At 46.1% G+C, this 57120-nt stretch carries 57 protein-coding genes and 1 pseudogene (1 of these 58 only partly in view); 33 read left to right on the top strand and 25 right to left on the bottom strand.

Annotated features, from left to right (window positions below; genetic code table 11):
• The 5 genes from BTA31_RS17040 to BTA31_RS17020 all read left to right on the top strand — a co-directional run.
• Positions 1 to 414, top strand: the 3' end of a protein-coding gene (locus BTA31_RS17040; protein ID WP_076793270.1) for a YheC/YheD family endospore coat-associated protein. Its footprint begins 672 nt before the window's first position; 414 of the gene's 1086 nt are visible here — the last part of the coding sequence; its start codon lies beyond the left edge, outside the window; its stop codon occupies positions 412 to 414.
• Positions 411 to 1769 carry a YheC/YheD family endospore coat-associated protein gene (locus tag BTA31_RS17035; protein WP_076793269.1) on the top strand — a complete coding sequence of 453 codons (1359 nt, stop codon included), beginning with the start codon at positions 411 to 413 and terminating at the stop codon, positions 1767 to 1769. Before BTA31_RS17040 ends, BTA31_RS17035 begins: the two co-directional genes overlap by 4 nt.
• A gap of 143 nt (positions 1770 to 1912) precedes the next feature.
• Positions 1913 to 2131 (top strand): YheE family protein, encoded by a 219-nt coding sequence (locus tag BTA31_RS17030; protein WP_170865385.1) that lies wholly within the window; start codon positions 1913 to 1915, stop codon positions 2129 to 2131.
• Between the two features lie 18 nt (positions 2132 to 2149).
• Positions 2150 to 3031 (top strand): PucR family transcriptional regulator, encoded by an 882-nt coding sequence (locus BTA31_RS17025; protein WP_076793268.1) that lies wholly within the window; start codon positions 2150 to 2152, stop codon positions 3029 to 3031.
• A gap of 115 nt (positions 3032 to 3146) precedes the next feature.
• On the top strand, positions 3147 to 4253 hold the full coding sequence (locus tag BTA31_RS17020) for an ABC transporter ATP-binding protein (protein WP_076793267.1): 1107 nt from the start codon (positions 3147 to 3149) through the stop codon (positions 4251 to 4253).
• Positions 4254 to 4292: 39 nt separating this feature from the next.
• Here the strand turns inward: BTA31_RS17020 and BTA31_RS17015 are convergent, their stop codons facing one another.
• Positions 4293 to 4517 (bottom strand): hypothetical protein, encoded by a 225-nt coding sequence (locus tag BTA31_RS17015; RefSeq protein ID WP_076793266.1) that lies wholly within the window; start codon positions 4515 to 4517, stop codon positions 4293 to 4295.
• A 235-nt stretch (positions 4518 to 4752) separates the two neighbouring features.
• Between BTA31_RS17015 and BTA31_RS17010 the strand changes: the two genes are divergently transcribed.
• The 3 genes from BTA31_RS17010 (at position 4753) to BTA31_RS17005 (ending at position 5914) form a co-directional block, all read left to right on the top strand.
• On the top strand, positions 4753 to 4956 hold the full coding sequence (locus tag BTA31_RS17010) for an alpha/beta-type small acid-soluble spore protein (RefSeq protein WP_020450770.1): 204 nt from the start codon (positions 4753 to 4755) through the stop codon (positions 4954 to 4956).
• 170 nt (positions 4957 to 5126) lie between these two features.
• Positions 5127 to 5264 carry a hypothetical protein gene (locus BTA31_RS23085; protein ID WP_165569731.1) on the top strand — a complete coding sequence of 46 codons (138 nt, stop codon included), beginning with the start codon at positions 5127 to 5129 and terminating at the stop codon, positions 5262 to 5264.
• A gap of 20 nt (positions 5265 to 5284) precedes the next feature.
• Complete coding sequence (locus BTA31_RS17005; protein ID WP_239693232.1) at positions 5285 to 5914, top strand: NAD(P)-dependent oxidoreductase; 630 nt, start codon at positions 5285 to 5287, stop codon at positions 5912 to 5914.
• A gap of 19 nt (positions 5915 to 5933) precedes the next feature.
• Here BTA31_RS17005 and bmrD read toward each other — a convergent pair whose 3' ends face one another.
• Together bmrD and bmrC are read right to left on the bottom strand one after the other, a co-directional pair.
• Entirely contained in the window at positions 5934 to 7952 is a 2019-nt protein-coding gene (gene bmrD, locus BTA31_RS17000; protein WP_076793264.1) for a multidrug resistance ABC transporter ATP-binding protein/permease BmrD, read from the bottom strand.
• Positions 7949 to 9703 (bottom strand): multidrug ABC transporter ATP-binding protein BmrC, encoded by a 1755-nt coding sequence (gene bmrC, locus BTA31_RS16995; RefSeq protein ID WP_076793263.1) that lies wholly within the window; start codon positions 9701 to 9703, stop codon positions 7949 to 7951. The genes bmrD and bmrC overlap by 4 nt, the downstream gene beginning before the upstream one ends.
• Positions 9704 to 10221: 518 nt before the next feature.
• Between bmrC and BTA31_RS16990 the strand changes: the two genes are divergently transcribed.
• The 5 genes from BTA31_RS16990 to BTA31_RS16970 all read left to right on the top strand — a co-directional run bounded on the left by BTA31_RS16990 (position 10222) and on the right by BTA31_RS16970 (position 16501).
• A complete protein-coding gene (locus BTA31_RS16990) occupies positions 10222 to 10722 on the top strand; it encodes a universal stress protein (RefSeq protein ID WP_043928759.1) in 501 nt (166 codons plus the stop codon).
• Between the two features lie 956 nt (positions 10723 to 11678).
• Positions 11679 to 12035, top strand: a complete 357-nt coding sequence (locus tag BTA31_RS23740) for a heterocycloanthracin/sonorensin family bacteriocin (protein WP_422109663.1) — start codon at positions 11679 to 11681, stop codon at positions 12033 to 12035.
• Positions 12036 to 12158: 123 nt separating this feature from the next.
• Positions 12159 to 14012: a putative thiazole-containing bacteriocin maturation protein gene (locus BTA31_RS16980; RefSeq protein ID WP_076793262.1), complete on the top strand. Its 1854-nt coding sequence runs from the start codon at positions 12159 to 12161 to the stop codon at positions 14010 to 14012.
• Positions 14012 to 15946: a TOMM precursor leader peptide-binding protein gene (locus BTA31_RS16975; protein ID WP_076793261.1), complete on the top strand. Its 1935-nt coding sequence runs from the start codon at positions 14012 to 14014 to the stop codon at positions 15944 to 15946. Before BTA31_RS16980 ends, BTA31_RS16975 begins: the two co-directional genes overlap by 1 nt.
• 69 nt (positions 15947 to 16015) lie before the next feature.
• Positions 16016 to 16501 (top strand): YdhH/YoaO family protein, encoded by a 486-nt coding sequence (locus BTA31_RS16970; RefSeq protein WP_239693231.1) that lies wholly within the window; start codon positions 16016 to 16018, stop codon positions 16499 to 16501.
• Positions 16502 to 17038: 537 nt separating this feature from the next.
• Here BTA31_RS16970 and BTA31_RS16965 read toward each other — a convergent pair.
• The gene (locus BTA31_RS16965; protein ID WP_076793260.1) at positions 17039 to 17749 is read right to left on the bottom strand and encodes a hypothetical protein; all 711 of its coding nucleotides are present in this window, start codon (positions 17747 to 17749) and stop codon (positions 17039 to 17041) included.
• A 169-nt stretch (positions 17750 to 17918) separates the two neighbouring features.
• On the opposite strand from BTA31_RS16965, the gene BTA31_RS16960 reads away from it, so the two are divergent.
• On the top strand, positions 17919 to 18152 hold the full coding sequence (locus BTA31_RS16960; RefSeq protein WP_275667500.1) for a DUF4944 domain-containing protein: 234 nt from the start codon (positions 17919 to 17921) through the stop codon (positions 18150 to 18152).
• A 15-nt stretch (positions 18153 to 18167) separates the two neighbouring features.
• Here BTA31_RS16960 and BTA31_RS16955 read toward each other — a convergent pair whose 3' ends face one another.
• Positions 18168 to 19148 carry an aldose 1-epimerase gene (locus BTA31_RS16955; protein WP_076793259.1) on the bottom strand — a complete coding sequence of 327 codons (981 nt, stop codon included), beginning with the start codon at positions 19146 to 19148 and terminating at the stop codon, positions 18168 to 18170.
• Positions 19149 to 19384: 236 nt separating this feature from the next.
• On the opposite strand from BTA31_RS16955, the gene nhaC reads away from it, so the two are divergent.
• Entirely contained in the window at positions 19385 to 20743 is a 1359-nt protein-coding gene (gene nhaC / locus BTA31_RS16950; protein WP_076793258.1) for a Na+/H+ antiporter NhaC, read from the top strand.
• 40 nt (positions 20744 to 20783) lie between these two features.
• Here nhaC and dat read toward each other — a convergent pair whose 3' ends face one another.
• Positions 20784 to 21635: a D-amino-acid transaminase gene (gene dat, locus BTA31_RS16945; RefSeq protein ID WP_076793303.1), complete on the bottom strand. Its 852-nt coding sequence runs from the start codon at positions 21633 to 21635 to the stop codon at positions 20784 to 20786.
• A 298-nt stretch (positions 21636 to 21933) separates the two neighbouring features.
• Between dat and BTA31_RS16940 the strand changes: the two genes are divergently transcribed.
• Positions 21934 to 22845 (top strand): polysaccharide deacetylase family protein, encoded by a 912-nt coding sequence (locus BTA31_RS16940; protein WP_076793257.1) that lies wholly within the window; start codon positions 21934 to 21936, stop codon positions 22843 to 22845.
• A 133-nt stretch (positions 22846 to 22978) separates the two neighbouring features.
• Positions 22979 to 23473: a GNAT family N-acetyltransferase gene (locus BTA31_RS16935; RefSeq protein ID WP_076793256.1), complete on the top strand. Its 495-nt coding sequence runs from the start codon at positions 22979 to 22981 to the stop codon at positions 23471 to 23473.
• Between the two features lie 43 nt (positions 23474 to 23516).
• Here BTA31_RS16935 and BTA31_RS16930 read toward each other — a convergent pair whose 3' ends face one another.
• The 3 genes from BTA31_RS16930 to BTA31_RS22620 form a co-directional block, all read right to left on the bottom strand.
• Positions 23517 to 24266 (bottom strand): NAD-dependent protein deacylase, encoded by a 750-nt coding sequence (locus BTA31_RS16930; RefSeq protein WP_076793255.1) that lies wholly within the window; start codon positions 24264 to 24266, stop codon positions 23517 to 23519.
• 29 nt (positions 24267 to 24295) lie between these two features.
• Positions 24296 to 25372 carry a mechanosensitive ion channel family protein gene (locus tag BTA31_RS16925; RefSeq protein ID WP_076793254.1) on the bottom strand — a complete coding sequence of 359 codons (1077 nt, stop codon included), beginning with the start codon at positions 25370 to 25372 and terminating at the stop codon, positions 24296 to 24298.
• Between the two features lie 183 nt (positions 25373 to 25555).
• Positions 25556 to 25663, bottom strand: a complete 108-nt coding sequence (locus BTA31_RS22620) for a YhdX family protein (RefSeq protein ID WP_003180159.1) — start codon at positions 25661 to 25663, stop codon at positions 25556 to 25558.
• Between the two features lie 191 nt (positions 25664 to 25854).
• On the opposite strand from BTA31_RS22620, the gene BTA31_RS16920 reads away from it, so the two are divergent.
• From BTA31_RS16920 to crcB, 3 genes are read left to right on the top strand one after another with little or no spacing between them, the layout of a single operon-like run.
• Positions 25855 to 26559 (top strand): glycerophosphodiester phosphodiesterase, encoded by a 705-nt coding sequence (locus BTA31_RS16920; protein ID WP_239693229.1) that lies wholly within the window; start codon positions 25855 to 25857, stop codon positions 26557 to 26559.
• Positions 26560 to 26574: 15 nt separating this feature from the next.
• Positions 26575 to 26976: a fluoride efflux transporter FluC gene (locus tag BTA31_RS16915; RefSeq protein ID WP_076793252.1), complete on the top strand. Its 402-nt coding sequence runs from the start codon at positions 26575 to 26577 to the stop codon at positions 26974 to 26976.
• On the top strand, positions 26973 to 27329 hold the full coding sequence (gene crcB / locus BTA31_RS16910) for a fluoride efflux transporter CrcB (protein ID WP_043925067.1): 357 nt from the start codon (positions 26973 to 26975) through the stop codon (positions 27327 to 27329). The genes BTA31_RS16915 and crcB overlap by 4 nt, the downstream gene beginning before the upstream one ends.
• A gap of 215 nt (positions 27330 to 27544) precedes the next feature.
• Here crcB and BTA31_RS16905 read toward each other — a convergent pair whose 3' ends face one another.
• The 4 genes from BTA31_RS16905 to BTA31_RS16885 all read right to left on the bottom strand — a co-directional run bounded on the left by BTA31_RS16905 (position 27545) and on the right by BTA31_RS16885 (position 30559).
• Positions 27545 to 28222: an N-acetylmuramoyl-L-alanine amidase family protein gene (locus tag BTA31_RS16905; protein ID WP_076793251.1), complete on the bottom strand. Its 678-nt coding sequence runs from the start codon at positions 28220 to 28222 to the stop codon at positions 27545 to 27547.
• On the bottom strand, positions 28185 to 28472 hold the full coding sequence (locus tag BTA31_RS16900) for a hypothetical protein (RefSeq protein WP_043925065.1): 288 nt from the start codon (positions 28470 to 28472) through the stop codon (positions 28185 to 28187). The genes BTA31_RS16905 and BTA31_RS16900 overlap by 38 nt, the downstream gene beginning before the upstream one ends.
• 214 nt (positions 28473 to 28686) lie before the next feature.
• Positions 28687 to 29088 carry a hypothetical protein gene (locus BTA31_RS16890; RefSeq protein WP_020450746.1) on the bottom strand — a complete coding sequence of 134 codons (402 nt, stop codon included), beginning with the start codon at positions 29086 to 29088 and terminating at the stop codon, positions 28687 to 28689.
• A gap of 97 nt (positions 29089 to 29185) precedes the next feature.
• A complete protein-coding gene (locus tag BTA31_RS16885) occupies positions 29186 to 30559 on the bottom strand; it encodes a hemolysin family protein (RefSeq protein WP_076793249.1) in 1374 nt (457 codons plus the stop codon).
• A gap of 314 nt (positions 30560 to 30873) precedes the next feature.
• Between BTA31_RS16885 and BTA31_RS16880 the strand changes: the two genes are divergently transcribed.
• The 4 genes from BTA31_RS16880 to BTA31_RS16865 all read left to right on the top strand — a co-directional run bounded on the left by BTA31_RS16880 (position 30874) and on the right by BTA31_RS16865 (position 34681).
• Complete coding sequence (locus tag BTA31_RS16880; protein WP_043925061.1) at positions 30874 to 31299, top strand: MerR family transcriptional regulator; 426 nt, start codon at positions 30874 to 30876, stop codon at positions 31297 to 31299.
• Positions 31300 to 31359: 60 nt separating this feature from the next.
• A complete protein-coding gene (locus BTA31_RS16875; protein ID WP_076793248.1) occupies positions 31360 to 32679 on the top strand; it encodes a hemolysin family protein in 1320 nt (439 codons plus the stop codon).
• A 131-nt stretch (positions 32680 to 32810) separates the two neighbouring features.
• Positions 32811 to 33407 carry a TetR/AcrR family transcriptional regulator gene (locus BTA31_RS16870; RefSeq protein ID WP_076793247.1) on the top strand — a complete coding sequence of 199 codons (597 nt, stop codon included), beginning with the start codon at positions 32811 to 32813 and terminating at the stop codon, positions 33405 to 33407.
• Entirely contained in the window at positions 33404 to 34681 is a 1278-nt protein-coding gene (locus BTA31_RS16865) for an acyl-CoA thioesterase/bile acid-CoA:amino acid N-acyltransferase family protein (protein ID WP_076793246.1), read from the top strand. Before BTA31_RS16870 ends, BTA31_RS16865 begins: the two co-directional genes overlap by 4 nt.
• A 294-nt stretch (positions 34682 to 34975) precedes the next feature.
• On the opposite strand, the gene BTA31_RS16860 is transcribed toward BTA31_RS16865, so the two are convergent.
• Entirely contained in the window at positions 34976 to 35575 is a 600-nt protein-coding gene (locus BTA31_RS16860; RefSeq protein WP_043925057.1) for a lysophospholipid acyltransferase family protein, read from the bottom strand.
• A 124-nt stretch (positions 35576 to 35699) separates the two neighbouring features.
• Entirely contained in the window at positions 35700 to 36695 is a 996-nt protein-coding gene (locus tag BTA31_RS16855) for an aldo/keto reductase (protein WP_076793245.1), read from the bottom strand.
• 160 nt (positions 36696 to 36855) lie between these two features.
• Between BTA31_RS16855 and BTA31_RS16850 the strand changes: the two genes are divergently transcribed.
• The 4 genes from BTA31_RS16850 to BTA31_RS16835 all read left to right on the top strand — a co-directional run bounded on the left by BTA31_RS16850 (position 36856) and on the right by BTA31_RS16835 (position 39520).
• Positions 36856 to 37398: a cupin domain-containing protein gene (locus tag BTA31_RS16850; protein WP_076793244.1), complete on the top strand. Its 543-nt coding sequence runs from the start codon at positions 36856 to 36858 to the stop codon at positions 37396 to 37398.
• Between the two features lie 289 nt (positions 37399 to 37687).
• Positions 37688 to 38179, top strand: coding sequence for an RNA polymerase sigma factor SigM (gene sigM, locus BTA31_RS16845; protein ID WP_043925054.1), 492 nt, complete (start codon positions 37688 to 37690; stop codon positions 38177 to 38179).
• The gene (locus tag BTA31_RS16840) at positions 38172 to 39242 is read left to right on the top strand and encodes an anti-sigma factor (RefSeq protein WP_043925053.1); all 1071 of its coding nucleotides are present in this window, start codon (positions 38172 to 38174) and stop codon (positions 39240 to 39242) included. Before sigM ends, BTA31_RS16840 begins: the two co-directional genes overlap by 8 nt.
• Positions 39230 to 39520, top strand: coding sequence for a hypothetical protein (locus BTA31_RS16835; RefSeq protein ID WP_003180123.1), 291 nt, complete (start codon positions 39230 to 39232; stop codon positions 39518 to 39520). The genes BTA31_RS16840 and BTA31_RS16835 overlap by 13 nt, the downstream gene beginning before the upstream one ends.
• Positions 39521 to 39754: 234 nt before the next feature.
• Here BTA31_RS16835 and BTA31_RS16830 read toward each other — a convergent pair whose 3' ends face one another.
• Entirely contained in the window at positions 39755 to 40189 is a 435-nt protein-coding gene (locus BTA31_RS16830) for a GNAT family N-acetyltransferase (RefSeq protein WP_076793243.1), read from the bottom strand.
• A 112-nt stretch (positions 40190 to 40301) separates the two neighbouring features.
• Here BTA31_RS16830 and pdxR point away from each other — a divergent pair, with 112 nt between their 5' ends.
• The 4 genes from pdxR to BTA31_RS16805 all read left to right on the top strand — a co-directional run bounded on the left by pdxR (position 40302) and on the right by BTA31_RS16805 (position 45294).
• Positions 40302 to 41714 (top strand): MocR-like pyridoxine biosynthesis transcription factor PdxR, encoded by a 1413-nt coding sequence (gene pdxR / locus BTA31_RS16825; RefSeq protein ID WP_076793242.1) that lies wholly within the window; start codon positions 40302 to 40304, stop codon positions 41712 to 41714.
• A gap of 77 nt (positions 41715 to 41791) precedes the next feature.
• A complete protein-coding gene (locus BTA31_RS16820) occupies positions 41792 to 42679 on the top strand; it encodes an AraC family transcriptional regulator (RefSeq protein WP_076793241.1) in 888 nt (295 codons plus the stop codon).
• A gap of 722 nt (positions 42680 to 43401) precedes the next feature.
• Positions 43402 to 44991: a ribonuclease YeeF family protein gene (locus tag BTA31_RS16810; RefSeq protein WP_239693228.1), complete on the top strand. Its 1590-nt coding sequence runs from the start codon at positions 43402 to 43404 to the stop codon at positions 44989 to 44991.
• 12 nt (positions 44992 to 45003) lie between these two features.
• The gene (locus BTA31_RS16805; protein WP_076793239.1) at positions 45004 to 45294 is read left to right on the top strand and encodes a contact-dependent growth inhibition system immunity protein; all 291 of its coding nucleotides are present in this window, start codon (positions 45004 to 45006) and stop codon (positions 45292 to 45294) included.
• 42 nt (positions 45295 to 45336) lie between these two features.
• Here BTA31_RS16805 and BTA31_RS16800 read toward each other — a convergent pair.
• From BTA31_RS16800 to BTA31_RS16775, 6 genes and pseudogenes are all read right to left on the bottom strand, one after another.
• Positions 45337 to 45582 (bottom strand): annotated as a pseudogene (locus BTA31_RS16800) (peptidoglycan-binding domain-containing protein); the annotation flags it as partial.
• Positions 45583 to 45650: 68 nt separating this feature from the next.
• Entirely contained in the window at positions 45651 to 47279 is a 1629-nt protein-coding gene (locus tag BTA31_RS16795) for a pyridoxal phosphate-dependent decarboxylase family protein (RefSeq protein WP_083698334.1), read from the bottom strand.
• 21 nt (positions 47280 to 47300) lie between these two features.
• The gene (locus BTA31_RS16790) at positions 47301 to 48659 is read right to left on the bottom strand and encodes a sodium-dependent transporter (protein WP_076793238.1); all 1359 of its coding nucleotides are present in this window, start codon (positions 48657 to 48659) and stop codon (positions 47301 to 47303) included.
• 137 nt (positions 48660 to 48796) lie between these two features.
• Positions 48797 to 49666, bottom strand: coding sequence for an SDR family oxidoreductase (locus tag BTA31_RS16785; RefSeq protein WP_076793237.1), 870 nt, complete (start codon positions 49664 to 49666; stop codon positions 48797 to 48799).
• 82 nt (positions 49667 to 49748) lie between these two features.
• Positions 49749 to 50813, bottom strand: a complete 1065-nt coding sequence (locus tag BTA31_RS16780) for a PQQ-dependent sugar dehydrogenase (protein WP_076793236.1) — start codon at positions 50811 to 50813, stop codon at positions 49749 to 49751.
• Between the two features lie 121 nt (positions 50814 to 50934).
• A complete protein-coding gene (locus BTA31_RS16775) occupies positions 50935 to 52026 on the bottom strand; it encodes a citrate synthase/methylcitrate synthase (RefSeq protein ID WP_076793235.1) in 1092 nt (363 codons plus the stop codon).
• 110 nt (positions 52027 to 52136) lie between these two features.
• Here BTA31_RS16775 and BTA31_RS16770 point away from each other — a divergent pair, with 110 nt between their 5' ends.
• Entirely contained in the window at positions 52137 to 53015 is an 879-nt protein-coding gene (locus BTA31_RS16770; protein ID WP_043926498.1) for a LysR family transcriptional regulator, read from the top strand.
• Positions 53016 to 53062: 47 nt separating this feature from the next.
• On the opposite strand, the gene BTA31_RS16765 is transcribed toward BTA31_RS16770, so the two are convergent.
• The 3 genes from BTA31_RS16765 to hmpA all read right to left on the bottom strand — a co-directional run bounded on the left by BTA31_RS16765 (position 53063) and on the right by hmpA (position 56989).
• The gene (locus BTA31_RS16765) at positions 53063 to 53899 is read right to left on the bottom strand and encodes a C40 family peptidase (protein ID WP_043926497.1); all 837 of its coding nucleotides are present in this window, start codon (positions 53897 to 53899) and stop codon (positions 53063 to 53065) included.
• Between the two features lie 369 nt (positions 53900 to 54268).
• Positions 54269 to 55678 (bottom strand): SpoVR family protein, encoded by a 1410-nt coding sequence (locus BTA31_RS16760; RefSeq protein WP_076793234.1) that lies wholly within the window; start codon positions 55676 to 55678, stop codon positions 54269 to 54271.
• Positions 55679 to 55774: 96 nt separating this feature from the next.
• A complete protein-coding gene (hmpA, locus tag BTA31_RS16755) occupies positions 55775 to 56989 on the bottom strand; it encodes an NO-inducible flavohemoprotein (protein WP_043926495.1) in 1215 nt (404 codons plus the stop codon).
• Positions 56990 to 57120: the final 131 nt, after the last annotated feature.

The raw sequence follows: 57120 nt of genomic DNA, 5'->3' as shown, positions 1-57120 counted from the left end.
CTTCAGAAAAACGGCTATGGCGAATGGGAAACAGCCGGTAAAACGGTAAGGCGGAGCTATCAGCACGGACTGCTTGCAAACCTGGCCGGGGGCTCAGAGGCGGTCAGCTTTGACAGCTGGCTTTTATCCGTGCCGAAAAAGCGCCAGGCCGTCCTTCTCGATGATTTAGAGACAATGGCGCAGGCCGTGCCCCTGGCGCTTGAATCAAATCATGGGCCATTATTCGAGCTCGGCCTCGATATCTGCCTGACGAAAGACGGAAGAGTCTGGCTGCTGGATGTCAATTCAAAGCCCGGAAAGCACGCTTTTATCAAACACTCTCCTGAAAAAAGCGAGCTTTTGTATAAAGGTCCTTTGGAATACTGCTTATTCTTAACGGCTTCAGCCGGCGCGAAAGGGGCTGAGAAAAGATGACCGTTCAACCGCTGACGGTCGGCATCCACCAGACGAGCGAAAACACGATGCTCCTGCCCGCTTCTTTCAAACAGGACGGTTTGTTATTCGCGGCTTTCGGCACGAGTGTTGAACGATGCCATGTCTCATTTGACAGCCATTTGAAGCGCACCGTTTTATTATCTGAAAATCTGTACAAAAACCTGCGGATTCCGTACCGCGGCAAAGCCTCCCTGCTTTTTCGCGACAATACCGTCTACATCGGGCCTTTAATCGGAATTTTCACGGCCGGTTTCACAAAATCGCAGCTGGACCCTGTCAGAGGGAGGTCTTTATTTTTTTCGAAGCTTTTGACGATGGATCTCCCGGCAGGAGGCTACAGCTATCTGTTCGGAGCGCACCAGATTAATTGGGAAGAAGGCACGGTGCAGGCTCTCATTTTCAGGGAAAACGGCTGGGAGGAGGCCACAGTCCCGCTGCCCAATGTTGTATACGACAGACTGCCGAACCGCAAAGCCGAAGAATCCGCCGCCTTGCGGGAAACAAAAATCCGGCTTATGGATGAATACCGCATTCCCTGGTTCAATCCGGGCTTCTTTAATAAATGGGAGATCTATGAATGTCTGCAGCAAGACGAGAGGACAGCGGAATTGCTTCCATTTTCGGCATTGGAGCCCGGTGCCGATAAAATCGAAGACATGATCGACCAATACGGCTTCATTTATGTAAAGCCCGCTGGCGGCAGTTTCGGCAAAGGCATATTCCAGCTTTCAAAACGGGAAGAAAACGGCATTCTTGCCAGACATGCCGAAGGTGTCACATCTTTTTCGTCCGCTGCTGACTGTTTAAATGAATGGCAGAGGCGTCACAAACATACTTCTTATCTTGCCCAGCAGGGCATCGAACGGATCGAAGTGGATCAGCACCCGGCAGATTTCAGAGTTCATACAAACAAAAACGGAAAAGGCCAATGGACCGTCACAGCCATCGCGGCCAAAATCGCTGGAAAGGACGGAATTACAACACACATGTCGAGCGGCGGCGCCGTTAAAACACTTGCAGAAATTTATGATGATCCTCAGGAAAGGCTTCATACTCTGCAAAAGCTGACAAAAGCGGCGGTCCTCCTCAGCCGGGTCCTTGACGAAAAGCTTGACGGTTTCATCGGGGAAATCGGCTTTGACCTAGGATTGGACCGTTCGGAAAAGGTGTGGCTGTTTGAAGCCAACTCCCGGCCCGGCAGGGGAATCTTCTCCCATCCCCGTCTGGCTTCTGTCAGCCGCTTAACGAAGAAAAGAAGCTTCGAATATGCTTCTTATTTAACTGAACAGTCAATCCTTAATCCGGAGGACATGTGGCATGACCTCAAGCCGTGAAGAATCTGCTTCTTCACGGTATTTTTTTGAAAATCTCCATTTGAAAAGAATCTATGATCTTTTCTGTGAATGAGATACAATGATAACAAATCAACGTTTAGTCAGCTCGCTGGATTTTGCCCACCTGAAATCAATGAAGGAGCGTGGCGTTAATGATTTCTCACTTTCAATGGAAGCCGCTGTTTAAAAAAGAAAGGCTTCCCGGTTGGAAAATATCGTTTTATCATAAAGGGATTCATTATGAAGGAATTTATCATAAATCCGGGGAAATCGAGTGGGGCAGCACATATCCCCCGCATGATGACGAACCTTCCCTGAAAAGCGAGATTCATGAATTAATGCTCTTCCATATTTACGAGTAAAGAAAAGGACGTTGTCGTATGCTGGAGAAATTAAAGATGCTTTACGGTGAACGGATGGTTGGATCTGAGGCTGTTTCAAAGCACGATGCATTATGGTTTCAAACCGACGAAGGCGAAACCTTCGGCGTTTTGAAAAGCGCGGTTACCGACCGGGAAAAAGAGCTGCTCCATTGTCTGTTCCGGCCTTTTTCAGAACCGCATCCCGCACAACAGCTGACAAAGCGGGAGAAAGAATGGCATGAATATCTCTTTTGCGATGTCCCCCTTCAAAACCCGGGGAACATTCAGCTGATGCAAGGCCATTTTTTTAAAATGGAGCATGTCCCTGAAGAAAGACAGGCGATCAAAGAAGCGGTCAGCGGCTTTTTTAAAGACCCGCTTGTTGTATGGTACGACCGGCATGAAGCCGTTATCGTCCACGAAAATCCTTCACCGTTTCTCGCAAAAAAAGAGCTGTCCGAGCTTGCGGATGCACTGACAAGCGACTTCATGGCAAACCCTGTGTTTTTCAGCGGCCAGCTTCATCCAGTCAACGGATCGCTTCAAGACAAAATCCGCTTTGAAAAACAAATGTTTCATTATATGCAGGAAGCTGGCGACATCGGAAACGTCGCCACGTTTTGTCAGTGCCTCCCGTCTTTTTTGACGGCAAAACCGGAGCGGGTTAATGCTTCATCATTTTCGGACGCCGTAAGAGAAGCGCTGTCTGATCCCGAGACATCCCTGACCATCAAAACGTATATGAGATGCAACCTGAATGCCTCTCTTACAGCGAAACGTTTGTTTATCCACCGAAACAGCCTGCAGTACAGAATTGATAAATTCATCGAACGGACTGCGATTGACATCAGACAGTTTGAAGAAGCAGCCGCTGTTTATTTGATGCTGCATCTCCTTTAGCGGCTTTAGCAACATGCACGAAATGGATTTGTGCACCATGTCCATTTACACCGCCCCGCCGTTTTTTATAAACTAAGAACAGATAAAGCGCTTACATAAAAGAGGGGGAGAAAAAATGGCGGAACTCGTGCTCGATCGGATCTACAAAGTGTATGACAACAAAGTCGCGGCTGTGGATAATTTTAATCTTCATATCGAGGATAAGGAATTTATCGTCTTTGTCGGACCGTCAGGCTGCGGCAAGTCGACAACGCTCAGAATGATCGCAGGCCTTGAGGAAATTACGGATGGCGAATTCACAATCGACGGCAAACGGATGAATGATGTCGCTCCTAAGGACCGCGACATTGCGATGGTATTCCAAAACTATGCCCTTTATCCGCACATGAACGTCTATGACAATATGGCTTTCGGCTTAAAGCTTAGGAAGTTTCCGAAGGATGAAATCAAACGGCGTGTCCATGAAGCGGCCAAAATTCTGGGCCTTGAACAATATTTGGACAGAAAGCCTAAAGCGCTTTCCGGCGGACAGCGCCAGCGCGTCGCCTTAGGCCGGGCAATCGTGCGGGACGCAAAGGTGTTCCTGATGGATGAGCCGTTATCAAACCTTGACGCCAAATTGCGCGTACAAATGCGCGCTGAAATCACAAAGCTTCATCAGCGCCTGCAGACGACGACCATCTATGTCACCCACGACCAGACTGAAGCGATGACGATGGCTACGCGGCTTGTCGTCATGAAAGACGGAATCATCCAGCAGGTCGGCGCGCCGAAGGAAGTCTATGAAAATCCGGAAAATGTCTTTGTCGGCGGCTTTATCGGGTCTCCTGCAATGAACTTTTTTACCGGCACTCTGAAAGAAGACATGTTTACATTCGACGGTATTTCGATTCGCGTGCCGGAAGGAAAAATGAAAGTTCTGCGCAGCCAGGGTTATGCCGGCAAGGAAATCATCATGGGAATCAGGCCTGAGGATATCCATGATGAACCGGTTTTCATTGATGCGTCAAAAGACTCGAAAATTGATGCGAAAATTGAGGTAGCCGAGCTGATGGGCGCGGAAACGATGCTTTATTCGCAAGCCGGCACTCAGCCGTTCATCGCCAGAGTCGATTCAAGGACCGACGTCCAGGCCGGCGATACAATTCCATTGGCGCTTGACATGAATAAAGCTCACTTCTTTGACAAAGAAACGGAGCTTCGCATCCGCTCTGAAGGATAATCCAGATTCAAACACTTCCATGACCGAAGCATGCTACGACTATGCTTCGGTCGTTTTAATTTCAACGGTTTCTTCATAAGTACAGTCCTGGCAAGTATATAAATGAACGCATTCGGTTTGCGTTTGTTTAAATGAATCGAACTCCATATACGGACTGTAGGGACCGAAAAAATCGGTTGCTCTCCCGGCGTCCGCCATTTCCCCGCCGCACTTCGGACAATGCCTTGTCTGGACGAGAATGCCATTGCATACTGGGCACATCATCTTCTTCATCCTCCTGGCTTTTTTCCTTAGCTTGCCCCAATCCTAACCTTTTCGCCTTTCAACATTTACCAGATTGAAACACGCATTTATTTTATCGAATCCACCATAATACGTAGTACAAACTAACATTGGGCTTTAGCCGAGAAGGCAGCGGTTTTCTTTCGGTGAAAGCCGTCAGCTGGTGCAACTCCAGTCAGCCCAACCATACCATTTTTATAAAGGAGTTTGATGACAAATGGCTAATCAAAATTCTTCAAATCAACTGGTTGTCCCAGGAGCAGCACAAGCGATCGAACAAATGAAATTTGAAATCGCTTCTGAGTTCGGCGTAAACCTTGGCGCTGACACGACTTCCCGTGCAAACGGTTCTGTCGGCGGAGAAATTACAAAACGTTTAGTTTCCCAAGCTCAAGCATCTATGGGCGGTCAACAATTTTAAACAACTTCATATTCATGGATAACAGAAGGTGCATATATTGCACCTTCTTTAGCGTGTTGATAAACTTTCACATTCATTGCCAGTGCGTCGGCCCGCACCTCCGGCATATCTTGTGAAAGCCCGCACCCGCTTCTCCTTTTTTCATATGCTGGTATAAAGGAGGAGTCGGCATGCAGGTGATGTTGAGCATCAATTGGGAATTGATTCAATTTGTCGGGATTTCTCTATTGAATGAGTATGTTTCAAATGTGCGCCCTTATCATTTTTGTTATCGCGGGGCTTTTTCTTCCGGACGATCTGACGTATGATAGATCCGATGGGAGTGATCATGTTGAAGATTGCGCTTTTTGGAGGTACAGGCCGTGTCGGACAGGCCTTTCTCAATTTTGTTGAAGAGGATGGGCATCATCATTCCGTTTACGCTCTTGTCCGGAGGACGGAAGGCGCCCTTATTCCGGATAAGTGCTGCCAAGCACTTACAGGGAACGCCAGGAACCAGCATGACGCCGAGTCTTTAATAAAAGATTGCGATATCGTTGTCAGCTGTTTAAACACAGATGGAGACGATACATTGACCGTCTCCATCGAACATATGATAAACGCTATGAACGTACATCGAATCAAACGGTTGATTACCATTGGAACCGCCGGCATTTTAAACGCCAGGCAGAACCCGGCCCTTTACCGCTTTGAAACAAACGAATCAAAACGGCGCTCTACACGTGCAGCGCAAGAACATGCCCGTGTGTACGAACGGCTCCGCGAATCTGATTTGGATTGGACGATCGTCTGCCCGACGTATCTCCCCGACGGTCCGGCATTGAAGACATACCGTTTTGAACGGGATGTTCTGCCGCTCGGCGGAAAAGAAATATCCACCGGCGACACCGCTCATTTTCTTTTCACACAGCTTGAGTCTGACCAGTTTGTCAAGGCAAGGGTGGGGCTCGCTTATTAAGGCCGGGTGAAGATCCGGCTTACCCTATCAGAGTTCCTTTCCCCTTTTGCAGTTCATACATTTGATAGTACTGGCCTTTTTGCTTCATCAGCTCTTCATGATTTCCCCTCTCGATAATTTGGCCTTTTTCAAGAACGAGAATCTGGTCGGCGTTTTTGATGGTTGACAGCCTGTGGGCGATGATAAAGGTGGTGCGCCCTTGTTTGACGACGTCAAGCGCTTTTTGAATGACCGCTTCTGTTTCGGTATCGATATGGGCCGTCGCCTCGTCTAAAATAAGAATAGCCGGATCGTATGCCAGCGCACGCGCAAACGAGATCAGCTGCCTTTCCCCTGAAGAAAGGGTGCTTCCTTTTTCAATGACCGGCTCATCAAGGCCTTTCGGCAGGCGGGCCAGCACCTCAAGAGCCCCGACCTGTTTCAAGGCGGCTTCTATTTGCTGTCTAGTAATATCAGCATTGTCAAGGCTGACATTTGAAGCAATCGTGCCGGAAAATAAGTAAGGATCCTGGAGAACGATGCCCATATGCTTTCTGATTTCCTGCCTTGACATATCATATATGCTTCTGCCGTCGATTTTGACATCGCCCTTTTCAATATCGTAAAAGCGGAAAAGTACATTCATAATGGAGCTTTTGCCTGAGCCTGTATGGCCGACCAATGCAACGGTCTCCCCTTGCTTCGCTTCAAATGAGATGTTTTTCAGCACATCTTCACCGTCATGATAGCGAAATGATACATCCTCAAACACGACTCGCCCCCGCGCTCTTTCGCTGCTCGGCTCTTTGACATCGACGCCCGGCTCATCCAGCAGGCGGAAAACCCGCTCCGATGATACGCGCGCCAATTCAAGCTTGGCAAACTGGTTGACGATGCCCGTAATCGGCTGAAATAATCGATTCAAGTAATCGACGAATGCATAGAGGACGCCGATTGAAATCATGCTTTCCGCGTTCAGGGCAGCTCCCCCGAAATACCAGATTAAAGCGGTGAACATAACATTTCTCAGAATGTTGACCAAGTTGTGGGACATGAGCGAATTCAATTTCAGCATTTTATTTTGGTAATGAAAGTGGCTGTCGTTCAGCTGTTCAAATTCTTCTTTTGTGTCCTCTCCGCGCCGAAATGCCTGAATAATCGTCATCCCTTGAATCGATTCATTCATTTTGGCGTTGATCTCGCTGTTGATTGACCTGAGTTTATGATTGTAGCCTGAAGCGAATTTTCGATAAACGGCCGCCCAAATGACAATCAGAGGCAAAATCAACAGACAGACGCCGGCCAGCCTGACATCAAGGAAAAACAGCGCGGCGAATATTCCGGCCATATAAATGATATTTGTGACAAACGTCGAAAGAACGGTCACATACAGGTCGCGGATCGCTTCGGTATCATTCGTCACCCTTGCAACGATTTTTCCTGCGGGCAAATTATCAAAATAGCGAATAGGAAGCCTTTGAATGTTGGCGAATACATCCTGTCTCATCTTTTGAATGATGCGGTTTGCACTCATCTGCAAGAGGTAGAATTGGCCATAATGGAAAAAGATCGAGAAAATGAGAAGGCCGAAATAAATAGAAACGAGCGAGATCAGCCCTCCTATTTCAGGCTCGTAAAAAGCATACACTTCGGACAAAGACAGGCGATCGGCCTTGTAGGTTTCCGTCCGGTCTCCGCTCGTCATTCTCAGCTCTCCCCCGGAAACCGTCCGCTCCCCGTCAAAGGTAACCGGTTCCCCTACAAAGTAGTAGTTCATACCGACTTGAAAGATGTGAACTTCCTGCAGCTTTTCAGCTGGAGGGTCTGTCCTGTCTTCCCTGATATATTCCTTTCCTTTGTAGGAAACAGTATATTTCGTTTTCTCTGTCGTTTCATACCACGTTTTTTCGATTCCGAGAATATGATCGTCGATCATCTTTTTGGCGATCATCGGCCCCGTCAGCTCGGCAGTGACGGCGATCGTCAGCATCACAAGCGCCCAGATGAGAATTTTTTTATAAAGAAGCGCATATTGGAAAAGCCTTTTTCCTGTTGTCATGCTACAGTCCCCCCTTCTTCTCCCGAAGGAAGCTGCTGTGCTTCATATTGTTCAAAATACCAGCCTTTCCGGCCGATCAGTTCCTGATGCGTCCCTCTCTCAACGATCCTTCCATCCTCCATGACGAGAATGAAATCGGCGTGTTCGACAGCCGACATCCGGTGTGATGTAATAAACGTCGTTTTGCCTTTCCGTCTGCTGCGGATGTTTTCAATAATCGCCGCTTCTGTTTTCGCATCGACAGCGGACAGCGAATCATCCAAGATCAAAATATGGGGCTCCGCAATCATCGCTCTCGCAATTGAAATCCGCTGTTTCTGTCCCCCGGATAAAGCGACTCCCTTCTCTCCGACCATTGTCTCCAAGCCGTCTGAAAGCATCTCAATATCCTTTTTCAGATGTGCTGCAGAGATGACGGCGTGCAAATCGCGTTCTTCGGCGAGATGTCCGCCGAACAAAATATTGTCTTTCACTGATTTTGAAAACAGCACGTGATCCTGTGGCACATACCCGATCCAACTGCGAAGCTGGTCAAGCGGCAGGCGCTCAATCGGCACGCCCGAAATGGTGATCGTTCCTTTTCCTTTCGGATACTGCCTCAACAGCTGCTTGACTAATGTCGTTTTGCCGCTTCCCGTCTTCCCGACAATTCCGACCGTCTGTCCTTCTAATACAGTAAATGAAATATCGGCCAGGTTTTCCGACGCAGAGCTCGGATACGTAAAAGTGACCCCGTCAAACACAATATCACCCGGCTCCGCTGCTTCGGGTTCAGCGGACTCTCTCACATCAGGCTCATATGCCAATGTTTCATTTACTCTGTCAAGTGAAGCGTTTCCCCTCTGCATGACATTGATCAGCTCTCCGATCGCAAACATCGGCCAGATCAGCATGCCGAGGTACACGTTGAAAGAGACGAGTTCACCCAATGTCAGCTGGCTGCGGAAAACAAGATAGGCGCCGTAGCCAAGACCGATTAAATAGCTGATCCCGACCAAAAGCTTCACCGTCGGTTCAAACAGCGAATCGATCAAAGCGACTTTCATATTTTTCTTGTACACATCAGCCGTCATGCTGTTGAACCGGCTGACATCGTTTTTCTCCTGTACATAGGCCCGGATCACCCTTACCCCTGACACGGACTCGAGCACTTGATCATTTAAAGCGCCAAACGCATCCTGCGCTTCCGTAAAACGCTCATGAATTTTTTTCCCGTAGATGCTGATGGCAGCCGCCATCAGCGGAAGCGGAATGATCGAAGCAAGCGTCAGCTTCCAGCTGATCAAAAAACCCATCGTTAAAAGGATCGTCAGCATATACAGCGTCGAATCGACCAGGGTCAAAATGCCGAAGCCGGCCGTCATGGAAATCGCTTTTAAATCATTTGTCGCCCTTGCCATCAAATCCCCTGTGCGGTTCTTCTCGTAAAAAGACGGCGTCATTTTCAGCAAATGGCCCATCAGCTTGGATCTGAGAATTTTTTCGACCAGGTTCGCTCCCCCAAACAGCTGATACATCCAATAATAGGATAAGATATAAACAACTGCGCCAAGCGCGAGAAATAAACCGATATAGCCGAGCATGCCGGCCTTGGAAAAAGTGCCCGCCTGCATGTCGTCAATCGCGTTGCCGAGCAGCTTCGGCGGAAACATTTCCAATACGTTTACAATAATCAACAGGACGACCGCTATCGTGTAGCGCCGCCAAGAGGCTTTAAAAAACCAGCCCAGCTTCCATAAAACTGAAAACATCTGATATCCTCTCCTTTTTAGCCGCCTTCAAGTTTTTCCTTACAATCTTTGATTTCGTTTTTTCTGATACTCGGCATAAAAAATTCCTCCTTATGTGCGGTTGATTTATTAGAAAAACATGCTGCTCCGCATCGGGAACAGAATGTTTTTTCTCAGAAAAAAAGGCACACTGTGTACCAGCATGCCTTTTCCAATATAAAAAAGGCGCATGTACGCTTGTTCACGCGACATGCGCCCTCCTTTGAAGGTGTTAGAGTGAAACGGTTTTCCGATCATAAGGAAGGTATGGAAATGTCACGTTTAGGTGCTTTTGTTGTTGAACTGATGCATTGATATTTCTAATCATGACGATACCCTCCAATCTTATTAATATTTTCCATCTTATAGTACGGCCCTTTAATTGTCAATTTGTTTTTTTGACGAATGGCAGTCTTTTGATTCATATTCTCATATTTCGTTAGATTTGTTGGGAAAACGGGTAATATAACAGTAAATCCATTCTGAAAGGAATGATCAATTTGTTTAAAGCTGACCGGATCATAGTCGCGTTTGACGGAAAAGAGGAAAGCAAAAAAGCGCTGAAAAAAGCGATCGACCTATCGAAAAGACTCAGCTCACAATTGACCGTCGCCCATGTCCATGAACCGAGACAAGTGAGAACAGACGCTGAGGCCGAAAGACCCGCTGCCGGCGCGCCATACCTTTACAGCGGCTTCCCGGCCGCGCCCCGGGTCCCCCACGATTCAGATTTGGCCGGTGAACCCATGATCTACGAGGACAGCGCGGAAGAAGCGATTGCGGCAGCGAAAATCATTTTAAGCGAAAACCAGTACGACGCGGAAATTGAGGTGTTGGAAGGAGACACGGCCAACGCAGTTCTGCAACATGCGGAAAACATCGGCGCTGACCTCGTCATCACGGGTACGCGCGACCAGAACCGCCTGAAAAAGCTCCTGTTTGGCAGCGTCAGCGACAAGATATCGACAAAATCGGAGATCCCGGTGCTGATTGTGAAATAACGATTTTAAAAGAGGCCGGTCAAGTGTCCGGCCTCTCATCATGTTATGATTTTCTTGTTTTTCTAAACCTGTTAATAAAGGAGACAATCCCCCAAACAATGAATAGTAAGACTCCTAAAACAATGACCGCATTTATTATTGAAAAATTGACCAAAGCAATCTCTCCTTCTCTATCATATCATGAGAAAGCATACTTATTGAAAGAACCCGTTTGTTGTAGTAACTGATACATAAGCATTCGCATCAGCATAAAACTACAAGAGCACTGTGCCCTTAGAAGTTGCTCCACTGCTATATACAACGCCAATTGAATTTTTTCCTGCTAATCCGTAAGCTGAATGGTTACCTACTTTCTATGCTTTCTTTACTTTAGATGTTTCCAGAAGTTATTTTTGCATTCAATTTACGACTGTCCCCTGAGAATTCGACTATCACTCCATTGGAATTTTCCTTCACTGAGTTCTCAAATGAGAATCCGCATTAAATTTTTATTCAATTGAAGCTATTTCTTTTTAGTCAAATTTTTATTAATATCTTATTTTCAGATCGAAATCGACAGCAAAATTTCCATAGATACCAACCATTGCACTGACGAGACTAAACAAAGGACCTATAAGCTAACAAAAACTTTTCTGAAAATCTTTTTCTCTCCTTATTTTCATAGACTGCATTCTTTGATGCTACATAACTTACAATTGATTTTCTTTCTCCATTTTGCCCCGCATTCCTTGGTTTTACTTATTGTCATCCTCTCCCGGCCTCCAACGATCTTTATGCAAAATAAAAGCCCCTCTTCAACGAAATCCAATAACAGGAAAAATAGGCGTTCAAATCAGTAACAACCACCTAACAGACCTCATAATTTGATCTTGTGAGTACCCGGGGTATTTGACTTAATCTGACTTTGCCTATGTTTCATTCTTCTTTTGCTGTTTTTGATCGTTAACATTTTACCGATGAAGGAGGATATTAAAATGCAACAATTCCATGATGAACTGCAGTCGTTGGAGATGGATCAGTTCCAGGCAGACGATATGACGCATTGGGATGCGAACCGCCATCACGCCAATATTAAACACTGCGCAAGCTGCTGGAGCTGCGGAAGCTGTGCCAGCTGTTGGAGCTGCATGGGCCACAGCTGTTGGAGCTGCGCGGGCCACAGCTGTTGGAGCTGTGCGGGCCACAGTTGCTGGAGCTGCGCGGGCCACAGTTGCTGGAGCTGCGCGGGTCACAGCTGCTGGAGCTGCGCGGGTCACAGCTGCTGGAGCTGTGCGGGCCATTGCTGCTGGAGCTGTTGGCACGGAGGCATGTAGTTTTTTTATAAAAGAAGACTTCCCCTGCCTCTTTTGCCGCAGGGGGTCTTTTATAGCATAAAGGACGAACAAAATTACATATAATGGTATGTCTTGTTTTTAATACATGAAAGGAGGAGGAGCATGACACACCTGACTGCTTCCGCTCGCCTGAAAGTAAACCAGGATACATGGTTTCTTCCTGATCCGAACGGCGGCGCATATTTTAGAAATAATTCCGGGTCGTTTCGCATAAAAGGATCATCGATTGCTCAATGGATCGAAAAACTTCTGCCGATGTTCAACGGGGAACATTCGCTTGAAGATTTGACAAAAGGGCTGCAAGCTCCGTACCGAAAGAGAGTATATGAAATCGGAGAAATGCTTTATAAAAACGGGTTCGTTCGCGACATAAGCCGGGATCACCCGCACAAACTGGAAAGCTCAGTGCTTAAAACGTATGAAGCCCAAATCGAATTTATTGAGAGCTTTGCCGATTCCGGCGCTTACCGATTTCAGCTGTCGCGCCAAACGAAAATATTGGCTGCAGGGACCGGCTCCTTTCTCACGAAATTGGTCCAGTCGCTGATCGATTCCGGTTTTTCAAGAATCCGTGCGATCGTGACGGATGCATCCGGGCACACTTTAGACGAACTGGCAGAAATATCAAGGCGAACAGAAAACGGACTGGAGATTGGCTTCGCCGAAACGCAACATTGGCGGGAAGCGGTCCGATCTGCCGATTGGGTTTTGTATGTCTCTGACCGCGGCTTCACAGATGAGCTCCGCGATCTTCAAACGTTTTGCCTCGAAGAGAACAAAGGCTTCATACCCGGCATCTGTCTGAAACAAGTCGGACTGGCAGGCCCTGTCTTCCATCAACCCGGAGACAGCTGCTTCGAGGCTGCCTGGAGGCGCCTCCATCGGTCTGCGCTCCATGAAGAACGGACGCTTGAAACCTTCCCTTCGGCAGGAAAAGACATGCTGGCAAACGTTATTGTGTTCGAATTGATGAAAACAGCTGCGGAGCTTGCGCCATTATCTAAGAAGAATCAAGTGTACCTGATTGATTTGGCAACGCTCGAAGGCGGCTGGCATGCGTTTCTTCCGCATCCGGACTTCGCTTGCGGCAAGGATTCGGCTGAACTCATCTTTGACCTTGAAGCGAAACTTTCGGAGCGCCCCGAAAGAGAAGCAGAAAGCCGGTTATTCCAATGTTTCACCGAACTGACCTCACCCGTGACGGGCATTTTTCATCTGTGGGAAGAAAAACATTTGCGGCAGCTTCCTTTAGCACAATGCTTTGTTCAGACAGCAGATCCGCTCTCTTCCGGACCTGCGGAGCTTTTGCCTGAGACGGTTTCGATCGGTTTGACCCATCAAGAGGCGCGGCGGGAAGCCGGGCTGACGGGTATTGAAATGTATGCATCAAGGTTGACCCGTTCTTATCCGAATAACGGGGATTTCGCGATCGCCGCCGGAGAAACGCTGGCTGAAGGCGTATTAAGGGGAATGGAGAAATGCTTGGAACACCGGTTGCGAGAACGGATAAAGAGCGGAAAAGAAACGATATCCCTCGTTCAGCTGGACGGAATGGAAGACCGGCATTCTGCATTTTATTTAAAAGCGCTGACAGTCTTGTACGGCAAACCGGAAATCGGTTTAGGGAAAAACATAGAAGGCTTCCCTGTCGCATGGGCGGGAATTCGCGGCCGCTGGTACGGAAGTTCTGGACTCAACATCACATCGGCTCTCAGAAAAGCGCTCGAACGGGCGCTGACAGACAAAGATCCTTTGAAAGGCGCGGATGTTCTGCTGGAGCCTGGTGAAACGAAGCTTGCTATCCCCGTTTCAGCTGCTTTGCAACAAACACTGCTTTCCGCCTTGAAAAACAACCGCGGCTTGCAGCTGTATGTCTATGAGCTGCCTGCTGAACCATTTTTAAAAGAAAAACTGGCAGGCATCTACTGCGTGCAATTGCGAAAGGAGGAACCTTGATGAAGCGCTGTATTTTGGTCGTTGGCGAAGGATTGATGGCAGAAGGCGCATCACAACAATTATCTGCCGAATATGACGTTATCCGAAGGCCTGATTTTGAGAACAGAATACCGGCGGAGACTTCGTTCGTTCTTGTGCTGCACGATGCATGGCGGCCTTTGTTATATCGCGAGGCCGAAAAGGTGCTAAGGGCGGCAGGGATTCCGTGGCTTCGCGGGTTTGCATCTTTTGGCGAAGGGGTAATCGGGCCGCTCGTTTATCCGTCAGCGTCAGGATGTTCCGAATGCGCCGATATGAGGCGGTATGTCTCCGGCCCCGACAGCAGAGAGACGCTTGAACTGGAACAAAAAAGCAATGGCATAAGCCGCGATCCGTGGGCTTCAAAGACCGGCTGCCGCCAGATGGTCAACCTGATCTGCACAGAAGTCGACACCATCATGAACGGCGGGCGCGGCCGATTGAAAAAAAAGCTGTACATCGTCAATTTGAAAACGTTAGAATGTTCGCTGCACGCTTTCATCCCGGAACCGACATGCCCTGTATGCGGCAGTCTGCCCGAAGACGGACCGGAATCCGCGCGGATATCGCTTCGGCCCAGCCTGAAAACGAATCCGGACAGCTTTCGCGTGCGGAATACGGACGATTTAAAACAGACGGTCTCCAAAGACTATCTGGACCAGAGAACGGGGCTGTTCAACGCCAAAATTTATGACGCGATTCTGCCGTTTGCCGATATGATCGTCAATATGCCTTTATGGATGGGAAATGAAGGGGTCGGAGGGCGGAGCCATTCGTATGAAGACAGCGAATTAACCGCCATTTTAGAAGGTTTGGAACGCTATTCCGGAATTGAACCGCGCGGCAAACGGACGGTCGTACATGACACCTACGAAAATGTAAAGGATCGTGCGCTCGACCCGGCAAAAGTCGGGCTCCATCGTGCCGAACAATACATGCATCCCGATTTTCCTTTTCAGCCGTTTCACCCGGCCCGCCCGCTCCGCTGGGTATGGGGCTATTCATTTCTGCAGAAACGGCCGATTCTCGTTCCTGAATCGCTCGCGTATTACAGCCTGGGGCGCGAAGACAGCTTTGTCTATGAAACATCGAACGGCTGTGCACTCGGAGGGAGTTTGGAGGAAGCGATTTTCCACGGCATATTAGAAGCGGCTGAGCGCGATTCATTTTTGCTTGCCTGGTATGCCAGGCTTCCACTTCGGCAGCTGGATCTCGACTCTTCAGGAGATCCGGAATTACGCCTCATGACAGAGAGAGTGCGAAGTGTGGCGGGATATGATCTGCATGTCTTTAATTCAACGATGGAATACGGCATTCCAAGCATTTGGGCGATCGCCAAAAACAGAAAACAGGAAGGATTGAATCTGATTTGTTCCGCAGGCGCCCACCCCGATCCCGTAAAAGCGGTGAAAAGCGCCCTTCATGAGCTGGCAGGCATGATGTTGAAGCACGACCGCAAATTTGAATCTGAAAGGAGCAAATATTACCAGATGCTCCGCAGTCCTGCTTTAGTGCGGGAAATGGAGGATCACAGCTTCATGTACGGACTGCCCGAAGCGGAAGAGCGCCTCCGGTTTTTGCTGAATCAAAGCCGGCCTCTGCAAACATTCGACGATGCCTTTAAAAAAAGAAAGAAACATCTTGATTTAACCGAAGATCTCTGCGACCTGCTTGAAGCTTTCCGGAGTCTCAACCTTGAAGTGATCGTCGTTGATCAGACTTCCCCTGTTATCGAACAGAACGGACTTTATTGTGTGAAAGTGCTCATCCCGGGCCTGATTCCGATGACATTCGGACAGCGCTTCATCCGCCTGGAAGGGCTTGAGAGAATTTTCACAGTGCCGAAGAAGCTCGGCTTTGCAGAAGAACCGCTAACACAAGAACAGGTGAACCTGCACCCGCATCCGTTCCCTTAAAATTTAAGAGAATGGCTTTTTTTTTCCGATTGTTCTGCTTTATGATCATAAAGCAGAACTTTTTAGGCGGTGGTTAATATAAAACAGCAATACAAGCGGCCGGTTCTATTCATCGCCTCCCTCTTCATAGCCTTTTGCGCCGTTTATTTCGGCGGCAGGCTGATCGGTTTGTATATGGCGGAATACCCGAAATGGAACGGGCAAAGCGCTGACGGAAATTGGGAGGCCGTGATTAAAAAAGGCGATGAAGGCCGCGAATTCAGCGGGAACCTGTATTGGACAGGCAGCCGGGAGCGGCTGGATGATACATATTTGGAAAAATTGGTCGTAAAGTTTGATGATGAAATCGTTTTAAACGCCCAAATCGAAACGCCGATGAAAGATTACGCGGGAGGCGAATTCCCCGGCGGAGGGTCAAAAGAACAATCTGTTTCTTTTTTGGAAGGGCTTGAAGAAGCCGAATTCGCCGGCCGCAAGGTGACGGTTCAATTGGATTGGAGAGAGGGCAAACAAGCGTCCCATACAGCATTTACGCTTGATAAATGCTCGTGGTAAAAGGCGGAATATCGATTATATTCCGCCCACCTCAATTTTGCTGCGCATCATCAGCTCTTCCTGCGGCCCCAAATCCCGAAATCCGCTCACATTCTTCGGAAGGTTGAGGTTCGGTGCATTCGTCATCCAAGTATCAAAACCAGCTCAAGGAAAAGCTCCGTGGGTCCGGCAGAGAGCGGAGCTGTTATCTGAACAAAGCATTGTGCTAAAGGAAGCTGCGGCAAATGTTTTTCTCCCCACAGATGAAAAATGCCCGTTACGGGTGAAGTCAGCTCGTTGAAACATTGTAATAACCAGGCAACGTCAGCGACAAGATATCGACAAAATCGGAGATTCCGCTGCTGATTGTAAAATAACTATTTTAAAAGAGGCCGGTCAAATGTCCGGCCTCTCATCATGTTATGATCTTCTTGATTTTCTTAACCTGTTAATAAAGGAGACAATTCCCCAAACAATTAATAGTAAGACCCCTAATACAATGACCGCATTTATTATTGAAAAATTGATCAAAGCAATCTCTCCTTCTCTATCATATCATTAGAAAGCATACTTGTTGAAAGAACCTGTTTTTGTAGTAACTGATACATAGGCATTCGTATAGGTATAAACAACTGCAAGAGCACTATATTTAACAGTATTATCCATAGAAACTTTGGATTTTGTTCCCGTAGAAGATTTTCCACTGTTATATACAATGCCAATTGATTTTTTCCCTACCAATCCATAAGCCGAGTGAGTTACCCGTACTTTCAATGCTTTCTTTACTTTAGATGTTCCAGAAGTTATTTTTGCACTCAATTTACCTCTATAACTATGATTTACAATACCAATTGTACCATAGACTTTCCCAGAGAATTTAACTTTCACTCCATTAGAACTTTTTGAAGTATTGAAAGATTTGCTGGCTGTTTGACCTGGATACCATTGAATTGCACTAATTGATATCCCATCATTTAACTCGGCAGGAGTTCCCAGTTGAGATTCCGAATAAAACTTTATAAACTCAGCATCCTGCTCAGAAAAAGCCTGACCAACATCGTATTTTGTATTTATCTTGTTAAATCTAGATGTTATTTCTTCCTGAGTCAAATTTTTATTAACATCATATTGTAGATCGTCTGCACTTTTAATAGGTTCAGAATAAGACGCTTCTTGTAATTCCTCTGCAGCAAAAGCATCTTCAATACCGACGAAAGCACTAATAGAGACTAGACAAAGGACCAATAGACTTACAAAAATGTTCTTCATTAAAAAACCTTCTTTCCCCCTTATTTTCATATGTATTGTAACATAAAAGAAACCACCAATGTTAAGTTTTTACAATATTTCCATCTCATTTTAATCAACAGATTTCTTAATAATCTTCCGGAATACTTGTCTAATAGTGAGAGTATATATGATTACTTGACTATAAACAATGGTAACAAAGTTTGATGATGAAATTCTTTTGAACGCCCAAATCGAAACGCCGATGAAAGATTACGCGGGAGGCGAATTCCCCGGCGGAGGGTCAAAAGAACAATCTGTTTCTTTTTTGGAAGGGCTTGAAGAAGCCGAATTCGCCGGCCGCAAGGTGACGGTTCAATTGGATTGGAGAGAGGGCAAACAAGCGTCCCATACAGCATTTACGCTTGATAAATGCTCGTGGTAAAAGGTGGAATATCGATTATATTCCGCCCACCTCAATTTTGCTGCGCATCATCAGCTCTTCCTGCGGCCCCAAATCCCGAAATCCGCTCACATTCTTCGGAAGGTTCACGTTCGGTGCATTCGTCATCCAAGTATATGGCTCAATACAAAGCAGATCATCTTGATCAGAGGTACCGTTAAACACGACCCAGTGCTTAAAATGACCATCGCATTGGTAGCGGACGCGAATGCCGGCGAGGCTGTCCGAAATGACGGCGGTGCTGTTTCCTTCTCGGTCTTGCTCAGCCGCCAATATATCATCAAGCCTTTCTCCCGCTGCCATTTTCCCCGCTTTGAACTCCTCTGTCATCCGATATTCGCCTGTCGGCAGCATGCGGTCTGTCAGCGTCCATTGCTTTGAGGCAGGAAGAGTAAACAGGCACTTTTCTTTATCTCCTGCTTCGTTTAAAGGATAGCGGAAAGATGTGTGATACCCCAATCCGATCGGCATCGGGTCTTGACCGCGGTTGACAGCCGATGCATCGATTTTCAGATGCTGTCCTTCTAATGTGTAGGTGATGGTGATGGCAAACGAGTGAGGGAAGATTGCTTGGATGCTCGGATGATCATCAGAGTCCAGCTTCGTCTGCACGATGATCCGCTCTTCTGTTGCCTCCATTTTTTCCACCGTCCACTTTTTATCGTAAAGAAATCCGTGCAGGTGATTTTCGAGCGGCTTTTCATTGATCGGCAGCTCGTACGTTCTTCCCGCATATGTAAATCTCCCGTGATCGATCCGGTTGGGAGGAAAAAGAACAGGGATTCCGAATAAAAACGGATTCGCGTCATATTCTTCCTTTGTTGCAGGCGTTTTCAACAAATTCAACCCGCCCGGCTTCCACTTCAATGAAATCAAATTGCTTCCCCACCCTGGTACAAGTACGGCCTCTAAATCATCATTTTCAAACCAGATCGCTTCCTCATGTAAAAACCGGCTTTTCTGAACAGTGTAAGACATCGCATTTCCCCCTATTTTAGCTAAAAGATCATTGAAACGTGTATCAAATACATGTCTTTCTCCAATCAATTATATCTTAAAAAAGTCAGCGCTTTCAAAATAGAATGGGCGAACCTTTGAAAAATGTTTGAAATATTTTAATTTAAGTATATGATCTATTTTTCTGTTATAATACGTTTATGCACAAAAGCATCAAAGTATTAAAGAGAGATATTTCTTCTAATGAGGTGTATGATTTGTCAAACGAAAAACGACTATCGTTTTCCATATCGGCTCTATTGTTTTTGGCCATATTGTTCATTATTTTTACATGCTTATTCATATTTAAAGCAGAAGCGCACATACCACTGTTGATTTGCGTCGGTTTTTTGGCCGCGGTCGGCGCGGTGAAAGGCCATTCTTGGAAAGATCTTGAGAGCGGCATTGTCTCAGGCATCCGGAATGGCGTTCAGCCGATTATTGTCCTTTGCTTAATCGGCATCTTAATCGGAGTCTGGGAGTACAGCGGCGCGATTCCAACGGTAACGGTTTACGCGTTGAACCTGATTGAACCGCAGCACCTGCTGCTCACCGCACTTTTCAGCTGTCTTGTGATCAGTTCATTAGTCGGCTCAAGCTTCACGACGGTCAGCACGATCGGCGTCGCCCTCATCGGTGTGGCCGCGGCGGCCGGCGTACCCCTGACATGGGCGGCGGGAGCTGTGATTTGCGGCGCCTGCTTCGGCGACAAAATGTCTCCGATGTCTGACACGACCAATTTTGCCGCAGGAGTCGGGGAGCTTCCGATTTTCAAGCATATCAGACATATGGCGGGAACAACGGTCCCTGCTCTTTTGATCACGATTTTGCTTTTCTTTTTCATGGGCCGTTCTTTAACGGCAGCGCCGGCTTCAACCGAAAACATTCAAGCGATCATAAACGGAATAGAAGGCACAGTCAACATCAGCGTCTGGTCGCTTCTGTCGCCTCTTCTTGTGATTGTACTTGCTGTCAGACGGACGCCCGTCATTCCGTCGCTTGCAGCAGGGATCGTTTCCGCCGGAATTCTTGCCGCGTTGATTCAGCCTGACGCCAGCATTTCATCGTTTTTGTCAGCGATGCAGAATGGTCCGGTTTTCTCAGCCGACAATGAAGCCGTTGAGAAGATTTTAAACCGCGGCGGCCTTCAATCGATGATGGGCTCTGTTTCCCTGATCATCATCGCATTCGCGCTCGGCGGTCTCATGGAAAAAATCGGCCTGATTACAAGCCTCCTTGAAGGTGTAATCAAAGGCATTCATACGAAAGGCCGGCTTGTGTTCTCAACCGTTTCATCAAGCATCGGCATGAACCTGGCGACAGGTGAACAGTATTTATCGATCTTGATTCCCGGACAGTCCTTTAAAAAGCTGTATGACAAGCTCGGAATCGACCGGAAGCATTTGTCGAGATCGCTTGAAGACGGGGGAACATTAATCAATCCGATGATCCCTTGGGGAGTCAGCGGCGCGTTCATGTCCAGCGCGCTCGGCGTTCCCGTCATTGAATATTTGCCGTTTGTGTTTTTCCTTTATTTATCGCCGATCTTTTCAATCTTGTTCGGTTTCCGCAAATAAAAAAACGCCGTTTCCTTGGAGGAAACGGCGTTTTTCTTTGTTAAACCGTTTTGGCTGTTTCTGACAAAATGCTGTTTTGCAAAGCGGTCTGCACATTTTTGGTGAGCGGTCCGGGCGCTCCGGAGCCGATTGTTTGCCCGTCAATCGATGTGACCGGAATGACTTCGGCTGTCGTTGACGTGATGAACACTTCATCCGCATTCAGCAATTCATCCTTTGTCACCGCTTTTTCTTCAAAATTCAAGCCGTTCTCTTCACACAGCTGAAGCACTTTCATCCGCGTGATGCCGTTTAAAATGAGCGTTGTCACAGGATGGGTGTAAATAACGTTTTGCTTGACGACATAAACATTTGAGGACGTCCCTTCCGTCACCAAACCGTCGCGAATTAAGATGGCTTCAAATGAAGAAGCTTCATGCGCTTTTTGCTTGATCATAACATTGTACAACAGATTTAAGCTTTTAATGTCGCATCTCAGCCAGCGCAAGTCGTCCGCAGTAATAGCCGAAACACCGTTTTGCTGTTCTTTTTCAGGCTTCTGAATAGGAAATGTATAAGCCGTCACCTGAGGCGTAAGCCCTGCCCCGTATTGATGCTTCCTCGGGGCTTTTCCCCTTGTCACTTGAAGATACAGTCCGCCGTCCCGCATCTGATTGATGTCGACGATCTCTTTCAGCTGGCTTTTCAGTTCGGCTTCTGAAAAAGTCAGGTCGATTCCGATTTCGGCTGCGCTTTTATATAAGCGGGCAATGTGTTCATCAAGCGTGAACAAGATTCCATTGTAAATGCGGATGACTTCATAGACGCCGTCTCCAAATTGGTAGCCTCTGTCCTCAATATCAACCGCACACTCGCTCCGTTCAATCAGCCGGCCGTTCAAAAGAACTTTCATTTCTCCATCCCCTTGTTTTTTGTTGACTTCTGAATTTTCTCCATTCCATTCTAACACGACCCTGCCCTTCAAAATAGTGCAATATTTCCAAAAACTTTTTTCCGCCTTCTGAATCAAAAAAACAGCATTCCCTATCATTCAACATTTTCTCTTAAAATTTGATATATTTTTCCCTTCATCCTGTATTCATCTTCTTTCCAATCCTGTATACTTAGACATTGTGATCCATTATTTTATGAGACTAGCATTCTATCTCATAATGGAATTGGAACGAGAAAAATGATACGGAGAGAGTGACATGCGCCAAGTATCAAAAAAAACTGCCCCATCTGTAGCTTATCTGTTGACGAAAGCAGCGTGCTTTTTCGTGTTGTGTCTGATTCTCCTGTACGTGTGGGACCTTTCACAGTCCTCTGCCGCTACTGAGAAAAGAGAGCTTACGGTGTCGGAAAACAGCCAAATGAGGCATGAAGGAGACAGCGTTCCGCTCAAAAAAGCAACGCAAGGCGAACTTCTCGATCACTTGAGCACAAAACAGCAGATCGAAAAGCGCAAGCAGGAAAAAGAGAAGCAAAAAGCTGCTGCGGAAAAAAAGAAAGAAAAATCGAAGGAAAAAACGGTTTATTTGACGTTTGATGATGGGCCTTCAGCCGTAAGCCAAAGGCTGCTGCAAATTTTATCCGAACATGATGCTAAAGCGACATTCTTCATGCTCGAACCGAACATGAAGCTTCACAAAGAAGCCGTTCTCAATATGAAGCAGCAGGGCCATGCACTTGGACTTCACGGGGTAACCCATGACCAAAAGCAATTTTATAAAGGCGCCAATTCTCCTAATCTGGAAATGAAGCAGGCTCAAAAAACGCTGAAGTCTATCACCGGGGTCGAAACCCATTTGATCAGAACACCGTACGGAAGCAAACCTTCGCTGACCGAAGCGCAGAAAAAAGTGCTGAAAAAGAACGGATTTGTTTATTGGGACTGGAATATTGACAGCCTGGACTGGAAATACAGAAGCCAAAAATTCGTTCCGGAAGTCATGAACCAGCTGAATACGCTGGAAAAGCGGCAGACAAAACAGCCGATCGTGATCCTGATGCACGATATTCCTTCAACGGTTCAATCATTGCCGTTATTGCTGACAAATTTAAAAAACATGGGGTATTCATTTGCAACGCTTGATGAGTCGATGACACCCGTTCATGAATAACATCCCATGTCTGATCCCCTGATGAAGGGGATTTTTTTATTTCCTCCCTCGAATGAGAAATCTGACACACTTGTTGTCAAAAAAACAGTTTTCTGATTATGATGCAGTTATCTTTATATCATGGGGTGGGTAAATGAAAATTGAAGAGTTGCATTCAACTGTGGAATATACCAATCAATTGGCAGAGCTTCTCATCCGCGTCGTCGATGACGGGGCATCGGTCGGCTTTCTGCCTCCGCTTGAAAAGCGGCGGGCGGTGGCTTATTGGAAAAAAGCCGTCACACCGGACTCGGTTTTGTGGATTGCCAAACAAAACGGCCGGATCGCGGGAAGTGTTCAATTGCACTTATGCACAAAACAAAACGGCCGCCACAGAGCGGAAATCTGTAAGTTAATGACAGATCCCGCCTTCAGGCGGCAGGGCATCGCCAGATCGTTAATGCAAAAAGCGATTGACAGAGCGAAACAGGAAGGCAGATCCCTTCTCGTGCTGGATACAAGGGAAGGAGACCCGTCCAACTTTCTTTACACTTTGCTCGGCTTTGCTGAAGCCGGCCGCATTCCCGCATACGCGGAATCTGCAGACGGCGGATTCGATGCATCCGTTTTTTATTATAAAAAATTGTGATGAAGCTCAAAAAAGGCGCTCCGGTCTGGAGCGCCTTCCTTTTTTAACGGTTAAGTTTCCGAACAAACTCGGCGATTTTTTGATGGATGACAATATCGAATAAATGATCGTAAGATGTCTCATCGAGATTGATCATGGCTTTCTTCAACCCGGGGATCAGGTGCGCTTCTTCGGGAACAAACCTGACAGGCGCCACTTCGAGTGAAGTGCCGATCACCAAAAGCAGGTCGGATTCGTTGAGGGCTTCAAAAAGCGTGTCGAAATGCTGAACGGCATCGCCGAACAGCACGACATCCGTTTTTAATATGAATCCGCATTCTCTCCCCTTGCCATTGACGCGATTGCACCTTGGCACTTCTTCTTGAAGAATGTGGTCAAGACCATAGCGCGCCCCGCATTTTGGGCATGTGGCAGTTTGGATCGAACCGTGCAGTTCATATACATGGCGGCTTCCCGCTTTAAGATGCAGCCCGTCGATATTTTGTGTGAACACCCTGACATCCTTACCGCTCTTCGCGAGTTCGGCTAAATAAAGGTGCCCGTCATTCGGCTGATAAGTTCCGGTCATTTTCATTTGAAAAAGCTCTTTAAACTTCGTCCAAAACAATTTTGGATATCGTTCGTAATAATCACGGCTCATTGCTTCCATTCTCGACAGATCTTCCGTCCATATGCCGCCGGCTGAACGAAAATCTGGAATGCCTGATTCCGTGCTCATACCGGCGCCTGTCAAAACGGTAATGCGCTCGGCATTTTCGATCATATCCGCAAATCTCAGGGCTTCTTCCTCCATTTGGCTTGTCTCCCTTCAAAAACCGTTATCTAAGCATTTCCTTGCTGATCTTTCATTTTCTTCAACTCAAAAAGGCTGTGACCCGGAGAAACAAAATCGACCTGCTCTTCTTTCATGATGTCAAGAATGCGGTAGTTCACATCCTGTCTGACGTCCAAGTTTTCGGCCCACACCGTCGTATTGGTATAGTAGTTGAAGAAGATGCTTAAATGCGTATCCTTCAGGACATCGAAATTGACCATAATGACATCAGGGTTGACCCCTTCGTGCGTTTTGAGCATTTCTTTAAAACGCTCCACACACCGTTCGACTTTCTCCCTCGGGGTTGACGGATCGATTTCGAGCGTAAAGGTGACCTGACGCTTCCGCATTTTCGTCCAGTTCATGATCGCTTCGTTAGCCAGCACCGAGTTGGGAACGGTAACGAGAGCCTCTCCGGCCGTGCGGACTTTCGTGCTTCTGAACGATATATCTTCAACAGTTCCGATCACAATATTCGTTTCAATCCAATCGCCGATTGTAAAGGGTTTCTCCATAATAATGACAATTCCGCCGAAAAAGTTGCCGACGGTGTCTTTTGCCGCAAGAGCAAAAGCGAATCCGCCGAGCCCGAGTCCGGCAACAAACCCGTTGACATCATAATTAAACTCTCCGGCGATGACACTGATTCCAAGCGCTACAATGATAAAGCGAAGAATCTTGGACAGAAACGGCGCAAGAATATCATCCATATCAAGCTCAAGCCGCTTATTGATTTTATCGAATAAAACCGACGAAGCCGCCGTTAAGTTGTATAGGCCGCTTACAATGACCAAAATCACGGATACTCTGTACAGTTTATGAACGACCGCCATATGCCCATCAAAAAACGGGGAATAAATGATGGCCAGATAAATACCGAGTATCGCAAAAAACCACCGAGCCGGCTTTTCAAACGCCAGCACCACCTGATTGAAAAAGTCCGTTTTCGTCTTATTCGTCAATTTCAGTATCAGGTTGAATAAGTATTTCGTAAATATTTTTCTAAACGTGAAAAATAAAAGAAGGATACCGATGCTGATTCCGATTTCGGCAGCGAAATCCATTGTCATATACTTTTCGAACATTGTTTTCTCTCCCTTATTTCACTCATCAAGCTTTTATTATACTAAAACGAGCAAAAAATTTCTCACTTTATTGTGCGCCAAAAATATCCGTCGACACGCATAAAAGGCCGCCGAACACCTTCGGCAGCCTGATGATCATCATATTTTATTGTTCCAGAGACAACGTGATTCGGGTCAACACTGCTATTTCTTCTTCTGAGACTGTGTTTGATCAAGGAGAGTCGCTTTAAACATTTCAGCATCAGTTTCGATCTTAATCCGTTCTTCCACTTTAATTCTCCCTTTCCCCATCATCTCGCCTCCTTTTGTCCATTATAAAATATCAGAATTTTTAGTAAATGATGCTTTTGTACCATTTTGCCGAAATTTGTCGCACATCTCTTCTCCCTGCCTTTTGTCCGCTTCAGTCTAATGATTTACTTGCATCGCCAAAATCGGGTATCCTTGTGATGGAAAGATTTTATCAAGAGGAGCTGACATGTTTGCATATTATCGCACATCGCGGAGCCTCGGCTTACGCCCCCGAAAATACGTTTGCCGCTTTTGAAAAAGCGGTGAAGCTCGGGGCTGATTTTATCGAACTCGATGTACAGCTGACAAAAGACGGCAGGCTTGCCGTCATCCACGATGATAAGGTTGACAGAACGACGAACGGTACCGGTTTCGTTCGCGAGTATACGATGAATGAGCTCGAAAAGCTGGATGCAGGAAGCTGGTTCGGCCCGGAATTTCAAGGCGAAAAAATCCCTTCACTTGAAGCTGTTCTGGAGAAGTATCAAAACAAGACGGGCCTTCTCATCGAAATCAAGTCGTCCAAAACCCAGCCCGGAATCGAAAAAGCGACCGGACAACTGATCAGCCGGTTTGGCCATTCGATGAACACGATTGTCCAGTCGTTTGATGCCGGCGCCATGAGGGCGCTTCATCACATGTATCCTTCGATTCCGATTGCCGTTTTGATCAGGCCGAGATTCGGAATGCTGCCGCGCGGCCGGCTGCGGCAAATCGCGTCGTTTGCCCGATACGTCAGCCTGAAAGCTACGATGGTCAGCCCTTTTCTGATCAAATCGATTCACAGCTGTGATTTGAAGGCGCTGGCTTGGACGGTCAACGGGCAGAAAACGGGACGCCGCCTCAAAAGCTGGAAAATCGATGGGATCATTACCGACTACCCGGATTATTTTTGAGAAAGAAGGAAGAGTATGAAATCATATGTTGCCGTTTTTATCGGGGGAGCCCTCGGCTCGCTGCTGCGCTACGCAGTCAATCTGCTCGGCGGCACCGCCGGTTTTCCTTGGCCGACTTTTATTGAAAATGCGTCCGGAAGCCTTCTGCTCGGTCTTTTGACAGGTTTTTTTGCGGCTCAAGCAAAAAAGCCGCTCGTCCAGTTATGTATGGGGACGGGGTTTTGCGGAGGGTATACGACAATGTCCGCTTTTTCTAAAGAAACCGTACTTTTGCTGCAATCGGCTGCTCCGCACATCGGTGTTCTGTATTTGATGGCCTCACTTGCCTGCGGGGTATGCTTCGCATTTATGGGAATCGCGATCGGCAAAAGGGTCAGCGGAGCGGCAGGGAAAGAAAAGGAGCGGTATCAATCATGATGGCAGCTTGTTTTATGATCGCGGGAGGAATCGGTTCCGTTTTAAGATTTTGGCTGGGCAATGTGCTCATGGCGATGTTTCCGCACCCCCGCATTCCGGTCAGCGTGATGGTAATCAATATTCTCGGCTCATTCGCCCTCGGCATATTCGTCAGCCTTGGCATTGACAATCAAACGGTCTCTATCGTGGTCGGAACTGGATTTTTCGGAGGCTTCACAACATTTTCAACGTTCAGCGTCGAAGCGGTTCAGCTTTTGGCTGCAAAGCGGGTAAAGGCTTCAGCGGTTTACATGCTGCTTACAATGGCATGCTCACTCGGGGGATTCTGGGCCGGCAGCATGCTGATTTCGTAAAAAATGATGTTATGATGAAACCATTATTCTCGTTTGGCTATGAACTGGCATGAAGCGTATGTGTGTCCGGCTGTCGTTTTTCTTGCGCCCGCCATACCAGTCCAAATTCTGATGGCAGTGTTCAGAAAGGAACACCACGGACAAATGATAAAAGATACGGACACATTAAACGTCAAGAATCCATTTTGAATCATTCAAAATGGATTCTTCCCTTTCTATCCTTTTTCAATAGCCGCTGTTTGAAAGCTGTCCCAATTCGCAGAAATAACGTTCAAAACATCGTCTTTTTCTTGATAAGCTCCGATTTGCCCCCCGTCCATCGTCACTTTATACAGGGGAAACTCGTGCTGCGTCAGACCGAGGCAGAGTGCGATGCCAGCTGCATGCCCCCGCGCCGTCTGTTCGATCCAGGCGGCGCTTTTCATTTTTGCCGAATCTTCGGGATGATCAATAAAGCCGTTCTCCGTCAAAATGGCGTGCATCGCTGTTTCCCGAAGAACATGAAAGTTCGCCTTTTTCATTCCCCTGTCCCTGAGTCCGTTCTGTTTGATCACTTCACCGTGAATGATCCGTTGATAAAGAGCGGTAACGGATTCATCGGTCAAGCCGCTGTAGATGTAATCTTCATACCCGTACGCCGTACCGTCAAAAGCGTTTGTATGAATGGAGACAAACAAATCGGCCCCCCACGAATTCGCATCGTCTGTGCGCTCCTGAAGCGTGACCGTTTTGTCTGTTGTTCTGCTCAGTCTTGTCTCTGCGTGATCATACTCTTTTAATAGAATGTCATTGATTTTGAGAGCAATGGCAAGCGTCACATCCTTTTCCTGCAAACCGTTTCCCGATGCTCCCGGATCACTTCCGCCGTGTCCCGGGTCCAAATAAATCTTCATGTTCAATCTCCTCCTTTGATAATGGTTTCAAGACGTTTTTTGAACCGGAGTAAAATCCAACTGATGACAATCCAAGCCAAGTTCCGATCATCATGTCTTCCTTCCAGTCCCCTGCGGTGAACAAGAGAGAAATCGAGATGCCGAAGACAATTGCACAGATGGGGAGAAATCGTTTCTGAATGCCGACAAGCTTTACCGTATGCACCAATCCCGTAATCAGCGGAACGAGCGCGATTTCAGAAAAATCCATCTTCTTCCTCTCCTTTCCTGAAGCGTTTGTCTCAAACAATGACCGGCATTTATTTCATCACATGTGTTAAACCTCCCCGCTGTTTAAAGCTTGTCTTTATCATAAAAGAAAAGCTGCTCTCTCCCGTGTCATCATCGCGTCAAGAACCTGAAAAAAAACTGAAGCAGCGCAGAAAAGAAGGGCTTGTCTTAAACAAGCCCCTCCCCGCCATGCGCTAAATATTCGTGATCGCCGCCAAGCTGACAAGCAGCTTGTCCAGCAGCGATTTCTTCATTAAAAACAGCGTTTTTTCGCTGTAGCCGATTTCCATCGCGCATTTTCCCATGCTCCAATTATGAATATACCGGCATTCCACCAGCTTCCGCTCGAGTTCATCCAATTCGGAGACAGCCGTTTCCATCGAATCAAGCAAAAATTGATAGAGCCTTTTTTCCGCGTCGATCTGATATTCAGCGTTTCTTTCTTTGACGGCGAGCCCATTCTTTTGCTCCTTCTCCATTCTCCTTTCTAAATTGAGCACGGCGGCTTTGTAATTTTTCCAATTCCGCAAATGAAATTCGATCCGCTTAATATACGTTTTCCTCTCTTCCTCCGAAATGATTTCGTACCACAGCAAATCAATCACCCCTCAAACAGAACGTTTGTTCCCATTATATACGAACGAATATTCCTGTTCAAATGACTTTTTTCTTAAAATAAAAAATCACCTTGAGCTATTTTTCGCTCAAGGTGACTTCGTTTACGACGACCGGATTTGCCGGTGCCAGCTCTACATGTTCTATTGTTTGTTCCCGCTTAACTTCGACGTGCTTAATCAGACGCCCTTCCATTTCGAGAACCGTTATCGTATAAGAACCGATATGCACCGCCTGGCCTTCCGCGATATCTATGTTTTCTTTCAGCACAAGTCCGCCGACTGTTTCGACTTCCTCTTCCTCGATATCGTCTTCAAACAGCTCATTGACCTGATCGATTCTCACTTTTCCATCCATGATGTATTCATGATCGGAGACTTTTTCGATGAGCGGTTTTTCGTCTTCATCGAATTCGTCCCTGATCTCCCCGACGATTTCTTCAAGAATATCCTCGGCTGTCACAAGGCCCGATGTCCCTCCGTACTCATCCGTTAAGATCGCCATGTGAATCCGTTCCCGCTGCATTTTGATCAGCAGCTTTTGAACAGGCACGGTTTCAATGACTTCAATAACCGGGCGGACATAGGCTTCAAGGGACAATCGCTTTTTCTCAGCTTCTGACATCATGAGCATATCCGTAAACAGCTGTTTCGTATTGATCATGCCGATGACATGATCCTTATCGCCTTTATAGACGGGCCAGCGCGTATACTTTTCTTGCAGCATGACCGAAATGGCCTCATCGATCGGCATATCCAGCGGGACAGAGGCGATTTCCGTGCGCGGCACCATAATTTCTTTGGCGATCCGATTGTCGAATTCAAAGATTTTATTAACGTATCTATATTCAGACGGATTGATTTCTCCGCTTTTGTAGCTTTCTGATAACAGGATTCGCAGCTCTTCCTCCGAATGGGATTCATCCTTTTCCGAAGCAGGCTTCAAACCGAATAACCCGGTCAGCACTCTGGCTGAGGCGTTCAGCGTCCAGATGAACGGGAACATGACAACATTGAAAAAATGCAGAGGTCCCGCCAGCCACAGTGTCATCTGTTCGGCTTTTTGAATCGCGATGGTTTTTGGGGCAAGTTCTCCAACCACGACGTTCAGGAATGTAATCACTGAAAATGCAATGGCAACTGAAAGAGCGTGTGATACAGCACCAGAAACATGCAAGCTTTCAAAGACCGGATGCAGCACCTTTTTAACCGTCGGCTCCCCCATCCAGCCGAGTCCCAGTGCTGTAATCGTAATGCCGAGCTGGCAAGCTGAAAGGTATTCATCCAAATCCGATACCACTTGTTTTGCGCGAACCGCCTTTTTGTTTCCTTCAGCAATCAGCTGATCTATACGGGAGCTTCTGACTCTGACAATCGCAAATTCCGATGCCACGAAAAAAGCAGTTAAAGCAATCAGAATCCCGATGATTATCAGACTAACAATATCGTCCATTTAACCTTATCCTTCACAAAGGATAAGGAGTCACCTCCTGATGAATTCAAATTCCCTTAATAAGGCTGATGTGCGTTCTGTAAAAATGACTATGCAGAGGGCCCCATCTAACCACCTCCAAGCCAAATATATACTATTATCTTACTTTATTAAAAAAGAGTCAGTCAAATGTCTAAACTTTAAATCTAACAATATTTTCTCGAATATTTAGATAAATAAAGGTTTCTGCATCAATTTCACGCCTTTTTTTGATCAATTAACTTGTATAAACGGCTTCTAATATATTAAAATGTTTTATAACTATAACGTGATGGTTGAGGAGGGATGCAGATGGGGCAGAGAAATATCGCATTGGCGAATTAGCAGCTGCTGCTGGCGTAACAAAACGGACTGTCGATTATTATACGAATCTCGGGCTGTTAACGCCTGACAGATCATGTTCAAACTACCGTTATTACGATGAAGCCGCTCTCAAACGGCTGAAGTTTATTATGGACTGCAAGCAGCAGAGATTGGCCCTGTCCGACATTAAAGTAAGGCTGGAAAACCAGTTTCCCTCTTCAACTGTGAATGATGATGAAATTGGAAGCCTGACAACGGAAATTGATCATGTCAATGACAATATCTCCGTGATCATAAACAGATTGAAACGGCTGAATCCCGATGAACGGAAGATTCTGAAAAGCCGGCTTTCTCCTGAAAAAATGACGGTCATCCAGTCATTTTTGCTGCTGCTTTAGTTAATCTTTTACTAAACAGGAGGTGTTACCTTCATTCTCACGCTAGAGTGAAGGTCCTAATTGGAAATAGTTAATTTGATTTTTGTTGCTGTATTAATTGCTTTAACAGCATTTTTCGTAGCGTCTGAGTTTGCGATTATCAGAATCAGAAGCTCGCGGGTTGATCAGTTGATTGCTGAAGGAAACAAAACAGCGGTATCGGTGAAAAGAGTCATTACGCACTTAGACGAATATTTATCGGCCTGCCAGCTCGGCATCACTTTGACGGCCCTCGGTCTTGGATGGCTCGGGGAGCCGACGGTCGCCCGGCTGCTTGAACCGCTATTTGTTAAGTGGAACATTCCGAGCTCTGTATCACACATCGTTTCAGTCGTGATCGCCTTCAGCTTGATTACGTTTTTGCATGTGGTTGTCGGCGAGCTCGCTCCGAAGACGCTTGCGATCCAAAAAGCGGAAGCCGTTTCCTTCCTTTTTGCAAAACCTTTGATCTGGTTCTACCGCATCATGTACCCATTCATCTGGGCGCTGAACGGATCAGCAAGGCTGTTGACGAAAGCGTTTGGCCTTGAAGCAGTTTCTGAAAATGAAATGGCACACTCAGAGGAAGAGCTCCGAATTATTCTGTCAGAAAGCTACAAAAGCGGCGAAATCAATCAATCTGAGTTCAAATATGTCAACAAAATTTTTGAATTCGATGACCGTCTTGCCAAGGAAATCATGATCCCGAGAACAGAAGTCGTCAGCTTTCCAAATGATATGAAAATCGCCGAGATGATCGACATCACGAAGGTCGAAGGCTATACCCGCTATCCCGTCGAAGACGGAGATAAGGACAACATCGTCGGCGTCATCAATGTCAAGGAAATACTGACGGCCTGCATCAGCGGAGAATGCTCCACAGAAGACACGATTGAACAGTTTATCAATCCGATCATTCATGTGATCGAGACCGTTCCGATCCACGATCTGCTTCTGAAAATGCAGAAAGAACGCGTTCATATGGCGATCCTTTCTGATGAATACGGCGGAACGGCCGGACTCGTGACAGTCGAAGACATCATTGAAGAAATCGTCGGCGAAATCCGCGACGAATTCGATATTGATGAAATTAATGAAATCCGCAAAATCGGCGAAAACCACTACATTCTCGATGGTAAAGTGCTCGTCAACCAAGTCAACGATTTGCTCGGCATTCAGCTCGACAATGAGGAAATTGACACGATCGGCGGATGGTTCCTGACGCAAAAATATGATGTCCAAAAAGGCGACATGATCACCGAGCAGGGATTTGAATTCACGATCAACGAAATCGACGGCCATCACGTTTCATACGTAGAGGTGAAGAAAGCTGCGGAAACGCTGCTTGAGGAAGCGGAATAACACTGTGAATAAACCGGAGGATACAATGAATTTGTATCCTCTTTTTTTTGCATTCAAAATATGTAACCACTTGATTACATGGCAAAGTTCAATTATGATGTAATCAATCGGTTACATTTTAGGAGGAACTTATGTCAACACAATCTACAAGGGATCGATTAATCCAAGCGGCGCTTGCGCTTTTTAAAGAAAAAGGATATAAAGCCGCATCCACCAGAGAAATTGCCCAAAAGGCAGGAGTCAATCATTTAACCCTTTTTAGACACTTCGGAAATAAACAGAATTTATTTCGGGAAAGTGTTATTCAACATGTTGCATCCGGAGATTTTATTGGAGAACTTAAAGGAATACTGACCGGCGATTTACGAAAAGACCTCTCATTCATTGCAAAAGCGTATCTAAAAGAAAACTTGGAAAAAGGCACTGTTTTTTTACTTTATTTCAATGACGCAGTACATGATAAGGAAGTTTGCGAATTAATCATGGATATTCCCCGCCGTCTCAACCGTTTTTTAGAGGCTTATTTTGCAGAGCTCTATGCCGAAAAAAAAATTTCAGGCGGCAACTTTCAAATGCTAAGCCAAATGTTTTTCGGTTTACTGAATCAATACATTATGTTTCAACATTTGCCCGCATTCAAGGAGTCGTTCGATGATCGTATTGATGACTATGTTGAGGAGTGCGTCGATTTATTTTACACAAAACTTGAAAAGGAAGTGCCGTCTTGATTACCCTGCAACCGGTTTTACACATACCTGCAGTTTCCGAATGGGATGAAAAAATAAACTTGAAGATAAGCGGACTTCAACCGTTTGACATCATTGAAATCATCGTAACAGTGAAAGATGAAGCTGACGCAGAGTGGAGATCACACGCTGTTTTTCAAGCAAATAGATTAGGAGAAGTCGACCCTGCAGCAGCAGCTCCAATAAAAGGAACGTATCAGTCTAAGGATCAGATGGGGCTTTTTTGGTCAATGCAGGCTGTTGAATCTTCCTGCTCGTTTCATAAAAAATCGGTTCATCCCTCCGTTTACCGCATTGAAGTGAAACAAAATGAACGGACCATCTTGAGTAAAAAAATAAAACGAGTGCTGGTTTCTGAAACAGTAGAGAGACAGGAAGTAAACGAAAATGGATTGTCCGGCACTTTTTTCCGTCCGCTTGCCGTTAACCGGCCTCCCGCAATCATCGTATTAGGGGGATCTGACGGCGGTCTTGATGAAACAATGGCAGGCATGTTAGCAAATTACGGATATGCAACATTTGCAATCCCTTATTTTCAATACAAACAGCTTCCTAAAAAACTGGTTGAAATCCCGCTTGAATATTTTCGGAAAGCGATTGATTGGCTCGGTCGCCAAGAAGGACTTCATCATCGTCAGATTGGAATATGCGGACGGTCAAAAGGCGGCGAACTGGCGCTGTTAATGGGTTCCCATTTTCCTGAAATCCGTTTTGTTGTTTCTCATGTAGGCGGCGGAGTCGTCTTTCAAGGGGTTGGATTAAAAAAACTCCGGCAGACATCTTCCTGGAGTCTTGACGGCGCACCGCTCGCCTTTGCCCCGCTGCCGATGTTTTCGCTCTCTCAGCTGTGGAATATGATGAAACATAAGCTCACAAAAAGGCCTCATGCTTTTCTTGATCTTTACCAAAAGGCTTTACGAAAAGTGAAAGATGATCATCCTGCAATCATTAAAGCGGAACATATTAAAGGTCCTATTCTGTTAACTTCAAGTACTGATGATTTGGTATGGCCTTCTGCCTCTATGAACGAGAAAATCGTTAAGCGGCTGAAAAAGAATAGATTCCCCTATTCTGTTAAACATCTATATTTTGAAAATGCCGGCCATAATATCAGGCCTCCATACTTTCCGACATCCGGGCGAAAAAGCAGAAATATCGCCTATGGCGGAAAAACTGAAGCCGATGCTATTGCAGCTCAAACATTTTGGCAGGAACTGCTTTTGTTTTTAGAAAAAGCAACTGCCACCAGCAACTAAAAAAACCGCCTATCCCCAGGCGGTTTTCGCTTAGATAGTTGTCTTCGGGTTCGGTCCGTATTGATTTTCCTCTTTTTCACTGTCTTGACAAAACATGATCAGCATCATTTTTTATTGCTTTCAAATACCATTTCATATATGAGCTCCCCCCACCAGTAAACACAGTTCTAAAATACTGCACAAAAAATAAAAACGCTGCTATTTTAGCATAAAAATGGAGTGCAAGGTGAATTTTAGAAAAATGAAAAACAGCCTCTATGCATGAGAAGCTGTTTTTCCTTGCGTATGTTTGAATTATAGCTGCTCCAGCTTTTTCTCTAAAGCTTTAATACTGTCATTCAAAGCCTCCGTCATTTTGACCAGCTTTTCTTTTGACGAATATTGAGCGAAATCTTCCTGATTGAGCGGTTCGCCGATAATCAGTTTCATTTTGCCTGTCTTGAAAAGCCCTTTTCCGTTGGAAGGACCGCTGTATGCAGCCGGCACAAGCGGCGCTTTTCCCATCTGGGCGATCGTGACAGCCCCTCTTTTCAATGGAACGTCTTCAGATGATCTCGTTCCGCTTGGGAAAATGCCGACGATTTTTCCGTCTTTCAACAGCTTGATCGGGGTTTTGATGCTGCTTGGCCCGGGATTTTCCCTGTCGACGGGAAAAGCGTTGATGCTTGAAAGAAAAGAACCGCTTAATTTATTTTCAAAAAGCTCTTTTTTCGCCATGTAATGAATTTCCATAGGCAAAATGCCGACACCCAGTGCGACGACATCCACCCATCCTGCATGTGTGCACGCGATAACGAAACCTGTGTCTTTAGGAAGATTTTCTTTATTGTATACTTTAATTCCGCCGCGCAAAGAAAGAATCGCTTTTGCAGCATAACCAGTAAATTTATACATATGGCACTTCCTTTATTGATGTAGTCGAATGAGGTTTCCCTTTATTATTATAACAATTTTTTTTATTACCTGGTACTAAAAAATGATTTTTCACAAAAAAACCGGGGAATTCCCTCCCCGGTTTTCAGGCTTTTTCTTTTGTCGGCGGAGCCATGAATTCAGGCCCGATCTGTTCTGAAATCGTATTGTCCAATATGTCGTCAATTTCTTTTTGATCACTTTCTGTTAAACTCCAGCCGGTGATTTCGCCGACGGGACGGATCTGCTCAGGGCGTCTCGCCCCCCATAAAGCAATGCTTGCGCCAGGCTGATCAAGCACCCATCTTGCCGCCAGATGGAGAACCGATTTGCCGAAGCGCTCGTTTGCAAACGCATCAAGCTTCCTGACGACCTCAAGGTACTCTTTAAATCGCGGTTTTTGAAACTTAGGGTCCTGCTTTCGAAGGTCGTCTCCTTTGAAAGTGTAATCCTCATTCATTTTTCCCGACAGGAGCCCCCTGCACAAGCTACCGTATAATAGCGTTGTCAGCCCTTGATCCTTCGCATACGGAAGAATGTCTTGTTCGATTTCCCTTTCAAACATGTTGTACGGCGGCTGTACAGTATGAAGCGGAGCCGCGGCTCTGAATGTGTCCATCTGCTCCGGGGAAAAATTGCTGACGCCGACCGCTCTAATTTTTCCTGCATCATACAAATCTTTCATCGCTTCCGCCGTTTCTTCGATCAAGACGAGCGGATCGGGCCAATGCACTTGATACAAATCGATGTAATCCGTATTGAGCCTTTTCAGCGAATCATCAACTTCCTTGATGATCCGCTCCCTTGATCCGTCACGGTACAGCTGTTCATGTTTCCAATCAAGCCCTGTTTTTGTCGCGAGAATGACTCGTTCGCGCTTTCCGTATTGCTGTACGGCTTTGCCGACGATTTCTTCTGACTGTCCGAAACCGTATGCCGGAGCGGTATCAATCAGGTTGATTCCTTGATCAAGCGCGGCATGAATCGTTTGAATCGCTTCTTTTTCATCGCTTCCTCCCCACATGAAGCCTCCGATGGCCCATGTTCCGAGACCGATACGCGACGATTCGATCGATGTACCGGATATTTTAGTGTATTCCATGGCTCTCTCCCTCCTGTTGTATATCTGATACCACGTTTTCCCTGAAGCCTCTTTAAAAAAACGCATTTTATCATTAAAAGCATCCTTGAGAGCAGGGACGCTCCATATGCCTATTGCATACGATGAAGTTAATAAAGCTAATGAAGGGATCTAAAGACATATGCATCCATATCAATTTCCTTATCATCTTCCTTCGCCTTACAGCGTCGGCTGGTTTGACGGATCAGGCTATGGAGGCGCTTTTCGAACACCCGGCACCGAAGAGCGCATCGCGTTAAGAGATTATGGACAAAAGCCGTTTGTTGCGAATATCAATGAAGCGGTAAAGCAGAATAAAACGTTTCGGACCGCTTTATGGACAGGAAGGCATTTGCAAGTTACCTTGATGAGCCTCAACCCCGGCGAAGACATCGGCTTGGAAATGCACCCTCACGTCGATCAATTCCTTCGTGTTGAACAAGGCAGGGGAATTGTTCAGATGGGGCCGAGCAAACATCATTTGCAGTTTAAAAGAAATGTATATGATGACACCGCTATTATCGTCCCTGCCGGAACATGGCACAATCTCACCAATACTGGCCATATTCCGCTGAAACTCTATTCGATCTATGCTCCGCCCAACCATCCTTTCGGCACCGTCCATCGAACGAAAGCCGATGCGCTGGCCGCAGAAGACCGCCGCGGTCACGGCCAATATTTTTGACAGACGATAAAAACAGCTGATAATGAAGGATATCCTCTAAGCAAATAGCCTTTTAGCATATAATAAAGATCTGATATGCTTAAAGGCTTATTTTGCTGCTGTGCTTTATATTTCGGCCGTTCAGTCGTTAAAATCGCGATGAAGATTAGTTTTTTTGAACGTGTTCAGTTATTATATAGGATAGATGATTTTTAAAGGTAAGAAATTGGAGGAAAAATGAGCCGTGGGCATATTTAGTGCAACTTCAAACCTTTCTTATGCGTTTATAACATAGAGGGGAGAAAAGGCAGTGACTATCGACGAAATTTACCAAATGTATATGAATGATGTTTACAGGTTCCTGCTCTCCATGACGAAAGATAAACATCTAGCAGAGGATTTGCTTCAGGAAACCTTTATGAGAGCTTACATACACATCCATTCTTACGACCACAGCAAGGTGAAGCCATGGCTTTTTCAAGTGGCGCGCAATGCGTTTATCGACTATGTCAGAAAGCATAAAAAAGAAGTGACAATTTCTGACGATATGATCGGAAGCCTGTTTCAAAACGCAGTGCAAAGCCCTGCCCACCAGGTCGAAATCAGGGAAGTGTTAACCTTATATATGAACCAGCTCCCCGATAACTACCGGGAAGCGCTTACGCTGTACTATTTAAAAGAATTGAACTACAAGGAAGCGTCAAGCTTGATGAATATCTCAGAGGCTAATTTTAAAAGTGTTTTATTTCGTGCCAGACAGCGGCTGAAAGCACTTTACAACAGAGGTGTTAACGATGAATGAAGATTTTAAAAAACGTTGGGAAAAATATAAAAACGGCGAACTTTCCGAATCGGAAATGCTCCGGGTCGAAGAAGAGCTTGAACAGCTTGAAGAATACCAGGACATGCTGGAACAGGAAATGAAAGACGAAGACTGGGATTTGGCGATCAGCCCTGAAAAGCAAAAAGCGATTTTAAGATACGGAAAAAATAAATCATATATGCGGATTTCCACCCTTGCCGTTATTTCAACGCTTATTATTCTGCCGCTTTGCACACTCGGCAGCTATCTATACTACGGCTTGGGCGGGCATGAAAGCAAAGGAAATGAACTGGTGCAAACCGCTTCAATGACAGTTGCTGTCACAAACCCGAATATTCAAGTCGATACCGAAGCACTTGTCAACAAAGTAAAACTCTTTGGAATCCAAACCCAATTCCCGTTAAAGAAGCAAATTGGAAACGTCACAAAAGTAGTTGGAAATGAAAACGTTGAAATGTTCTTCGATCAGCTGAAGTCTCCGCAGATTCATCAATACAACCAGGAGCTGTCAAATGAAGAACGGCATTTCGTCTACCCTGACGGCATCAAAGAAAAATCAGTGTCCAAAGCCGAGTCGATTTTAAAACAGCTGCCTGACGGAACCGTAACTGAAGCTTTCCTTTCCTTTGAAAGAGCATATCCGACAAAGGAGCTGTATGATCAATTAAAAGGCTATGACATTCGCGTTCTGTGGAATGCGATTGAGACAGAGGCCGATTTAAAAGACCATCCATACGCAGAGCCGATCGGTTTTCCTGGAAAAGATTCAAACCGGATTTTTGAAATTCAGCACCCTGCTAAAAACGACGACGAGCAGTTTAAAGCGGCGCTTTCCTATATGATCAAGCACAATAAATGGGCTGAAACCATTTCAGGCAGGAAAAACCTAAAGCTTTCCAAACGGCTTGACTATGTGGAAAAGAACGGTGTGAACGTGTATGGAGCAGTCATTACCGGACCGTCAAAAGAGGTTGAACGGCTGATCAAAAAAGGGCCTGTCAAAGCAGCTAAAGTAGGTGAGGTGGAATTATGGAACTGGTAAGAATCTTTAAGGAGCACAACGTATTTGGATGGGTATCTGTCGGGACGGCCATCCTGTCCCTGTTCGTCTTAAACTTGGCCATTTTAAGCGACACGATCGCATATTCGTATAAGATGCTTCCTTTTGCAATGGCCGCCGTTCCGCTCGGAATTATCGAGCTCTTCATCAAAAAAGGACGGACCGGTCTCGGATTTCTCGGCGTCGTCCTGAACATTTTCATTCTCGTTTGCGTATGGACCATCGTCTCCATCGATACGAATCTGCAGCTCGGCTTTTAATAAGTCCCCGGTTATACCGGGGAGTTCAGATTGTTGACAAAATCCCAAAACGGCTTTTAGTTTTGGGATTTTGTATCCTTTAAGCTCAATGTGATTGAAAACCCTTGCAGTCTAGGAAGGCCGAACATCGGAGCGCAGCGAATGTTGGAATTCGTGAGCACCGACGCGCAGGCCTGACAACGAATGCGAGGGTTTGTCGACACGCTGAAGTCCCCGGTTATACCGGGGATTTTTTCATTTCAGAGCCTTGCGAAATAGGTAGCTCGCTTTTTCATACCCCATTTTATCTTCATAAAAACGGTGAGCATCTGCGCGCTGCAGGCCTGATGATAAAGCGACTGAAGCCAATCCGTTCCGTTTGGCCCACTCTTCAACAGCGCCTAAAAGCTGCTTTCCGTAGCCTTTTGAACGATGCTTTTCACACGTCACCAGGTCCGCTACCCAAACATGACGGCCTTGGTTCAAAGAGACCCTCGGTAAAAAGCCGGCCAAAGCCACCGGAATATCGCCGTCGTACAGCCCAAATAATGTGTAGCTTTCAGCCTCCCGCGCTTCTTTGACGAGCTCCATAAAAGACGTTTCATCCAAATGGGGGCGGAGCTGTCTCATAATTGGATAGACTTCCTTAAGCTCTGTTTCACAATGCAATTCCCTACAATCAAGCAACATCGTCATTCCCTTCTGTTGGTTATGAAACTACTTTAACCCGGAAACTGACCTTTTTAAAATAGCCAGTTTTGATAAAATAAAACATACCAGATGAATTGAAAGGGATGATCGAATGGATATAACCCCCTTTTTAAGCCGCAGCGGCAGCGAGCCGCTTTATCAGCAGCTGTACGCATTTTTCAAACGCAGCATTCATTCGGGGCACATAAAGCCTGGAACAAAGCTTCCCTCCAAACGAATGCTTGCCAAACATTTAAATATCAGCCTGACAACCGTTGAACACGCGTATGAACAGCTGGCTGCAGAAGGATATCTGCTCAGCAAGCCTAGAAAGGGCTGGTATGCGGCCGAAGCGGAAGGAGACTTTGCACAGGCTGCACCTCCTCCTCCTGCCGAAAAAGAAATGGAAGAACATGAGACGGCGGCGGACATGATCGATTTTCACCACGGTCATGTAGACCTCGCGTCATTTCCCGTTTCCCTATGGAAAAAAACGCTCGCCAAAACCTTTGATGAATCAGGGCACGGACTTTTTCAAAGCGGCCCCCCGGCCGGCGACCTTCCGCTGCGGAAAATGATTGCGGTATACCTCAGAGAATCGCGCGGCGTGGTCTGTTCACCCGAGCAAATCATTATCGGAGCCGGCACACCGGTTTTACTGCAGTTGCTGTGCCATCTGTTTCCTAAAGGCACAACCGCCGGATTTGAAAATCCCGGATTTCATCGCTCGAAAACGGTCCTGAAAACCGGCGGCTTCAATGTGGTGCCAATTGCAGTCGACGAGAGCGGGATTTCCGTGCAAGACCTTGAACAATATCAGCCGCAGCTCGCATACACCACCCCGTCCCATCAGTTTCCGCTCGGAATGATCATGCCGATCGGCCGCAGGCTGCAGTTGCTTGACTGGGCAGCATCGACCGGAGCTTATATCATCGAAGACGATTATGACGGGGAATTCCGCTATGCGGGACAGCCGATTCCTTCCCTTCAGGGACTCGACCGGAACCACCGGGTCATCTATTTAGGGACTTTTTCAAAATCGCTGATTCCCTCCCTCAGGATCAGCTATATGGTTCTCCCCTTTCCGCTCGTCAAAGAGGGGCTCAACATGGCATCCTTATTTAAACAAACGGTTTCCCGCCATGTACAGCATGCCATTGCTCTTTTTATGAAAAACGGGGATTATCAAAGGCACTTGAACCGAATGAGAACACTCTACCGAAAAAAGCGAAAAACGCTCCTTGATGCCATCAAGCGTGAATTTGGCGATCATGCCGCAGTCAGAGGAGAGAACGCCAGCCTTCACATCATCCTTGAGGTGAAAGACGCCCCGAGCGAAGAGTGGCTGACCCGGAAAGCGCTGGAAAAAGGGGTTAAAGTATATCCAGCCTCAGTCTCGTATATGACTCCCCCTGATACACACGCAGTCCTCCTCGGGTTTGGCGGACTTTCTGAAAAAAGCATCGCAGACGGCATCAAAAAGCTGAAGACAGCATGGTTTAACGGTGGACAGTCTCGGGAATGACCCTGCACAATCGGGCACGGAAAGTCGGATGCGGGGATTCTGCTCCTGCTATTCTTGTAAACATAGGAGGTCATCAAATGGATTTGCTGAAGAACATGAATCAAGCCATGGCGTATATTGAAGAACACTTGGCGGACAGTATCGACTTTCAAACGCTTGCGAAGCTTTCTTACTGCTCTGAATATCATTTTAAAAGGATGTTTTCTTTTCTTGCCGGGGTTTCGCTGTCCGAATACATCCGCCGCAGGCGGCTTACCCTTGCAGCGTTTGAATTGAAGAACACGAATCGAAAAGTGATCGATATTGCGGTGAAATACGGCTATCACTCGCCGGATGCTTTTACGCGCGCATTTCAAAAGCTGCACGGCATTACACCGACAGAGGCCAGACACGATATCAGCACACTGAAAGCATATCCTCCGATGACCTTCCAGCTTACAATTAGAGGAGGAAATGAAATGAATTACCGAATTGTTGAGAAGAAGGCATTTCGGATCGCCGGAATCAAAAAAAGGGTTCCTGTCGTCTTTCACGGAATCAATCCGGAAATTGCCTCGATGTGGAAAGCTTTAAGGAGTGAAAACATCGATGAATTAAAGGAGCTGTCAAATGTGGAGCCGCTTGGACTGATTCAAGCATCAGCGAACTTTTCCGAAGGCCGGATGGAAGAGCAGGGAGAGCTTGACCATTATATCGGTGCAGCGACAACGAAGGAATGCCCGGACCGCTATGAACAGCTTGAAGTTCCCGCCTCGACATGGGCTGTATTTGAAGCGGCCGGTCCGTTTCCGGATACCCTTCAAAATGTCTGGGGACGCATTTATGCTGAATGGTTCCCGTCTTCACATTATGAGCAAACGAAAGGGCCGGAAATCCTTTGGAATCAGGATCAAGATATCAGCTCCCCGACGTTTAAAAGCGAAATATGGATACCGGTTCAAAAAAGAACGGCATGTAAGGATTAAAGAAAAAAACAAAAGCTCAAGATATCAGTTCTTTTATGCTTCACTCTTTCCACGGCGTGCAGCAGTGAAAATATCGCTTCAGAAGAAAAAGAGACAATGACGCTGAGAGCGACGATATAACATTGAAGAAAATGACGTAAAATACCCAGATAACATTTGAATTTCAGCCTTGAAGAATTTGCACAGGCGTACAATAACGTAGCGCAAGACTTTGAAAAACGATGAAGAGAGATTAATGAGGATGGGAATTACTCTGTTCATCTGGCTAATGTTCCAGAAACGACAATAATAATAAAAAATCGAACCGTTAATATGAGATACAACCAAGCGCATTCATATTGACGGTTCGCTTCCTCAACAATTTTACACACGTTTGTATAGTCTCTTAGGATTTTTTGAATCCCTATCTAAAAGAAGTCAAGAACAGAGTGATAAAAAATATGAGTTTATATGGTGGATTGCAACACTCTTCATGGTTCTAGTGATGACTCATAATACTGTCTTTTTTAAAATTGACCCTTTGTATAATATCATCGTTGTATTAATTTACATTTTGTTCATGGAGGTTATTAAGAACAGAGGGAAAAAAGCTAAGATCTAGTCTGAATGATCTATGCAAATCGATTCATTTTCATGGATGAACAGGATTTATTCCCCAACTGGTTTCCGTATAGTGGTAAAATCTATACTGATTGTAACCAAAAGTATTAGAGGAGAATGCCATGAAGACTCTGGATGTTCAGGCGTTACACAATGCAATTGATCAAACGCTTGAACAATTAAAACATCAATCAGACGAATTCGCCAAAGTCAAAAAAGCCGTTGAGGGGATCACATCACTTGATGATGCTTTAAAGGGAAAAGGCGGCGACGCGATCCGTGCCTTTTACGAGGAATGTCACACCCCTTTTCTACAGTTCTATGACGCTTTCATAGAGGAATACAGTTCCACGCTGAAGAAAATGAAAAGCGCGTTGAATTCCCTGGAACCTAACCATAACGGATTTATTTCACAATCCTTTCTTGAACACGAACTAGAGAATGGCTTAAATGCGGCTGATCGAACAACGAAACATTTGGTTTCTAAGACCAACGCGACGATCGCAAAAGTCAGCCATATCGTCGATTTACCGGATTTGAATGACAGCGGTTTTCATGAACAGAATCAGAAAGCATTAAAGGAAATCAACACGACCCTTGAAAAGCTGCATGCGTTTGACCGCGAGCAAACAAACGCCCTCAAAACGGCTGAAAACGATCTTGAGACGATGCAGAGATACATCGCAAGGCTCGAAAAAATGTATACCGGCCCCAAAATTGAAATCACCAGTTATCAAAAAGGCGCGATTTTAAAGCCAGATGAGATGGATAACCTGAGTGGAAATCAAGAAACAGCGATGGGTGCCATGTTGAAAAAAGTCGGAGACAAAGAAGATGCGGATACTAACACTATCGCCGATCCAGATCGATTAAAAAAATTGGCGACACAAAAGGTTTCCAAGAAAGAGTACACCCAAGAGGAATTGAATGAACTGAAAAAAGATTATAGAGTATTTAACGATACGCTTTACCGGGCATACATAGATGGTGATACAATAGTCAAGATAGAACCCGCCTACACCCTTCCAGAGAATGTGGAAAAAAGCGACTTTGCTAAATATTTCGATACGGCGATGGAATTTACAGGTGTGTATGATGCAGTAAGAGCAGCGTTTGGATACGACCTTGCGACAGGCGAAATCGTTAAAGATAACGGTGATCGTTTGATGGCCGGATTGAGTGTCACCCCTATCGGAAAAGCATTTAAGTACGGAAAGCGCGGCTTCAAGTTATTTAAAGGTGAAGAAGCGGCAAAGAACGTTTCTAAGGTAGATAAAGCCCAGAAGAGTAAAGATACAGTTAAACCTGGGGACAGTAGCCCCCTGGCACCAGGTGGTGGATTAGCAGCTCATGAATCCAAAAGAGGCCACTTAATCAAAAGGCATGTTGGGAAAACTGACGAGGAGTTATCCCAACGTTTAAAAAAAGATCTTAAAATCACTGGTTCATCTACTTTTAAAGATAGAGCTACAGCAGAAAAAGTCGCTAGTGAAGTATTGAAAGATCCCAAAAACATTAAAAAAGTAGAAAAGTGGTTATCAGACCCTAAAAGCAGGCCAACTCTTGCATTAAGATACAAAGGTAATGGAGATGTTCTTGGAAGAAGTATAGAAAGAGGCTCAAATACCGCAGAAGATGTTACGAATGCAAAAATAGTCTTGAAAAAGGGGAAAGATGGAGAGTATATTTTAACAGGATATCCAATAAAATAAAGGAGTTTCAATATGCAAGATAATTATGATATTTTTGAAGAGTTAAGTGATTTTTTGGATGGCACATTTCATCAGGATATGGGGTCCCCAGAACAAGCACTAAATGAGTTTATTAGTGAATCCAGCAAAGAATGCTTGGCTTTCACAATACAATTTTGTCAAGAGTTTTTAAATAGTGACATATCTGATCAAGAGAAAGAAGACTATATAAAATCGCACTGCGAAATTTATTTTCCTGCTATCGGATTAACTCCTATACAATGGTTAAAAAGTTTAATAGAGCAAATAAAAGAAGCTATTTAAAAGATTTGAAAGGCCCACTTTTTTACGCGAGGGCCTTTTTTATTACTTCAGTAACGATTCAATTTTCGCTTTCGTCTTCGGTCCGTAAATACCGTCCGCAGACAGCCCGTACATCAGCTTGGAACCATTTGACCGCATTCGCCGTTTTCGGCCCCTAATAGCCATCTATTCCTTTGTCTGGATAGAAATAGATGGCAGCCAAACCTGCCGGACGAGTGTCCCCTTCATCAGCGGGCTTTTTACCTTATAGATGCCAGACGGCAGCGGGTAGGATGATTTTTTGCCGTTTAAGGAAACTCACATATCAACTGAACATTTTTTATGATGTGCCTGGTATGCGACTTCATCTTCAATTTTTATCCGGCTGCTACATCCGACGGTTCAACATGCGCTTTTAAAAAGGCGATAAATTGATCAATTGTATCAACCGTCGTGTAAGGCGAGACACTGTAGAATTTCTGGACATAAAGCGGCACGGGCAAACGGCTGTCAGCAGGATAAACGTATGTTTGCTTTTTCGTGCTGCCGAAATAGGTGTGACTGCGGTACCTTCCCAATGTTTCGGCGATTTTTTCATTGAATTTGTTAATATTCCGCACTTCTTCCTCCGTGATGGCGCCGCTGATTTCTTCGTGATAGCGGACATTTCCCGGATAGAAGCGGAATGTCGTCACAGGGGATACATCATTGGTGACGGCTGCATTCGGAAAAGCCTGCAGCAGTTTTTTTCGAAACGCCAGGTTAACCCTGATGTAATTGGCCAAGATCTCCTGGTAGCCTTCGATTCCGAATGCGAGCAGAGAAGCATAAATCGGTATGCTGCTTCCCATACGCGAACACTCTAGCGTATAGCTCGTATGGTAGCTGCCAAACCCTCTGTTACCGACATAAGGCGTTTCATCCGGATCCAAATCAACGGCTTGCAATGCCTCACGGTTTTTCACCAAGAAAAGGCTTGTGATATAAGGCGTTTGTCCGAGTTTATGAAAATCAAAGACCAAGCTGTCCGCCAGGTGCAAATGCTGAAAATATTTTTTGTAGCGGGCAAGCGTCTCAAGCACCTCATCTTCAAGATGAAGCGGATTTTCGGAGAAATCGTATCCGTTAAAAAAGCTGTACATCCCGCCCATCGCCGTATCAGCGTGAATATAGACAGGTGGCAAACCGTATGTGTCCTCTAGTTCTTCAGTCACTTTCTTGATTCCCGCCAAATCATCGATGCCAAATGAGTCGGTTGTGCCGAGCGTTGCCAAAACATAAATCGGATGTCCGCCTTTTTCAATCACGGCTTGCATTTTTTCCCGCAAATCGGCCAGATCCATCGAATGATCGTGATTCGTCTTGACCTTGATCAAATGGTCCGTCCCGATTCCGGAAGCTTCCATCGATTTGTAAAGGCTGAAATGCGAAAGCTCTGAACAGAACGCGTACAAGTGATGCGGCGTTCCTTGCTGATTCGCTTCAGGGTACGCGCTTGCGATCGCCAGCCTGAGCGACTGAAAAACGGCTCCCTGTCCGCCCCATGTGGTAAAACCGCCGCTCTTTTGCCTGTCATAGCCGACAATATCGGAAAGCATCGCCGTGATCTGCACTTCCGTCCTGGCTGCAGCCGTACCGTCGACATCCCATAAATTGTTTCCGTTTAAAAGAACCATTAAAAGATTCCCGGCGATGCTGGCGTTATTCGGCAGAGGCGTCGCGTTGGCCACATAATGCCTGTTTAAAAAGCGGTGGCCGTCAAGCAATTTCAATAGCTCTTCAACGCTTTTTTCCGCACCGAAGCCTTTTTCCGGCAAGACGGCCTCTCCAATGACGCTTTGATAGTAGTCAGATGAAACTTCAGATTCGCGGCCAAGCGTCATCCGGCCGGGATCCTTCAGCCTGTCCATTCCGGCCAATACCGCTTCAAGCAACGCCAGCAGCTGATACCGCGCCTCGTGATTGCCATCCTCGCTCGGAAACATCTGTTGAAAGTCTAACACCATATTCACCCATCTCCTGATCTTTTAAAATGAAAACACTCCGATTAAATTTAAAAAGACAAGTACAATCGCGAGCGGAACAAGGAAACGGAGAAGATAAAACCACACGATAAAAAAGCCTTTCCCCGCTTTTGATCCGCTTTTCATCTCTTCATATAGATCGTGTTTGGACAATTTCAGCGGAATAAAAATAGAAATAAAGAGCGCGCCAAGCGGCATCAAAATATTGCTGACGACATAATCCGCCGCATCAAAAAACGTCTTCTTAAAAATGAACGGCTCATCGAGCACCCCGTAAGACAAGCAGGAAGGAATGCCGACAGCAAAAATCAAAAGGCCGATCGCCCACGTCCATTTTCCCCTTTTCGTTTGGTCGCCTTTTGTGATAGCCGCAACAATGATCTCGATCATCGAAAAAGCCGAAGTCAGCGCGGCAAATAAAAAGGCCGTCAAAAATCCGATAAAAAACAGCATCCCGAATGGAAGCCGGTCAAAAACTGCCGGCAGAACCGCAAATAATAAAGTCGGCCCCTGATCGGGCTGAAGGCCGAATGAAAACACGGCCGGAAAAATCGCCAAGCCGGCAAGCAGCGTGACGGTAAGGTTCATGATCACAATCGACAGCGCCGATTTCGGAAGGTTTTGTGACTTTGACAAATAAGAGCTGTACGTCACCATCACAGATACGCCAAGCGTCAGCGTAAAGAAAGCTTGTCCGAGCGCAAAAAGAATCGCCTGCGGCGTCAAGCTGCCAAAATCGGGCACAAGCAGAAAACGCACGCCGTCGATCGCATGCTCAAGCGTCAGAGCCCTTAAAACGAGCGCAATAAATAAAATAAATAATAGCGGCATCATAATCGAACTGACGCGCTCGATTCCTTTTTGCACACCTTTCGCCACGACGAGGATCGTCATGATGATAAACGCAAGCTGCGCTGCCAGTGTCTGCAGCGGATCTTTGATGATCGAACCGAATAGCTCTCCGTATCCGGCCTGCGTGAGACCCGACAATGAACCGGTTACTGCTTTGATGATATAAAGCAAAATCCAGCCGCCGATCACACTGTAAAACGACAGGACAAGGAAACAGGCGGCGATTCCGATCCAGCCTGTGATCACCCAAGGCGTCCCTGGCGCTATTTTTTGATAGGTGCCGATAGCGTCCGATTGGCTTTTTCGGCCTAATATAAATTCCCCCAAAAGCAAGGGATACCCCAGCAGTATCGTAAATAGGACAAACACAAGGAAAAATGCGCCTCCCCCGCTCGTTCCCGCCACATAGGGAAACTTCCAAATCGCTCCCAGACCGATGGCGGACCCCGCGGCGGCGAGAATAAATCCAAGTTTGGATGCCCACTTTGCTGTCATTCTGCGGTCGCTCATTCATACACATCCTTTCTCTTTCTGTTTCTATTATCTCTTACAGGGCAGCTTTTTTGAAAGTGATCTTTCAAATTCTTATTTTTCCGAAAAAATAAACAGAAAAAACCGGCTGCCTTACAATAGGCAGCCGGTTGAGATTATGTCGTCACATATCTTCCGCCGTTGATGTGGATCGTCTGTCCTGTCATATAAGAGGAATCGTCTGAAGCGAGCAGAACATACACTGCAGCGTGTTCTGAAGGCTGTCCAGGCCTTCCCATCGGCGTATTTGTACCGTGTTTTTCCGTTTTTTGCGGCGAAAAAGTAGCCGGAATGAGCGGCGTCCAAATGGGCCCCGGCGCTATCGCGTTGACGCGTATTCCTTTTTTGACAAGGGATGCAGCCATCGAACGGGTAAACGCGACAATCGCACCCTTTGTGCTCGAATAGTCAATCAGCGCCGGGCTTCCCTCATATGCCGTGATCGATGCGGTATTGATGATCGCGCTGCCTTCCTCTAAATGCGGGAGGGCGGCTTTTGTCATGTGAAACATGGAGAAAATATTCGTTCTGAACGTTTGTTCAAGCTGTTCGGTCGAAATATCTTCTATCCCTTTTTGCGGATGCTGTTCAGCAGCATTGTTCACGAGAATGTCGAGCCCGCCAAAGTGATTCACCGCTTTTTCGACAGATGTTTTGCAATGCGCTTCATCACCGACATCTCCGGGAATCAAGAGGCATTCTGCACCTTCTTGCTCGATCCGTTCTTTCGTTTCCTCGGCATCCTTGTGTTCATCCAAGTACATGACGGCAATATCGGCACCTTCTTTGGCGTATGCAATGGCGGCCGCCCTGCCGATTCCGCTGTCTCCTCCGGTAATTATGGCGGTTTTTCCTTTTAATTTGCCGCTTCCTTTGTAGTCGCGGTCTTCCGAGAGCGGAAGGGGCACCATCTTGTGCTCAGCCCCGGGTTGTTTTTCTTGTTTTTGCGCTTTCTGTCCATCCGTCTGTCTGTTTGCCGGATTCATTCGTCTCACCTCTTCACCATTGTTTAGTGCTCAGTTACCACGATTCCGGCATCCTTAAACGCAAGAACTCAGCGAGACAGGTTTACTGGTCAGACAGAGGTACGCGGATGAGCCGGTCGTCTATCTGTTTTTTTTCGCCTCTTCCGTCGCCATTGTTCGTAATGAAATACAGATCATCTCCGATTACTTTCACATCCCTGATTCTGCCGTATCCGCCAAGCCATTTTACCGCTTTGGCTTCCGCCGGATCGACCCGGAAAACGCCCTCTCCCCGCAGCCCGGCCATATAGAGGACGTCCCCTTTCTGCGCTAAACCGGATGGCGCCCACGTTTTTTCTCCCGAATGGATGAGCGGTGCTTTCATTCCCTGCTTCTCATCGCTTCCTTCAATCACCGGCCAGCCATAATTGGCTCCGGGTTCTATTTTGTTCACTTCATCATGTCCAGACTGCCCGTGTTCGGAACTGTAAAGCTGACGGCCGATCCATGCGAGGCCTTGCGGATTCCGGTGTCCAAAGCTGTATACATAAGACGAGCTAAAAGGCTGATCAGCCGGTATCGTACCATCAAGCTCCATTCTTAAGATCACACCCGCCATCTTTTCAGGCTGCTGGGCCCATTCCCTTTCCCCCGCATCGCCTGTCGTGATGTACAGCTTTTGATCGGGTCCGATCGCCATCCGGCCGCCGTTATGAATCACGCCTCCAGGCAAATCGGCAAGCAGCTCCTCCGTTTCCGTCCAAGTGAGGCGGTCAAGCGTCAATTTGACGATCCGGTTTTTCAGATGGCTCCCGTCTTTGTATGTATGGTAAACGTATGCCTCCTGATTGTTTTTAAAATCCGGATGGAGTACAAATCCGAGCAGCCCGCCTTCCCCTTCTTGATGAACGGGCTTTTTCAACTGAAGCTGCATGCGCTCCTTTTTGCCGTCAACAATGGACACGATTCCCCCGTTTCTTTCGGTAATGTAAAAAATCTCACCAGTATGAGCGATCGTCCAAGGCACATCAAGGCGGTCTGCGATGACTTCGGCGCCGCTTCCGCCTTCTTTCGCGGTCGTCGCTTCATATTCAGCATCAAAATCCCGGTCTTCCGTGCATGCCCCTAGAAAAAACAGCATGATCAACATCAGCAAACCTTTTTTCATCGTCTCCTCCTTAAAGGACTTTCTTGATGAATACATTCAAGAACACCGGCATGATTCCCTACTAACATTCAAAAAATCCTATTAAAAAACACACGCTTCGATGAGAAGGCGTGTGTCCGCATTACTGAGAAACCAGTTCTCCGATATATTTAGCCGACGGCCTGAAAATCATGTTGTTGTCAGCCTGCTCCAGCACATGGGCGCACCAGCCGACCATTCTCGCTGCCGAAAAAGTAGGTGTAAACAATGCGGCATCAAAGTCGATCGCCTTCATGACAGCGGCTGCGTAAAATTCGACATTCGTATAAAGCTTGCGGCCCGGCTTGTATTCTTCCAAAAGACGGATCGCCGTATTTTCAACATGAAGAGCAAGGTCGATATCCCGGTCGCCCCCGGCAATTTCTTCAGCTTTCACCCTTAAAGCCTTCGCTCTCGGATCATGCGTTTTATAGACGCGGTGTCCAAATCCCATCAGCCTCTCGCCTTTTTCAAGCTTTTCTCTTATATAGCTTTCAGCGTGCTGTTTTTCCCCGATGCCTTCCAGCATATCCGTCACCGCAGACGGCGCTCCGCCGTGCAAAGGTCCCTTCATCGTGCCGAGTGCAGATGTGACGGCAGAAACAAGATCGGATTCTGTAGACACCGTAACCCTTGCCGAAAAGGTTGAAGCGTTCATGCCGTGTTCCATCGCAAGAATCATGTACGTTTCGAGCGCTTTTTTCTGAGCTTCTGTCGGGCGCTTTCCTTTCAGCATGTAAAAATAATGTTCCACAAAGCCAAGCTCATCCAGCGGCTGAACAGGCTCTTCTCCGTCAGTCAGCCGCTTTCTGACCGCGATAATCGACGGGGCGGCTGCAATCAGCCTAAGGGCCTGCTCCATTGTCGGCTTGAACGCAAACGATTTGTCCCCGAATGAAGAAACGACCGTGCGCAGAACCGCCATATCGTCTAATTCGGCCGGAAGACTGCGGATCAATTGCTCGCATGCTTCTGGAAGCACACGGAATGAAGCGAGCATCTCATTGAATCGGCTGAGTTCCGCTTCCGTCGGAAATGCCCCGTTGAGAATCAGGTAAGCGACTTCTTCAAATGTGGATGTAAGCGCCAGTTCATCAGCATTGTATCCTCTGTAGATCAGCTTTCCTTCTTCACCGTCAATGCGGCTGATGGCTGTTTCAACACAAGTAATCCCTTTCAACCCATGATAAACCATATCAATTCCTCCTTTTTCCTTTGTAAATATGATTATAGTTGATATAATATTTAAAAAATATTGAATTATATTGATGTCTTTGATTAACAAAATTAATCAGGAGGACTGCAATGGATTTTAAATGGCTTCATACCTTTGTTACTGCCGCAAAATACGAAAATTTCAGAAAGACGGCGGAAACCTTATTTATTTCTCAGCCGACCGTCACCGTCCAAATTAAACTGCTTGAAGAAGAACTCGGGTGCCAGCTGTTCACCCGCAAAGGAAGAAGCATTCATTTAACGAAAGAAGGCCGGGCTTACCTTCCTTTCGCCCTTCGCCTGTTGGAAGACTATGAATCGAGCATGGCAGAGCTTCACAGAATCAGACAAGGCTATTCGCAGACATTGAATCTAGCGGTTTCACCGCTTATCGCCGATACGATTCTCCCATTTGTATTAAAAAAATACACAGCGCTTCATCCGAATTCGGAGATCAAAGTAAAGATCGCCGAATCAGCTGAAATCGCTCCCCTGATTTCAGCTGGCCATGCAGATATCGGATTAAGCTGCTTAAACGTGCAATCGTCAAACCTGAACTGTTATTCCATGTACAGCGATCCCGTCATTTTGGTTGCGCCTCATGACGGCCGCGATTCAGAACAAGCGCCGCCGCTCGATGTCGAAGATTTGCTTGAAGAATATTTGCTGTTGACCCACAATCATCCGGAATACTGGGACGACCTCGTCAGGCAGCTGAGGATCAAATTTCCGTTTGTCAGAACGATGCTCGTAAGCCAGACGCATATTACAAAACGGTTTATTTCAGAAGGACTCGGTATATCATTTTTGCCGCTGTCGACCGTGCACCGCGAGCTAACGGAAGGAAGATTAATAGAGGTACCGTGCGATTTCATGAAGCTTCCTGTTGCAGGGGGATATGCGATCAGTCTGAAAGATAATGAGAAGGTCGAGCACTTTTTGGCGTTTTTAACCGAGTTCCGTTTCTAAACGGAAAAAACCCGTTCATCATGATGAACGGGCTTGTCCCTGTAACATTAGAAGCGTTTTGCTCCAAGATAGCGCGGCTTCCAATAGCTGTTTGTCATATCGCTGATCGTTACGCCGTCAGAACCGGCATGAACGAATTGATTGTTTCCGATGTAAACCCCCATATGCGAAGGTCCCGGCTGATATGTCGTGAAGAATACGAAATCGCCTACTGCCGGACTTGATACGCTCTTCATCGAATTCCAGTATCCGACTGTATTCGTTCTCGCCACATTTGTCTGTTTGTTGAGGATGTACCAGACAAACCCGCTGCAGTCAAATCCTGATGTAGATGTTCCGCCCCACTTATAAGGCGTTCCGATAAGTGCTTTTGCATCCGAAACAAGTTTTGACGTATTCAGCGCTGAAGAGGTTTGCGCAGGTGCCTTGCTTGTTTTGCTTGTCCCGCTTGATGCAGAAGGCTTGGTTGTTGATGCTGCTTTTACGCTTTTCGTCCCTTTCACTTTTAATACTTGTCCGATTCGGATTAAATCTGTTTTTAAGCCGTTCAGAGACTTCAGTTCATTAACAGTCATGCCGTATGTCCGTGAAATTTTCCAAAGGCTGTCTCCTTTGACCACTTTGTGTGTAGCTGATGAAGCTTGTGAAGCTTTTGCAGATGAAGAACTGCTTCCATTGATCGACAGCCTCTGTCCTATGTAAATGATATCGGAGTTCAGCTTGTTTTCCTGTTTAATCTTGCTGACAGATGTGCCGTACTTCTTCGAAAACCCCCATAACGTATCCCCTTTTTTCACCGTTATGGTTTGCGCGGAAGCGGCTCCCGCAAACAAAGTCGATCCTAAAACAACCGCTGATGCTGCTGTAATTACTTGTTTTTTCATGTTGTCCTCCCACTAGCAGAATTTATATTTTCAAAGGCAAAAATTAGTAGTTTCATTATTTTTGAGAACGGCTGCTTCAGCCTTCCTCTGCTTCTATTATAAGGAGGGAATTCCATCAGGTATAGTCTTGACTTACTAAGTCAAATTCCTTAATTATTCGTTTTTAAAAAAAGTTTTTAAGGGTAGATTATATTTCATTTACATTTCAAAGGTAACTTAAATGCTACATTTTCGCACTTTCCGGCAGCTAAAATTACAATTTTAGAAATAGTATAAAATACTTTATTTTACATTTTTATAATTAACTCGTAAAACTGAACAAACGTTCATTAAAATAACAAAGGCTGCACGAATGCAGCCTGAAACTTTTTATAAATATCTGCGGTGGACAGCCTTTCCATCATAGGAAAACATGACGGGTTTATCTTCGAGCACGGTTTCGACATGCACGCTTCTTCCCCATAGCTGGTGGAGGTAAGGCAGAACTTTTTCAAGGTACTTCAAATCGAGTTCGATCCCTTCATACCAATGCTTGATGTATAATTCATTGTTCTTTAAGTAATCTCCGTCCTCAACAGTCAAATAAGGAAATCCTCCGTTGACTCTCATGCTGACGAGCTGATCGCGTACAGCTTCCCAATCCTTGTCGACGATTTTATAATCCCTTCCCTGTTTTTGAAACAAGTAGAGATCTTCCCGCATCACGAGATCTTTCGTTAAATAGTTCCTGATAAATGAAATGTCTGATTCGATCTCCCTGACTTCAAATATTTTTTCTCTCCCCGAGTTCGGCTCTACACCCATCTTCTTCATATCTTCTGTCGGGGTGTTGTAGCGCTCCTCTATGTCCTCAAATATTTTCAATCCGAGATAATAAGGATTGATGCCCGTTTTGGACGGCTGAACCACTCCCGCGTTCAGCTTGGCGAATTCGATTGCTTCACTTGATGTCAGATTAAGCTCGCGGATGATTCGCTGATGCCAGTAGGACGCCCAGCCTTCATTCATGATTTTCGTTTCAAGCTGCGGCCAGAAATACAGCATTTCCTCTCTCATCATCGTTAAGATGTCGCGCTGCCAAGGCTCCAGCTCCCGCGAATGCTCTTCAATGAATAACAGAATGTCTTTTTCCGGCTTCGGCGGAAACTTTTTTTTCGTCTTTTTCTGCTTCTCTTTCGATCCTTTTTGATCCAGTTCCCAGAGGTCGTCATAAGGAGTGGTCGGGGCGCCGGTTTCTTCTCCCTCTTCATCATCTATGCTCCACGACAGCTTCGGCCTCACGAGCGAAGGGTCAATGTGTTCTTCAATCGCCAGCACCGCATCGAGAAATGCCTCGACTTCTTTAGAACCGTGGAGCGTCTCATAATGTTTAATCCGCTCTGCTGTCGCCGACATGCTTTCAACCATATCGCGCTTCGTATTTTGAAAACGGCAGTTATTTTTAAAGAAATCACAATGAGCAAGGACGTGTGCGACAATCAGCTTATTTTGAATCAATGAATTGCTGTCCAGCAAAAACGCATAACACGGATCTGAATTAATAACAAGCTCATATATTTTGCTCAAACCAAAGTCATAGTGAAGCTTCATTTTGTGAAATTGCTTGCCGAAACTCCAATGGCTGTATCTTGTCGGCATCCCGTATGCACCGAAAGTATAAATAATTTCAGCAGGACAAATCTCATATCTCATCGGGTAAAAATCAAGGCCGAATCCTTCCGCGATCTCCGTAATTTCTTCAATCGCCCGCTGCAGCTCTTTTTGCTCCCGTATGCTCAATACTCAAATCCCCCCCGGTTGGACTTCTCTTTATTGTATGAGCCGGGTTTTAAAAAGATGAAAGGCAGCTGTCGGTTTGACAGCTGCCTTCTTTTGTTAGTTCGCTATTTGCATGTCAAGGGATGAAGCAAAGCTCTCATAGCGGATGTTCTCCATCGAAACGCCAAGATTTTGCAATCCTTCAATCACGCTTTTCATAAATGAAAGCGGGCCGCATACATAAAATTCACCATTTGGATCTTTCACGACCGATTTCAACAGCTCTTCATTCACCCGGCCTTTTACAGTATGATCTTCCGTCGCTTCAGCGCCCCTGCTGTAGACAAACAGGAGACGGTTCGCCGGATTCGCGCCGAGCAGCTTCTCCGTTTCTTCCTTGAAAGCATGATGCCGTTCAGTTTTCGCTGCATGCACGAATGTGATCTCGCGGCTGCTTTCTTTTTGAGCCAACGTTTGCACCATGCTCATGACAGGCGTGATGCCTGACCCGGCGCTGATGAAGTAAACCGGACGATCCGTTCCTTCGGAAAGTGTGAAATCTCCGGCAGGAGCGCTCACTTCCAAGCTGCCGCCGATTTCCATGTTCTCATGCAGATAGCTTGATACCCTTCCGATCGGTTGACCTTCCTCCGCTTCCAATTTAACTGAAATGCGGTAGTAGTCTTTATTCCAGGCATCTGACAAGCTATACTGCCTTGTTAAGAAATACGGTTCGCCGGGAATTTTAATGCGGACAGATACGTACTGTCCGGGGCTGAAAGCGGGCAAATCCGTTCCATCGGCAGGCTTCAAATAAAAGGAAGTAATCGTATCGGATTCGACCCGCTTATCCATGATGACAAACGGTTTAAATCCTTCCCAGTTTCCATCCTGCTTTTTGTCTTCTTCATACATTTGTTTTTCGACTTCAATAAATACGCGGGCGATCTCTTCATAGGCTTCTGCCCATGCTTGGAGAATGTCCTCTGTCGCAGCTTCGCCGAGCACGATTTCAATGGCTTCCAAAAGATGCTGACCGACAATAGGATAGTGCTCTGGTTTCACATGCAAACTTTTGTGTTTATGTCCGATTTGTTTGACAACCGGCAGCAGGTCTCCGAGCCGGTCGATGTTCTCAGCCGCCTGCAAAACAGTGAAAGCCAAAGCTTTCGGCTGTCCGCCGGTTTGCTGGCGAGACATGTTGAAGATGTTTTTCAATTCAGGGTGCGCATTAAACATCCGCTTGTAAAAACAAGTGGTGATCTCTGTTCCCTTTTCTTTTAAAACAGGTGCAGTCGATTTAACAATTTGCATGGTTTTTTCAGATAGCATAATGCTTTCTCCTCCCAGTCACTTTAAAAATGTATTTAAAATACATCTTTAAAGGTGCAATAAGATCTTTTTTTAAATGGGACTGTTACTTTTGATTAAAGATGTATTTAAGATACATCTTTATACTAGAC

It is taken from the genome of Bacillus haynesii (genome assembly GCF_001969855.1).
Classification (GTDB): Bacteria; Bacillota; Bacilli; order Bacillales; family Bacillaceae; genus Bacillus; species Bacillus haynesii.
The sequence above is the reverse complement of the archived record's forward strand: the minus strand, read 5'-3'. Positions and strand labels throughout refer to the sequence as shown.

Excerpts from the sequence above, each read along its gene's own strand:
- BTA31_RS17035 (WP_076793269.1), top strand. The coding sequence starts at position 411 with ATGACCGTTCAACCGCTGACGGTCGGCATCCACCAGACGAGCGAAAAC.
- BTA31_RS17025 (WP_076793268.1), top strand. The coding sequence starts at position 2,150 with ATGCTGGAGAAATTAAAGATGCTTTACGGTGAACGGATGGTTGGATCT.
- BTA31_RS17020 (WP_076793267.1), top strand. The coding sequence starts at position 3,147 with ATGGCGGAACTCGTGCTCGATCGGATCTACAAAGTGTATGACAACAAA.
- BTA31_RS17015 (WP_076793266.1), bottom strand. The coding sequence starts at position 4,517 with ATGATGTGCCCAGTATGCAATGGCATTCTCGTCCAGACAAGGCATTGT.
- BTA31_RS17010 (WP_020450770.1), top strand. The coding sequence starts at position 4,753 with ATGGCTAATCAAAATTCTTCAAATCAACTGGTTGTCCCAGGAGCAGCA.
- BTA31_RS23085 (WP_165569731.1), top strand. The coding sequence starts at position 5,127 with ATGCAGGTGATGTTGAGCATCAATTGGGAATTGATTCAATTTGTCGGG.
- BTA31_RS17005 (WP_239693232.1), top strand. The coding sequence starts at position 5,285 with ATGTTGAAGATTGCGCTTTTTGGAGGTACAGGCCGTGTCGGACAGGCC.
- bmrD (WP_076793264.1), bottom strand. The coding sequence starts at position 7,952 with ATGACAACAGGAAAAAGGCTTTTCCAATATGCGCTTCTTTATAAAAAA.
- bmrC (WP_076793263.1), bottom strand. The coding sequence starts at position 9,703 with ATGTTTTCAGTTTTATGGAAGCTGGGCTGGTTTTTTAAAGCCTCTTGG.
- BTA31_RS23740 (WP_422109663.1), top strand. The coding sequence starts at position 11,679 with ATGAAGGAGGATATTAAAATGCAACAATTCCATGATGAACTGCAGTCG.
- BTA31_RS16980 (WP_076793262.1), top strand. The coding sequence starts at position 12,159 with ATGACACACCTGACTGCTTCCGCTCGCCTGAAAGTAAACCAGGATACA.
- BTA31_RS16975 (WP_076793261.1), top strand. The coding sequence starts at position 14,012 with ATGAAGCGCTGTATTTTGGTCGTTGGCGAAGGATTGATGGCAGAAGGC.
- BTA31_RS16965 (WP_076793260.1), bottom strand. The coding sequence starts at position 17,749 with ATGAAGAACATTTTTGTAAGTCTATTGGTCCTTTGTCTAGTCTCTATT.
- BTA31_RS16960 (WP_275667500.1), top strand. The coding sequence starts at position 17,919 with ATGGTAACAAAGTTTGATGATGAAATTCTTTTGAACGCCCAAATCGAA.
- BTA31_RS16955 (WP_076793259.1), bottom strand. The coding sequence starts at position 19,148 with ATGTCTTACACTGTTCAGAAAAGCCGGTTTTTACATGAGGAAGCGATC.
- dat (WP_076793303.1), bottom strand. The coding sequence starts at position 21,635 with ATGAAAGTTCTTTTGAACGGCCGGCTGATTGAACGGAGCGAGTGTGCG.
- BTA31_RS16940 (WP_076793257.1), top strand. The coding sequence starts at position 21,934 with ATGCGCCAAGTATCAAAAAAAACTGCCCCATCTGTAGCTTATCTGTTG.
- BTA31_RS16935 (WP_076793256.1), top strand. The coding sequence starts at position 22,979 with ATGAAAATTGAAGAGTTGCATTCAACTGTGGAATATACCAATCAATTG.
- BTA31_RS16930 (WP_076793255.1), bottom strand. The coding sequence starts at position 24,266 with ATGGAGGAAGAAGCCCTGAGATTTGCGGATATGATCGAAAATGCCGAG.
- BTA31_RS16925 (WP_076793254.1), bottom strand. The coding sequence starts at position 25,372 with ATGTTCGAAAAGTATATGACAATGGATTTCGCTGCCGAAATCGGAATC.
- BTA31_RS22620 (WP_003180159.1), bottom strand. The coding sequence starts at position 25,663 with ATGGGGAAAGGGAGAATTAAAGTGGAAGAACGGATTAAGATCGAAACT.
- BTA31_RS16915 (WP_076793252.1), top strand. The coding sequence starts at position 26,575 with ATGAAATCATATGTTGCCGTTTTTATCGGGGGAGCCCTCGGCTCGCTG.
- crcB (WP_043925067.1), top strand. The coding sequence starts at position 26,973 with ATGATGGCAGCTTGTTTTATGATCGCGGGAGGAATCGGTTCCGTTTTA.
- BTA31_RS16905 (WP_076793251.1), bottom strand. The coding sequence starts at position 28,222 with ATGAAGATTTATTTGGACCCGGGACACGGCGGAAGTGATCCGGGAGCA.
- BTA31_RS16900 (WP_043925065.1), bottom strand. The coding sequence starts at position 28,472 with ATGGATTTTTCTGAAATCGCGCTCGTTCCGCTGATTACGGGATTGGTG.
- BTA31_RS16885 (WP_076793249.1), bottom strand. The coding sequence starts at position 30,559 with ATGGACGATATTGTTAGTCTGATAATCATCGGGATTCTGATTGCTTTA.
- BTA31_RS16870 (WP_076793247.1), top strand. The coding sequence starts at position 32,811 with ATGTCAACACAATCTACAAGGGATCGATTAATCCAAGCGGCGCTTGCG.
- BTA31_RS16860 (WP_043925057.1), bottom strand. The coding sequence starts at position 35,575 with ATGTATAAATTTACTGGTTATGCTGCAAAAGCGATTCTTTCTTTGCGC.
- BTA31_RS16855 (WP_076793245.1), bottom strand. The coding sequence starts at position 36,695 with ATGGAATACACTAAAATATCCGGTACATCGATCGAATCGTCGCGTATC.
- BTA31_RS16850 (WP_076793244.1), top strand. The coding sequence starts at position 36,856 with ATGCATCCATATCAATTTCCTTATCATCTTCCTTCGCCTTACAGCGTC.
- BTA31_RS16840 (WP_043925053.1), top strand. The coding sequence starts at position 38,172 with ATGAATGAAGATTTTAAAAAACGTTGGGAAAAATATAAAAACGGCGAA.
- BTA31_RS16835 (WP_003180123.1), top strand. The coding sequence starts at position 39,230 with ATGGAACTGGTAAGAATCTTTAAGGAGCACAACGTATTTGGATGGGTA.
- BTA31_RS16830 (WP_076793243.1), bottom strand. The coding sequence starts at position 40,189 with ATGTTGCTTGATTGTAGGGAATTGCATTGTGAAACAGAGCTTAAGGAA.
- pdxR (WP_076793242.1), top strand. The coding sequence starts at position 40,302 with ATGGATATAACCCCCTTTTTAAGCCGCAGCGGCAGCGAGCCGCTTTAT.
- BTA31_RS16820 (WP_076793241.1), top strand. The coding sequence starts at position 41,792 with ATGGATTTGCTGAAGAACATGAATCAAGCCATGGCGTATATTGAAGAA.
- BTA31_RS16810 (WP_239693228.1), top strand. The coding sequence starts at position 43,402 with ATGAAGACTCTGGATGTTCAGGCGTTACACAATGCAATTGATCAAACG.
- BTA31_RS16805 (WP_076793239.1), top strand. The coding sequence starts at position 45,004 with ATGCAAGATAATTATGATATTTTTGAAGAGTTAAGTGATTTTTTGGAT.
- BTA31_RS16795 (WP_083698334.1), bottom strand. The coding sequence starts at position 47,279 with ATGGTGTTAGACTTTCAACAGATGTTTCCGAGCGAGGATGGCAATCAC.
- BTA31_RS16790 (WP_076793238.1), bottom strand. The coding sequence starts at position 48,659 with ATGAGCGACCGCAGAATGACAGCAAAGTGGGCATCCAAACTTGGATTT.
- BTA31_RS16785 (WP_076793237.1), bottom strand. The coding sequence starts at position 49,666 with ATGAATCCGGCAAACAGACAGACGGATGGACAGAAAGCGCAAAAACAA.
- BTA31_RS16780 (WP_076793236.1), bottom strand. The coding sequence starts at position 50,813 with ATGAAAAAAGGTTTGCTGATGTTGATCATGCTGTTTTTTCTAGGGGCA.
- BTA31_RS16775 (WP_076793235.1), bottom strand. The coding sequence starts at position 52,026 with ATGGTTTATCATGGGTTGAAAGGGATTACTTGTGTTGAAACAGCCATC.
- BTA31_RS16770 (WP_043926498.1), top strand. The coding sequence starts at position 52,137 with ATGGATTTTAAATGGCTTCATACCTTTGTTACTGCCGCAAAATACGAA.
- BTA31_RS16765 (WP_043926497.1), bottom strand. The coding sequence starts at position 53,899 with ATGAAAAAACAAGTAATTACAGCAGCATCAGCGGTTGTTTTAGGATCG.
- hmpA (WP_043926495.1), bottom strand. The coding sequence starts at position 56,989 with ATGCTATCTGAAAAAACCATGCAAATTGTTAAATCGACTGCACCTGTT.